The sequence below is a fragment of the Enterobacter sp. BIDMC 29 genome, assembly GCF_019378755.1.
Taxonomy (GTDB): Bacteria; Pseudomonadota; Gammaproteobacteria; order Enterobacterales; family Enterobacteriaceae; genus Enterobacter; species Enterobacter ludwigii.
This window is the reverse complement of record NZ_CP080000.1, coordinates 503814-561022: the sequence shown is the minus strand read 5'-3', so window position 1 is coordinate 561022 and position 57209 is coordinate 503814. Positions and strand designations below refer to the sequence as shown.

The following is a 57209-nucleotide window of genomic DNA, read 5'->3' as shown; positions in this document are numbered from 1 at the left end:
TATTAGCTCTGTTCTGAGAGTTAATATCTCTTCTTTTATTGAGATACCTTTATGCGCCACGGTTATTTACTGAGTGCTCTTTTACTGGTAGCCGCCACTTCCCATGCCAGTGTCGTTATTAATGGCACACGCCTGGTCTATCAGGGCGACAAAAAGGAGTCGTCTCTGGGTCTTTCAAACCCAGATGCCACGGATTATCTGGTACAGTCCTGGGTTGATTCTGGCGGTAAAAACCCGGCTAAAGCCCCCTTCCTGATCACCCCACCGCTGTTTCGTCTCGATGCAAAAGAGGATAACGTCCTGCGTGTCGTGCGCACCGGCGGAAATTTGCCCGAGGATCGTGAGTCTCTCTACTGGCTTAATATCAAAGCTATTCCCTCGTCAAAGCACGTCGAAGGGGTAAATACCCTGCAGATTGCCATTAATACACGCATTAAATTGTTGTATCGCCCGTCAGCAATAACTGGCAAACCCGACGCTGTGGCGGACAAGCTTCAGTGGCATCGTGAAGGTCACGACCTGGTTGTGAATAACCCGACGCCTTTCTATATGAATTTCCAGACGGTGATGCTTAACGGCCATAAAGTGGATAAAGCCACCTGGGCAGTCCCCAAAACGGAAACGCATTTTGCCTTACCCGATAATGCCAGCGGGTCGACCGTCACCTACTCCATTATTACTGATTACGGCAGCATCAGTCAGACCTGGTCGGCATCCGTTCATTAACACCCACTCAGGCTATTAATATCATCATGTACAGCCATAAAAAGCCGTTCATCCATCGCCTTTCTTCAATGCTGGTCATTTTATGTGGCCTGGCACTGGCGATCTTTGCGCAGCAGGTTATGGCTGATGATTATTTCAACCCGGCATTACTGGATATTGATAATCCTCAACAGGGGAAAACCGACCTGTCTGTTTATGAAAAAGGACCGGGACAAGCCCCCGGGAAATATCAGGTCAACATTTTCATCAACAATAATAAAATTGATACCCGTGATGTCACGTTCAAATTAATAAAAGACGCTCAGGGCAATCATTCTCTTCAACCCTGCTTTAGTCTGAATGAGCTAAAAAACCTTGGGATCAAAACCCGGCAGTATCCCGCGCTGATGGCTAAAGGCCAGTGCGCCGATATAAGCGCCATTCCCGCGGCATCCGCAACGTTTCAGGTTCGTCATCAGCAACTGTTACTCAGTATTCCACAAACGGCGCTGGGCCAGGTCCCGCGCGGGTATATCGACCCGAAAACGTTCGACGAAGGGATCACCGCAGGTCTGCTGAACTACAGCGCCACCGCCAGCCAGAGCCATGCCCGTGTGCAGGGAGAGCAGGATAACAGCAGCCAGTACGTTAATCTGCGCCCGGGCCTCAATGTGGGCGCCTGGCGCATACGCAATTATTCCACGTGGAATCGCAGCACAACGGGCAGCGAGGAAGAGCACAGGTTCTCCTCCGTCTACACCTATGCTCAACGCGATATCGTGGCGATGAAAAGCGATATGACCGCCGGGCAAAGCACCTCCCCGTCGGACGTTTTCGACAGCGTGCCCTATACCGGGGTTGAGCTGAAATCCGATACCGACATGCTCCCGGACAGTGAAAAAGGCTATGCGCCGATTATTCGCGGCACTGCCCACAGCAATGCGCTGGTGATGGTTCGTCAGAACGGTTACGTCATTTATCAGAACACGGTTGCACCCGGTGCGTTTGAAATTAACGATCTCTATCCCACCGGCAGCAGCGGCGATCTGCAGGTCACCGTGAAAGAGACCGACGGCAGCGAAAGTCACTTTGTCGTGCCCTACGCCTCGGTCCCGGTACTGCAGCGTGAAAAGAATCTCCGCTACAGCGTGACCGCCGGGCGTTACCGGTCTTACGACAAGGACGTCGAACAAACCCCGTTTGCCGAGGGCAGCGCCATCTACGGCATGCCATTGGGTTTCACCGCCTACGGTGGTGCGCAGCAGAGTCGCCATTATCAGTCCCGGGCGCTGGGCGTCGGGAAAAACCTGGGCGATTTGGGTGCTTTCTCCCTTGATGTCACCCGCGCCAAAGCGCTGCTGAAAAAACAGCAGACCAGCAAAGGCCGCTCCTGGCGCGTTCGCTACAGCAAAGATTTTGTCGCCTCGGGCACTCACTTCTCCCTGGCGGGCTATCGCTACAACAGCAAAGGGTTTTACACCCTGGAAGACACGATGGAGTCTTACACCCGTTCAGATGACGGGTCTGCGCCGCAGCAGCGACGTGCCCGAACGGAAGCCACCGTCGACCAGACGCTGCCCGCGGGCTGGGGCTCTGTCACCCTGAGCCTGGTCAAAGAGACCTACTGGAGCCAGAGCCAGGATATGACCTCCATGAGCGTCAGCTACAACAATAGCTGGCACGGCGTCAGCTACAGCCTGAGCTACAGCATGAACAAAAACACCCAGGACAGCGATGCGAACGGTGAGGATGTGATGAACGACAACCAGTTCTCGTTAAACGTCTCCGTTCCACTGGATCGCTGGATGCATAACACCTGGGCCACCTACAACCTCAACAACACCAAAGACGGTACGACGCAGAACATCGGCCTTAATGGTACCGCGCTGAAGGGAGACAACCTGAACTGGAATATTCAGGAGGGGCTGAGCAGCACCGGTAGCGGAAACTCCACCAGCATGAACGCCGATTATAAAGCGACCTATGGCGAAGTGAGCGGCGGGGTAAGCCAGGATAAATATCAGCAAACCGTAAACGTCGGGCTGCAGGGTGGCGCGATCGTGCACGCCAACGGCATAACCCTGAGCCAGCCGCTCGGAGAGACCATCGCGCTGGTGAAAGCACCGGGAACACACGGTACGCATATCGCCAATCAGACGGGCGTTGAGACCGACTTCCGCGGCTATACCGTCGTGCCGTTTGTTACCCCTTATCGCCACAATACCATTGCGCTGGATACCGAAACCCTGCCCGACGAGGCCGACGTGACGCACGCAGCGTTCGTTGTTACCCCGACACGCGGGGCCGTGGTGCGCGCCAGCTTTAATACCCGCGTGGGCAGCCGCGTCCTGATGACGCTGACGCACAACGGTAAACCACTGCCCTTCGGTGCGACGGTAACAACGGAGGATAAGGACAGCGAATTTATTGTCGGCAATGACGGCCAGACCTATCTCTCCGGCCTGCCAAAGCAAGGGCATCTCGCCGTCACCTGGGGACAGGATGCGAGCGAGCACTGCGAGGCCGACTACGTCCTTACGGATGAGACAGAGAAAACCAACATCCTTAACGCTGCTGCGCAGTGCCACTGATTCACCGTTCAGGCAAACCATTATGCAAATGATTAAACAGTGCTTTTTCTTCCTGGTTCTGGGAACCGCCGCGTTATTTATGCCACATGCTAACGCGCTCTGTACCTCATCCGATCTGCCAAAACAGATTAATGTGGCCTCCGTATCCGTCTCGAGCACGTTGCCGGTAGGTGCCACCATTCCGGGTACCGAGCAGACCGTTCACGTGGCGGGCAACTGCTATAACCCTTCTGACTTCGGGCTTCCGATTGTTGCGTGCTATTACGGCGCAGGTCTGGAGATCCCCGGTCTTTCTGGGGTGTATGAATCAGGGCTGGAAGGAATTGGCGTAGCGCTGATGAATGACAAAGGCCAGCGAATTACCGGCGCCGGGGGAATTTACTGTAACTCAAGCGGCACGCCGCTGGGCTATGTCTCCAACGACATTTCTGAGTCCTTTAACTTTAATGTCACGCTGGAACTGGTGAAAACGAGCAATTCGGTCAAATCAGGTTCGCTTTCTCAGGCGGAGTCTAAATTTGGTGTCGGGGTTTATCAGCATGAAGGCATCAGCGATCCTAATACGATTTCCTATGCGGGCAATGTGAATCTCGAAACGGTTACCTGCTCTGTCCTGCCTAAAAATCTCACCGTGAACCTGGGCGATTTTCCCGTCAGTGATTTTATCAGTATTGGGTTGCTATCCAGCCCTGCACAAAACTTTGACGTCACGATTAATTGCGACAGCACCGTCCAGCCTGAGCTAAAGGTGACCAGCGCAAACGGCTACGAAACGGCATTCGAAGGGGTGATCAAATTGACTCAGCAGAACGGCATGGCAACCGGCGTGGGCGTGAGAATGCTCTTTGATGACCATCTCGCCACCTTTGACACCTATGTCAGCACCCGAAGCCAGGCCATCGCCAACGAAACCCTGCGAATACCGTTCGAGGTTCGTTACGAACAGGTCAGCAACGTGGTGACACCGGGGCCGGCCAATACCGTGGCGACGATCACTCTGGCTTATAAGTGACCAACATGAAAAAGACACTTGCGATCCTGATTCTCGGCTTGATTGCCCGGGCACAGGCGGACGATATTCAGATCCAGATGACAGGCAATATTTACGCCAACACCTGCATTATTGACAGCGCCAGCCGCAACCTGACGGTGGATTTAGGCCAGGCGGTATCAGGGGATTTTAAAAATGTGGGCGATACCGGCGCGTGGAAAGACTTTACGCTCTCGGTCTCGCATTGCCCTCCCACACTTGCGCTGGCGACCGCCTTTTTCTATGGTCAGGCCGACAGTACGCACCCGACAAAATTCGCCAATATCGGCAGTGCGAAAGGGTTAGCACTGGAACTGGCAGACCGCCAGGACAATATACTCATTGCCCCGCAGGCAGCCTTTAACGTTCCGGTTAACTCAGCGGACCACACGGCAACGTTTCCTCTGGCTGCCCGCTATTATGCCAGCGCATTGCCCGTCACCGCCGGAACGTTTAACAGCGTGGTCCAGGTGACCTTTACTTACCAGTAGGCCCGCGCCCCTTCGTACGGATGCTTTTACGCCGTCCGGCGGCAGGTTTTGCCGGACGTTTTTTAACATCGGGCACGTCCGGCTGTTCAATCGGAAAAACAGGCAGAGCGTTGAGTAACCGCTGGCCGTAATTTTTGGTGAGCAGACGTTTGTCATAAATCACCACCTCTCCCCAGCAGCTGTGGCTACGGATGAGACGCCCCACCTGCTGAATCAGATTAAACGATGCCGCGGGTAAGCTTTGGACCTCGAACGGATAGCGATTGAGGCTTTTGAGCCATTCACCTTCGGTGATGACGACCGGGCTGTCGATGGGCGGGAAGGCAATTTTATGGATATGCACCTGCGTCAGGTAATCCCCCTTCAGATCCAGCCCCTCCGCGAATGACTGCAGCCCGATCAGCACGCTACGTTCCCCGTTATCAATGCGTTTGCGGTGCAGCTCTACCAGCCGGTAGCGAGGCTGATCGCCCTGCACCAGCAACAGTAATCGCAGGTCGGTAACGTGCTCCAGAAAACGCTGCATCGCCCTTCCACTGGCAAACAGGACCAGCATGCCGGGATATTTTTCACTCTCCAGCTGCTCGCGGAAATACGCTGCCATTTCGGCAATGTGCTGTTCTTCGTTGTCGATAAGCGGCTCATACTTCATGCGCGGAATGACCAGCTTGCCCTGTTCACAGTGGTTAAACGGCGAATCCAGCGCCACAAAACGATCGCCAGCTTTCTCTTTCAGCCCGCTCATCTCCTGTAAACGGGAGAAACTGTTCAGGGAACGCAACGTCGCGGAAGTCACTACCACGTGCGGCACGCTGCGCCAGATAAGCTTTTCCAGCTGATCGGCAACACGAATCCCCACGCAGTGGAAAAACAGGTGCGCCTGTCCGTCTTTCACGTCACGGGTTGCCCATTTGGTGACCGGCGCACCGGACGCCTGCGCCATCGAGGCCAGACGCCAGAGCTTGCTCTGGGCTTCGAACATGCCCAACGCACGGTTCATCTGCAGCAGAATGCGGTGCAAACGCACCACGTCGTGGCTACCGGTTTTCTCACTGAGATCGTTTAAGAACATCTCCGCCAGCCCGCGCAGCTTTTCAAGGTGCTTCGCCAGCTGCTGGCAGATCTCCATCACCTCGTCGGGCAGCTCTCCCATCGCAAAGCGGTGCTCTGCTTCCTGGGTCGCCGGGAGATAAAGATTGAGGATGTTATTCAGGGAAGCAATAAGGCTGTAGACCGCTTCACAATGTTCGCTCAGCCGCTCGGGCACCGCCAGCGGCGGCGTGGTTTTCGGGCGGAACTGCTCCATGCAGGTCGCCACCAGCTTGCAGAACAGATCCAGCTGCAGGCGGAACCACGGCGCGGTGATTTCGGCGCTCATCTCCAGCGCATCCCGCGCCACATCCGGCAAATGGTGGCCTTCATCGAGCACCAGCAGCAGGTTTTTAGGCTCCGGCAGGACGGCCTCACTCTCCAGCGCGGCCATGACCAGCGCGTGGTTAGCGACAACCACCTCCGCTTCCTGAATCTCCCGCCGTGCGACAAAGAACGGGCACTCGCGGTAGTAGTGGCAGTTGCGGTTAAGGCAACTGGCTTTATCGGTGCTGAGCCTGCGCCACAAATCATCGCTGATGGCATGGCTGGTGTGATCGCGAAGGCCGTCCCACTTGTAGCTGTCGAGCTCGGTTTTTAGCTTCGCGCACTGCTCCTGTTCCGCTTTGTTGTTCGGCGTCAGTTCATCATCCAGGAAGGCCAGCAGATCCTGCTGAGAGGGCTCACTGCTGGCGAGAGCCGCGAGATTGCGCGGACACACATAACGCCCGCGGCCAAAGGCGGCTGTAAATCGCAGTTCAGGGATGATTTTGCGCAGCAGCGGCAGGTCTTTGCTGAAGATTTGATCCTGCAGGGCCACGTTAGCGGTGCTGACCACCAGCGTTTTTTGCTCTTCCCGCGCAATGGCAATGCCCGGGATTAAATACGACAGGGTTTTCCCGACACCCGTCGGGGCTTCAATCGCCAGATGTCGTCCGTCGTCCCCGGAGAGCGTTTTTGCCACATCAGCAATCATCTGCCGCTGAGGCGCTCGGGGGATAAAGTCGGGGATCTGCTGTTGTAGCGCCTTATACCAGGCGCCAATTTGCGCTTTGAGCGCCGCGGTTAAAGCCATCGGAGGACCTGAAATACTGTATAAACAGCCACTATTGTGGCACTTTCTTTCCGCTGCCGCAAAAGAAAAGCCCGGCTTTACGACCGGGCTTCCAGATTACTGCGGGTTAGCAGGTTTACGCGGGCGGCGTCGGCGCTGCCCTTCCCCTGCCGGTTTCCCCTCGCCGCTACGCCATGGGCTTTCACCGCCTGGCTTAGCCTCTGTATTACGACGCGGAGGTTTGCCCGCGGCTTTCGGTGCACCGCCTTCAGAACGACGCGGCTGCTGACTGCGCCCCCCGCCACCCTGACCACGACCACCGCCGCCGCCCTGACGGCCATTCTGAATAGGCTCCGCCTTGATGGACGGGTCCACGTCATAGCCCGGGGTTTCGATACGCGGGATCTCTTTTCTCAGCAGACGTTCGATATCACGCAGCAGTTTGTGTTCATCCACACACACCAGCGAGAGCGCTTCACCGGTTGCCGCCGCACGACCGGTACGACCGATACGGTGAACATAGTCTTCCGGTACGTTTGGCAGCTCGTAGTTTACGACGTGCGGCAGCTCTTCAATATCCAGACCACGGGCAGCAATGTCGGTCGCAACCAGGACGCGAATGTCACCGGATTTAAATTCAGCCAGCGCGCGGGTACGTGCCCCCTGGCTTTTGTTGCCGTGGATCGCCGCGCTGCGGATACCGTCTTTATTCAGTTGTTCCGCCAGATGGTTAGCGCCGTGCTTGGTACGGGTAAAGACCAGCACCTGCTGCCAGTTGCCCTGACCAATCATATGGGAGAGCAGTTCCCGCTTACGCTTTTTATCAACGAAGTGCACGTGCTGGGTAATTTGCTCAGAGGCGGTGTTGCGACGCGCCACTTCCACTTCCAGCGGGTTATGCAGCAGTTTTTCCGCCAGCGCCTTGATCTCATCAGAGAAGGTGGCAGAGAACAGCAGGTTCTGACGACGCGGCGGCAGCTTAGCCAGCACGCGACGAATGTCGTGGATAAAGCCCATATCCAGCATGCGGTCAGCTTCGTCCAGCACCAGGATTTCGATGCTATCAAGCTTCAGGGCATTCTGGTGCTCAAGATCCAACAGACGACCCGGCGTTGCCACCAGCACGTCCACGCCACCGCGCAGCTTCATCATCTGCGGGTTAATGCTTACTCCACCGAAAACCACCAGCGAGCGAATGTTGAGATAGCGGCTGTACTCACGCACGTTCTCACCAATTTGGGCCGCCAGCTCACGCGTTGGGGTGAGGATCAGGGCACGCACCGGACGACGTCCTTTGGCGTGCGGCTGATTTTTTACCAGCAGCTCTAACAGCGGCAGGGTAAAACCCGCGGTCTTACCGGTACCGGTCTGGGCGCTGGCCATCAGGTCGCGGCCCTGCAGAACGGCTGGAATAGCCTGCTGCTGGATTGGGGTTGGCTCGACGTAGCCCTGCTCTGCGATAGCGCGCAAAATTTCAGGGTTCAGGCCAAGGGAATCAAAAGACATAAAAACTCCGAACCGCCCCGACCATCACAGGTGTAGTTTTCAGGGAGATATAACGAATAGGGAAGGACAAAAACCACAATGTCGTGAAGCAGCGGAGTGTAGCAGGTTTTGTGACGTGGCGCATAAAATATCCCGCGGCGCTGCGTTGACGAAAGATTTCCCGCCGTGTGGTCACTGGACAAAAAGGGCAACCGGGCATAATGTTAATCAATCGATTGATTAATTTTTAAAACCGCCATGAATACGACCCCAACGACATCGAAAGGTGAACAGGCCAAAAACCAGCTTATTGCCGCCGCGCTGGCGCAGTTTGGCGAATATGGTCTGCATGCCACCACGCGGGACATCGCGGCGCAGGCCGGGCAAAACATTGCGGCTATCACCTACTATTTTGGCTCAAAAGAAGATTTGTACCTCGCCTGTGCCCAGTGGATCGCCGACTTTATCGGTAACCATTTTCGGCCACACGTTGAAGAGGCCAGCGGGCTATTGAGCCAGCCGTCGCCGGATCGCGCCGCCATCAGGCAGCTGATTATCAGCGCCTGCGACAATATGATTCGCCTGCTGACCCACGACGAGACGCTGAGCCTGAGTAAGTTCATCTCCCGTGAGCAGCTCTCCCCTACGGCGGCTTACCAGCGAGTGCACGATCAGGTGATTGCCCCGATGCATACGCACCTGACCCGGCTGATCGCGGCCTATACCGGACGAGACGCCGACGATACCGAGACTATTTTGCATACCCACGCCCTGCTGGGTGAAATTCTCGCCTTCCGTCTTGGGCGCGAAACGATCCTGTTACGCACCGGCTGGACACAATTTGATGAGGATAAAGCCGCGCAGATTAGCCAGGTCATCACCTGTCATCTCGATCTGATCCTGCAAGGCTTAACGCAAAGGAGCCTGAAGTCATGAAAAAACCTGTCGCCATCATTCTGGTGGTCGTTGTTCTGCTTGCCGCAGGTATCGGCGGCTGGCTGTGGTATCAAAGTCACCAGGACAGAGGCCTGACGCTGTACGGCAACGTCGATATTCGCACCGTGAATATGAGTTTCCGCGTCGGGGGGCGCCTGGCCTCCCTCACCGTTGATGAAGGCGATACCATCAAAACCGGTCAGATGCTGGGGATGCTCGACAAGGCCCCGTACGAGAACGCGCTGATGCAGGCGAAAGCAGGCGTTTCCGTGGCGCAGGCGCAATATGACCTGATGCTGGCCGGCTACCGTGACGAAGAGATTGCTCAGGCCGCCGCCGCGGTCAAACAGGCGCAGGCCGCCTATGACTACGCGCAAAACTTCTATGCTCGTCAGCAGGGCCTGTGGAAAAGCCGCACCATTTCTGCCAACGACCTAGAAAACGCCCGCTCCTCCCGCGACCAGGCCCAGGCGACGCTGAAATCCGCTCAGGATAAATTAAGCCAGTACCACACCGGTAATCGCCCGCAGGACATCGCGCAGGCAAAAGCCAGCCTGGAACAGGCGCAGGCGCAGCTGGCGCAGGCGGAACTGGATCTGCACGACACCACGCTCATTGCCCCGTCTGACGGCACGCTGATGACCCGCGCCGTGGAGCCGGGCAGCATGTTAAGCGCGGGAAGCACCGTCCTGACGCTTTCTCTGACGCGTCCGGTATGGGTGCGCGCCTACATTGATGAGCCTAATCTCGGCCAGATGCAGCCGGGCCGCGAGCTGCTGCTCTACACCGACGGTCGGCCGGATAAACCGTATCATGGCAAAGTTGGCTTTGTGTCACCGACGGCTGAATTCACACCCAAAACGGTTGAAACGCCGGATCTGCGTACCGACCTGGTTTATCGCCTGCGCATCATCGTGACCGATGCCGACGACGCGCTGCGTCAGGGCATGCCTGTCACCGTAAAAGTCAGCGACGGGGAACGACATGAATGACGCGGTTATTCAGCTCAACAATCTGGTCAAACGCTTCGCGGGAATGGAAAAACCTGCCGTCGCCCCGCTGAACTGTACCATTCAGAAAGGCTATGTGACCGGGCTGGTTGGCCCGGACGGCGCAGGCAAAACGACGCTGATGCGGATGCTGGCGGGTTTGTTAAAGCCCGATGAAGGAACCGCCAGCGTGCTCGGACTCGACCCGATTAAAGACGATGGCGCGCTCCATGCCATGCTGGGCTATATGCCGCAGAAGTTTGGTCTGTATGAAGACCTGACGGTGATGGAAAACCTCAATCTGTATGCTGACCTGCGCAGCGTCACTGGCGAAGCCCGTCAGAAGACCTTTGCCCGTTTGCTGGAATTTACCTCGCTTGGCCCCTTCACCGACCGGCTGGCGGGCAAGCTCTCCGGCGGGATGAAACAGAAGCTGGGGCTGGCCTGTACGCTGGTGGGCGAGCCGAAGGTTCTCTTACTCGATGAACCTGGCGTGGGCGTCGACCCGATTTCGCGCCGCGAGCTGTGGCAGATGGTGCATGAGTTAGCCGGCGATGGGATGCTGATCCTCTGGAGCACCTCGTACCTTGATGAAGCGGAACAGTGCCGTGACGTTCTGCTGATGAACGAAGGTGAACTGCTTTATCAGGGAGAGCCGACCACGCTGACGCAGAGCATGGCTGGACGCAGCTTCCTGCTGCACAGCGCCCAGGCCTCCAACCGTCAGCTGCTGCAGCGGGTGCTAAAGCTACCTCAGGCCAGCGACGGAATGATTCAGGGCCGTTCGGTGCGCGTGATCCTCACGAAAGAGGCGACCGCGGACGATATACGCCGTGCACCGGGAATGCCTGAAATTGAGATGGAGGAGACCGCGCCACGCTTTGAAGATGCGTTTATCGATCTGCTCGGCGGCGCAGGGACATCAGAATCCCCCCTCGCCGCGATCCTGCACACGGTTGAAGGCACGCCGGGTGAAACGGTGATTGAAGCCAAATCCCTCACCAAAAAGTTTGGGGATTTCGCCGCCACCGATAACGTCAATTTCGCGGTGAAACGCGGTGAGATTTTTGGCCTGCTCGGGCCAAACGGCGCCGGGAAATCGACCACTTTTAAGATGATGTGCGGCCTGCTGGTACCGACCTCGGGGAAAGCGCTGGTGCTCGACATGGACCTGAAGGTCAGCTCCGGCAAGGCGCGTCAGCATCTGGGCTATATGGCGCAGAAATTCTCGCTGTATGGCAACCTGACGGTCGAGCAGAACCTGCGCTTTTTCTCCGGCGTGTACGGCCTGCGGGGCCGCGCGCAGAACGAGAAAATCCACCGCATGAGCGAGGCCTTTGGCCTGACGGGCATTGCTTCCCATGCCACCGACGAACTGCCGCTCGGTTTCAAGCAGCGGCTGGCGCTGGCCTGCTCATTAATGCATGAGCCCGATATCCTGTTTCTCGATGAGCCGACCTCCGGCGTTGACCCCCTCACCCGCCGCGAGTTCTGGCTGCATATTAACAGCATGGTGGAGAAAGGGGTCACGGTCATGGTAACCACCCACTTTATGGATGAGGCGGAATACTGCGACCGCATCGGGCTGGTGTATCGCGGCAAGCTGATTGCCCACGGTACGCCGGACGACCTGAAAGAACAGGCCGCCGATGACGAGGTGCCGGACCCGACCATGGAACAGGCGTTTATTACCCTCATCCACGACTGGGATAAGGAGAATGCCCATGCGCAATAACGCCATTTCATGGCGCAGGGTGCGTGCGTTGTGTATCAAAGAGACGCGCCAGATCGTGCGTGACCCCAGCAGCTGGCTGATCGCTGTGGTGATCCCCCTGCTGCTGCTCTTTATCTTTGGCTACGGGATCAACCTTGACTCCAGCAAACTGCGGGTCGGGATTTTGCTGGAGCAGCAGAGCGAAGAGGCGCTTGATTTCACCCACACCATGACCGGCTCCCCTTACATTGACGCCACCATCAGCGACAACCGGCAGGCGTTAATCCAGATGATGCAGGCCGGGAAGATACGTGGGCTGGTGGTGATCCCGGTGGATTTTGCCGCCAACATGGCGCGCACCGATGCCAATGCGCCGGTGCAGGTGATCACCGACGGCAGCGAGCCAAACACCGCGAACTTTGTACAAGGCTATGTGGAGGGCATCTGGCAGCTGTGGCAAATGCAGCGCGCCGAAGATCGCGGGGAAACCTTCGAACCGCTGATCGACGTGCAGACGCGCTACTGGTTTAACCCTGCGGCCATTAGCCAGCATTTTATTATCCCGGGTGCGGTGACCATCATCATGACGGTTATTGGCGCCATTTTGACCTCGCTGGTGATTGCCCGCGAGTGGGAACGCGGCACCATGGAGGCGCTGCTGTCTACCGAGGTCACACGGGTTGAACTGCTGCTCTGTAAGCTTATCCCCTACTACTTCCTCGGCATGCTGGCGATGCTGCTCTGCATGCTGGTCTCGGTGTTTATCCTCGGCGTGCCGTACCGCGGATCGCTGGTGGTGCTCTTCTTTATCACCAGTCTGTTTTTACTGAGCACCCTCGGGATGGGGCTGCTTATCTCCACCATCACCCGTAACCAGTTCAACGCCGCGCAGGTGGCCCTGAACGCCGCCTTTTTACCGTCGATTATGCTGTCCGGGTTTATTTTCCAGATAGACAGTATGCCCGCCGTGATCCGTGCCGTGACCTACATTATTCCGGCGCGCTACTTCGTGAGTACGCTGCAAAGCCTGTTCCTGGCGGGGAATATTCCGGTGGTGTTGATCATCAACACGCTGTTTTTGCTGGCATCGGCAACGATGTTTATTGGGCTGACGTGGATAAAGACCAAACGGCGTCTGGATTAAGGAGCGAACATGTTTCACCGTTTATGGACATTGATACGCAAAGAGCTGCAGTCGCTGCTGCGCGAGCCGCAGACGCGCGCCATTCTGGTATTACCGGTGTTGCTTCAGGTGTTGCTCTTCCCGTTTGCCGCCACGCTGGAGGTGACTAACGCCACCATTGCTATCTACAACGAAGATAATGGCAAACATTCCGTCGAATTGACGCAGCGTTTCGCCCGGGCGAAGGCTTTTACCCACATCCTGCTGCTGAAAAGCCCGCAGGAGATCCAGCCCACCATCGATACGCAAAAAGCGTTATTGCTGGTGCGTTTTCCGGCCGATTTTTCCCGCAATCTGGATACCTTCCAGACGGCACCAATGCAGTTAATCCTCGACGGGCGCAACTCCAACAGCGCCCAGATTGCAGCCAACTATCTTCAGCAGGTGGTGAAAGATTACCAACAGGAGTTGATGGACGGGAAACCGAAACCTAACAACAGCGAGCTGGTGGTGCGCAACTGGTATAACCCGAATCTGGATTACAAATGGTTCGTGGTGCCATCGCTGATTGCCATGATCACCACTATCGGAGTGATGATCGTAACGTCGCTCTCCGTCGCCCGTGAGCGCGAACAGGGGACGCTCGATCAGCTGCTGGTTTCCCCGCTCGCAACATGGCAAATTTTCGTCGGCAAAGCGGTTCCGGCGCTGATTGTCGCGACCTTCCAGGCCACCATCGTGCTGGGCGTGGGAATATGGGCCTACCAGATCCCGTTCGCCGGTTCGCTGGCGCTGTTCTACTTCACCATGGTGATTTACGGGCTGTCGCTGGTCGGGTTTGGACTGCTGATTTCCGCGCTCTGCTCTACCCAGCAGCAGGCATTTATTGGCGTGTTCGTCTTTATGATGCCGGCGATTTTGCTTTCGGGCTACGTCTCGCCCGTGGAGAACATGCCGGTATGGTTACAGGATTTGACGTGGATAAACCCGATTCGGCACTTCACGGATATCACCAAGCAGATCTATCTGAAGGATGCGAGTCTGGACATTGTCTGGGGAAGTTTGTGGCCGCTACTGATTATAGCGGCCACGACGGGCTCAGTGGCGTACGTGATGTTTAGACGAAACATCGCGTAGCTTTTTCTCTTTGGTCAGTAACGAGACCACGGCAGGCCCTGCGAGGATTGCCAGACCGGCCAGGGCCAGCAGCAGGTTGTTTTGCAGCACACGCGACAGCAACCAAAGCACAATCATCGCCGCACCAAAGTACCAGGTGGTGGTGAGCTCTTCGAGCACATCACCCACCTCACGCCAGCGTGCTTCGTGGTGGCGCTGTAAAAACAGCATCGACAGTACGGTGACGCCATAGAGGACGCATAGCCCTAAGCCGACCCGCACCAGCGTGCCGCTCATCCAGCCCATCACCAGTACGGCCACGACCAGTAAATGCAACATTATCTGCCAGCAACTCAGGCCAGTTGCGACACGAACGCGTTGTTGCCACTTCATGGCTTCTCTCCTGAAGGATTTTTCTCTGCTTAATCAGACTACCGCACTTTACGGAAAATTCCGTAACACCGCATCTTTTTGTGACGCCTACTACACTTTATTTTCATCGGGATAGTCACCCTGGAAGGAACGTATGACCAAAAAAATGCAGCATTTCTCGCTTAAAGTGCTGACGATAAACATTCATAAAGGCTTCACAGCATTTAACCGCCGCTTCATTTTACCGGAGCTGCGCGACGCGGTTCGCACCGTCAGCGCGGACATTGTCTGTCTTCAGGAAGTCATGGGCGCGCACGAAGTGCATCCGCTTCACTTTGAAAACTGGCCGGACACCCCGCACTACGAATTCCTGGCCGACACCATGTGGAGTGATTACGCCTACGGGCGCAACGCGGTGTACCCGGAAGGGCATCACGGTAATGCGGTGCTGTCACGTTTTCCCATCGAACATTACGAGAACCGCGACGTCTCTGTGGGTGAAAGTGAAAAACGCGGGCTGCTTTACTGCCGTATCGCCCCGCCGGACCTGGCGTTCCCGGTGCACGTGGGCTGTGTTCATCTGGGCCTGCGCGAAGCCCATCGCCAGGCACAGCTAAAAATGCTGGCCGAATGGACCAATGCCCTGCCCGAAGGTGAACCCGTGGTCGTGGCCGGTGATTTCAACGACTGGCGGCAGCGGGCTAACCATCCGTTGAAGGTTGATGCGGGACTTGAGGAGATTTTCACCCGTGCAAACGGCAGGCCTGCACGCACCTTTCCGGTACGGTTCCCGTTTTTGCGACTCGACAGAATCTACGTAAAAAACGCCCATGCCAGCAGCCCGACCGCACTGGCGTTACTTAACTGGCGACATCTTTCCGACCATGCGCCGCTCAGCGCGGAGATCCACTTATGAAATGTTCATGGCAGGAAGGCAACCGGATCACGCTGCTGGTCAACGGGGATGAATATTACCCCGCGGTGTTTGACGCGATTGACCACGCAAAGCAGAAAGTGATCCTTGAAACGTTTATCTGGTTCGAAGACGACGTCGGTAAGCAGTTGCACAGCGTGCTGCTGCGTGCTGCCCTGCGTGGCGTCAAAATCGAAGTGCTGCTGGATGGCTATGGCTCACCGGACCTCAGTGATGCGTTCGTCAATGAGCTCACCTCAGCAGGCGTCGTGTTCCGCTACTACGATCCTGGCCCTCGCCTTTTCGGCATGCGTACCAATCTTTTCCGCCGGATGCACCGCAAAATTGTGGTGGTGGATGAGACGGTAGCGTTTGTTGGCGGCATTAACTACTCCGCTGAACATATGTCCGATTACGGCCCGGAAGCCAAGCAGGATTACGCGATTCGCATTGAAGGACCGGTGGTGCAGGATATCCTGCTCTTTGAGCTGGAAAACCTGCCCGGTAAAGAGGCTGCCCGGCGCTGGTGGCAGCGCCGCCATCATCGTCCGGAAGAGAACCGTCACCCCGGTGAAGCGCAGGCGTTATTTGTCTGGCGGGATAACGGTGAGCACCGGGACGACATTGAGCGGCATTACCTGAAGATGCTGGCGAATGCGAAGCGCGAAGTGATCATCGCCAACGCCTACTTTTTCCCGGGCTATCGCCTGCTGCATGCCATGCGCAATGCGGCCCGACGCGGCGTGCGCGTGAAGCTCATTGTTCAGGGCGAGCCGGACATGCAGATTGTCAAAATCGGTGCCCGGTTGCTGTACAACTATCTGGTGAAAGGTGGCGTACAAATTTACGAATATCGCCGCCGGCCGCTGCACGGCAAAGTTGCCCTGATGGACGATCACTGGGCCACCGTGGGCTCCAGCAATCTCGATCCGCTGAGTTTGTCACTGAATCTTGAAGCTAACCTGATCATCCACGATCGCCAGTTCAACCAGACTCTCAGGGATAACCTGCAGGCGTTGATCGTGAACGACTGCGTGCGCGTGGACGAATCCATGGTGCCCAAACGCACCTGGTGGAATCTGGGCATTAGCGTGGTGGTGTTCCACTTCCTGCGTCATTTCCCGGCGATGGTGGGCTGGCTGCCGGCGCACACGCCAAAACTTGCGCTGGTGGATCCGCCTGTCCAGCCCGAAATGGAAACCCAGGACCGCGTTGAAGCGGAAGATGGAGGGAAAACCTGATGTCGAAATCACATCCACGCTGGCGGCTGGCTAAAAAGATCCTCACCTGGCTGTTTTTCATCGCCGTCGCGGTTCTGCTGGTGGTTTACGCCCAGAAAGTTGACTGGGAAGAGGTGTGGAAAGTTATCCGCAACTACAACCGGTTGGTGCTGCTGGGCGCGGTGGGGCTGGTGATTGTAAGCTACCTCATGTACGGCTGCTATGACCTGCTGGGCCGCGCCTACTGCGGCCATAAGCTCGCGAAGCGCCAGGTCATGCTGGTGTCGTTTATCTGCTACGCCTTTAACCTGACATTGAGTACCTGGGTGGGCGGGATCGGCATGCGCTATCGCCTTTACTCGCGCCTCGGCCTGCCGGGCGGGACCATTACGCGCATTTTTTCCCTCAGCATCACCACCAACTGGCTGGGTTACATTCTGCTCGGCGGGGTGATTTTCACCATCGGCGTGGTGCAATTGCCTGCGCACTGGTACATCGATGAAACCACGCTGCGGATTTTAGGCTTTGCATTACTGCTCATCATTGCGCTCTATCTTTGGGCCTGCGCCTTTGCCAAACGCCGACACATGACCATCAAGGGACAAAAACTGGTGCTGCCTTCGTGGAAATTCGCGGTCCTGCAGATGGCCGTGTCCAGCGCCAACTGGATGGCGATGGGGGCGATTATCTGGATGCTCATTGGTGAAGATGTGAATTACTTCTTTGTGCTGGGCGTGCTGCTGGTCAGCAGCATTGCCGGCGTGATCGTACATATCCCGGCGGGGATTGGGGTGCTGGAGGCGGTATTTATCGCCCTGCTCGCCGGAGAGCATGTTTCACAGGGTACGATTATTGCCGCCCTGCTGGCCTACCGTATGCTCTATTACTTCCTGCCGCTGGCGCTGGCAACGGTGTGTTATCTGGTGCTGGAGAGTCGGGCGAAGAAACTGCGGGCTAAGAATGAGAAAGCGTTAGCGAAGTGAGGTCTGGCGAGGGAACTTACCCGGCCTGCGCAACGCAGGTCGGGTAAGGGAAATACCCTTAACGACGGTTGCCTAAAATACGCAGCAACATCAGGAACAGGTTGATGAAGTCCAGATACAGCGTCAGGGCGCCCAGAATCGCGTATTTGCGCAGGTTTGAGCTGTCGCGTACGTCAATCTGTTCGCCAATATTTTTCAGCTTCTGAGTGTCGTAGGCCGTCAAACCGACGAAGATCACCACCCCGATATAGGTCACCGCCCACATCAGCGCTTCACTCTTCAGCCACAGGTTCACCAGCGACGCCAGCACAATCCCAATCAGCCCCATAAACAGCATGCTGCCGAAACCGCTCAGGTCACGCTTCGTAGTGTAGCCGTAGAGGCTCATCGCACCAAACATCCCGCCAGCGACCACAAACGTGCTGGCGATGGAGGAATAGGTATACACGATGAAGATGCTGGAGAGCGTTAGCCCCGTCAGTGCCGAATAGAGCATAAACAGCGTGGTCGCCATTCCGGCGCTCAGCTTCTGCACCAGGCCGGAGAGAACAAAGACCAGCGCCAGTTGCGCGATGATCAGCCCAAAGAAGGTGATTTTGCTCGAGAAGATAAACATCATCAGCTCAGGCGTGTTGGCTGCATACCATGCGATAAAGGCGGTCAGCAGTAAACCGACCGTCATCCAGCCATAAACCTGAGCCATATACGTCTGCAGCCCGGTACGGGTCTGCTGTACTATTGAATCGGAACGCGGAAATCGGTCCATGATTCACTCCTGATTAAGTAGACACACACGTTAAGACTAACACATCCACGCAAACCGACTACCAACGACTGGCGGCTTCTTTGTCACTGTCACGCGACTCAACCCACCTGTCGCCTTCCGGCGTCGCTTCACGTTTCCAGAATGGCGCTTTGGTTTTGAGGTAATCCATAATGAACTCCCCTGCTGCAAACGCACTACTACGGTGGGCACTGGTCACGCCGACAAAAACGATTTCCTCGCCAGGCCACATTTCACCAATACGGTGGATAACCGTCACTCGCCCGAGCGGCCAGCGGCCACGCGCCTGTTCAACGATCTCCGCGAGGGATTTCTCCGTCATGCCCGGATAGTGTTCCAGCGTCAGCGCCTTTACGCTGTCGCCGAGATTATGGTTACGCACTTTGCCGGTGAAGGTGACAACCGCACCGTCTTCGTCACGCTCTGCCAGCCAGTCATATTCTGTACCAACGCTGAAACGATCATGACCTACCAGAATTCGGGTTTCAGCCATCTTAGCCCCCTGTCACCGGCGGGAAGAAGGCCACTTCATCCCCGGCCGTCAGCGGATGGGTCAGCTCCACCAGCGTCTGGTTAACCGCGGCCAGCAGCTTGCCTTCATCCAGCGCCAGCGCCCAGCGGTCGCTTTGCGCGGCAAGATGCGCACGCAGGTCGGCAACGGTGTCAAAGGGGGCATCAAGCGTCAGGCTGTCGGTGCCCACCAGCTCGCGGACCTGAGCAAAAAAGAGCACCTTAATCATGGCTGTCCACCTTAAAATCACCGGATTTACCACCGCTTTTCGCCAGCAAACGAACCGGGCCAATCACCATATCTTTCTGCACCGCTTTGCACATGTCATAGATAGTCAACGCGGCGACAGAGGCCGCCGTCAGGGCTTCCATCTCAACCCCGGTTTTCCCGGTTAAACGGCAGAGCGACTCGATGCGCACGCGGTTGTGCTCCGGCTGCGCCTGCAGGTTGACTTCCACCTTGCTCAACATCAGCGGGTGGCAGAGCGGAATTAAGTCCCAGGTGCGTTTTGCAGCCTGGATCCCGGCGATGCGGGCGGTGGCAAAGACGTCGCCTTTGTGATGGCTGCCGTCAATAATCATCGCCAGGGTCTCTGGCAACATGGTCACGAAGGCTTCAGCACGCGCTTCACGCACCGTTTCGGCTTTGGCGGAGACATCCACCATATGTGCTTCGCCAGCGGCGTTAATGTGGGTCAGTTGCGACATAACTTATTTCTTTAAATGGGGATGGAAATTACACGGACGGGTACGGGCATCCAGCTGCGGCGCAATGATATTTTCCCACGCGGTGCGACACGCTTTTGTCGAGCCGGGCATGGCAAAAATCAACGTGCCGTTCGCCACACCGGCAACCGCACGCGACTGCAGCGTGGAGGTGCCAATCTCTTCAAACGAGAGCATGCGGAACACTTCACCAAAGCCTTCCACTTCCCGGTCAAACAGCGGGACGAGCGCCTCGGGAGCCTGGTCGCCTGTGGTAAAGCCGGTGCCACCGGTGATCAGCACCACCTGCACCTCATCGCTGGCAATCCACTGAGAGACCCGTGCACGAATGGCATAACGGTTCTCTTTCACGATCGCCTTATCAACAATACTGTGCCCGGCATCATGTGCCGCATCGCGCAGCCAGTGGCCGGAGGTGTCATCCTCTTCACCGCGGCGGTCGGAAACGGTAAGAATAGCAATGCGTGTCGGGATAAATTCCGCGCTAACCTGACTCATCTTCTGGTTCCTTCTTAAGCCTGATTACCCGCCAATGTAGGACAGGTTCTGAGTAATGCCGGTGTTGCCCTGATGCAGGAAGTGGGTCTGTTTTTTGTGCGTCAGAGCTTCAGAAATCCGCGCTTCAAGCGCGGCCTGTTGGGCGTCGTCCGCCAGCAGATCGCGAAGGTCGACACCGCCATCCCCGAACAGGCACAGATGCAGCTTACCAACGGAGGAGACGCGAAGACGGTTACAGCTGGCACAGAAGTCTTTCTCATACGGCATGATAAGCCCGATTTCCCCTTCGTAATCCGGGTGACAAAAAACCTGCGCCGGGCCGTCGCTGCGCTGACGGATCTGGTGGATCCAGCCGCGTTTCAGCAGCTCATCTCGCAACACCATCCCGGAGATGTGATGCCGACGGAACAGCTCACTGCCCTCGCCAGTTTCCATCAGCTCGATAAAACGCAACTGGATGGGGCGGGATTTGATCCACGCCAGGAAGGTATCAAGCTGGTGATGGTTGACGTCACGCATCAGCACCGTATTGACTTTGACCTTCTGGAACCCGGCACTGAACGCCGCGTCAATTCCATCCATCACCTGGCGGAATTTATCCTGGCCGGTAATGGCATGAAACTGGCGGGCATCGAGGCTGTCCACGCTGACGTTGATGGCGGTTAAGCCCGCGTCGCGCCAGGCCGCAACGTCGCGAGCCATGCGGTACCCGTTGGTGGTGACCGCAATCTGACGGATACGATCGTTCTCACGCACCGCAGCAATGATATCGGGGAAATCACGACGCAGAGAGGGTTCCCCTCCGGTCAGGCGGACCTTTTCCGTGCCGAGTTCAGAGAATGCGCGCGTGACGCGGCGCACTTCGTCCACGGAGAGAAAGCCGTTATTGGTGACGCTGCCCGGTTTGTAGCCATCGGGCAGGCAGTAGGTGCAACGGAAGTTGCACACATCGGTAATCGACAGACGTAAGTAAAAAAACTTACGCGCGAATGCATCAGTAAGTTGTGAAGCCATGTACACCTTTCCAGAGACGGGAGGCACAGTCATTTCTTTCTGTACCCTGGTGGCATATTCGCCACGGCCAGGACGCCATATCTTTCGACACAGGCGCCAGGGCTCGAGTGTATGTTTTCAAATTTGAAAACGTGGTTATGGCGATAGTAGCGCGGAAATCTTCCCTTCGCCATTATCACTTAACGCTATATAACCATATACATAACGACATAATCGTGTATTTTCGCTACAGAATACCTAAAAACAGCATATTCACATTGATATACGTCATTTTGCGCCGGGTGAGGCATCGTCTTTTAGGGGTAGTTAGGGTAGTGTTACGCAGATCGAACGTGATAAGGAATGTGTATGCGCAATCGCACTTTTGCGGATCTTGACCGTGTTGTCGCTCTTGGCGGAGGCCATGGTCTGGGGCGAGTGATGTCTTCTCTGTCTTCACTTGGCTCAAGGCTGACAGGGATAGTGACAACCACGGATAATGGCGGCTCCACCGGGCGTATTCGACGCGCGGAAGGGGGTATCGCCTGGGGCGATATGCGTAATTGTCTGAACCAGTTAATTACCGAGCCGAGCGTCGCTTCGGCGATGTTTGAGTACCGTTTTGGCGGTAACGGCGAACTTTCCGGGCATAACCTTGGAAATTTGATGCTTAAAGCGCTGGATCACCTGTCAGTGCGCCCGCTGGAAGCCATCAATTTGATCCGAAACCTGCTCAAGGTTGACGCGTTCCTGATCCCAATGTCCGAACAACCGGTCGATTTAATGGCGATCGATGCGGAAGGGCACGAGGTTTATGGCGAAGTGAACATCGACCAGCTTACCGTGCCACCAAAAGAGCTGATGACCTACCCAAGCGTGCCCGCCACGCGTGAAGCCATTGAGGCCATCGGCGAAGCGGATTTGATTTTGATTGGGCCGGGCAGTTTTTACACCAGCCTGATGCCCATTTTACTGGTCAAAGAGCTGGCACAGGCCCTGCGCAGAACGCCCGCCCCCATGGTTTACATCGGCAATTTAGGCCGTGAGCTGAGCCCGGCGGCGGCCAGCCTGTCGCTGGCGGATAAACTGAATCTGATGGAGCAGTACGTCGGGAAGAAAATCATCGATGGCGTAGTGGTCGGCCCGAAAGTTGATGTATCAGGGATTGGCGATCGCGTGGTGGTTCAGGAGCCGCTGGAAGCAAGCGATATCAAATATCGCCACGACCGTCACCTGCTGCGTGAAGCGCTGGAGAAAGCGATTCAGGACCTGGGATAGAGATTAGCCCTCACCCAACTTCTCTCCCACGGGAGAGAGCAAACACTAAAAAAATGACAGCCTGCGGCTGTCATTTTGCTTTTACCTAGGAGGCGGCGATAAACAGATCGCGCAGCTGATGCAGCTGGTCGCGGATTTGCGCGGCCTCTTCGAATTCGAGGTTCTGCGCATGCTGCATCATCTGCCCTTCCAGTTCGTGGATTTTCTGCTGCAGCGCTTTTGGCGTCAGCTCGACGGTATCCGGCTCAACCACTGAACGCGCTTTCCCGCGCCCTTTCGCTTTGGTCTTCGCAATGTTCTGACCCAGCGCCAGAATATCCACCACTTTCTTGTTCAGGCCCTGCGGCGTAATGCCGTGCTCTTCGTTGTAACGCTGCTGTTTCTCACGACGACGCTCCGTTTCGCCAATTGCTTTCGCCATTGACGGGGTAATTTTGTCACCGTAAAGGATCGCTTTACCGTTAACGTTACGCGCGGCACGGCCAATGGTCTGGATCAGGGAGCGTTCAGAACGCAGGAAGCCTTCTTTGTCGGCATCCAGAATCGCCACCAGCGAGACTTCTGGCATATCCAGGCCTTCTCGCAGCAGGTTGATACCCACCAGCACGTCAAACTCGCCCAGACGCAGGTCGCGGATGATCTCCATACGCTCGACGGTATCGATATCCGAGTGCAGATAACGCACCCGCTCACCGTGCTCCTCAAGATACTCGGTGAGATCTTCCGCCATGCGCTTGGTCAACGTCGTTACCAGCACGCGCTCGTTGATGGCCGCGCGGATACGGATTTCTGACAGCAGATCGTCAACCTGAGTGGCGACCGGACGCACCTCGATAATCGGATCCAGCAGCCCGGTCGGACGCACCACCTGGTCAACCACCTCATCGCCCGATTTTTCAAGCTCGTAGTTGCCCGGCGTAGCCGAGACGTAGATGGTTTGCGGTGCCAGCGCCTCAAATTCTTCAAACTTCATGGGACGGTTATCCAGCGCCGATGGCAGACGGAAACCATACTCCACCAGCGTCTCTTTACGCGCCCGGTCACCGCGATACATCCCGCCAATTTGCGGGATAGTCACGTGAGATTCGTCGATCACCAGCAGACCGTCTGCCGGCAGATAGTCAAACAGCGTCGGCGGTGGCTCGCCCGGACCACGCCCGGAGAGGAAACGTGAGTAGTTTTCGATACCGGAGCAGTAGCCCAGCTCGTTCATCATCTCCAGGTCAAACTGGGTGCGCTGGCTCAGGCGTTGCTCTTCCAGCAGCTTATTATTCGCCAGAAGCACCTTACGGCGGTCTGCCAGTTCAACTTTGATCTCTTCCATCGCCTGCACGATACGCTCGCGTGGCGTCACGTAGTGCGTTTTCGGGTAGATGGTATAGCGCTGAACAACCGACTCGACGTGGCCGGTCAGCGGGTCAAACAGCGACAGGCGTTCAACTTCTTCGTCAAACAGCTCAACGCGCAGGGCGATATCGTCCGACTCTGCCGGGAAGATATCAATCACCTCGCCGCGCACGCGGAAGGTACCGCGCTGGAACGCCTGATCGTTACGGGTGTACTGCAGCTCTGTCAGACGGCGTAAAATAGCGCGCTGATCGATGATCATCCCCTGGGTCAGGTGCAGCATCATCTTCAGATAGAGATCCGGATCGCCCAGACCGTAGATAGCCGACACTGACGCCACCACCACCACATCGCGACGCTCAAGGAGCGCCTTCGTCGCCGACAGACGCATCTGCTCAATGTGTTCGTTCACCGAGGCATCTTTCTCAATGAAGGTGTCAGAGCTCGGGACATACGCTTCAGGCTGGTAGTAATCGTAGTAGGAGACAAAATATTCCACGGCGTTATCCGGGAAGAACTCTTTCATCTCACCGTAAAGCTGAGCGGCCAGGGTTTTGTTTGGGGCCAGCACCATCGTGGGGCGCTGCAGATCGGCGATAACGTTGGCAATGGTAAACGTTTTGCCCGAACCGGTTACCCCCAGCAGCGTCTGGTGCGCCAGCCCATCTTCCAGCCCCTCTTCGAGACGTCGGATCGCCTCAGGCTGATCGCCGGAAGGACGGAATGCAGAATTCAATTTGAACGGTTTACTCATGGGCGACAACCTGATGACGTTATAAGCGGCAGGTGAGTAATTTTACTCGTTGCTGCCAGGAATGCCAGTAAAAAACACTGGATGAAAAACCAGTAGCATGTCAGGATATTTAGAGTACCGGCAGGGTGATTAGCGCGATAGCGGTCAAAATTTGGACCGTGACAACATAAAACACCAGTCAGGACGGGTTATCCCCAGAACTTTTTCTTTTTTAACATTTGTCAAGCCAGGTAATGATAGTTTTATGGCAACAGGTGACACTTTCATTACGGCAATTGCTTTTATCTAACCAATTAAATATTAAGCGATATTTTCTAAAGCCGCGTTTCGCGCCAATTTGGTCGTAACCCGCGTCTTCTCTCGCTTATCGCGTGTTTTCTAACTCTAATGCACATGGTTATCCACAGGAATAGTGGATAACTGCTTCCAGCCCGTGCAGACCGCCGCTCAGCAAATTCCCGACTTTTCCCACGAAACGGCAGCAAAAATTTTTTATAGCTATTTTTTGCTGATAAACAGTTGTGTCATTCATAACCAACCGATGCGATCTTGCTCACATTTCCACCATTTTAACCCTGCACCACAACTCATCACGTCCGGCACCGCAGATGTGCAAAGGGAGTAATCACACACCGCTTATCCAGGACGAATTCCTAAAAAAGTCTCTTTTTTAATCAATTTAGGGTTTCTGGCAGGAGTTTTGCACATCCCACAATGAGCCTCACCCACACAGATTTTTAAGGAGAGAAAGATGTTGAGTCTGCGTGCAGTTAACCAGTTTTACGGAAGCCAACATACGCTATGGAACGTGGATTTAGATTTTCCCAAAGGCATGTGTACAGGCGTTGTTGGCCTGCCGGGGATGGGCAAAACGACCCTGATGAATTGCATCGCCGGGAAAGTGCCTGTCGACAGCGGCACCATCATCTGGCACGAAGCCGGTGCACCGCCGCGAGATTTGCTTAGCCAGACGCCAGAACCCTTCGCTGGCCCGGGAATAGGCTATGTCCCGCAGGACAGGCGGATTTTCTCCCAGTTAACCATTGATGAAAATCTGCATATCGCCATGCGCGCGACAGGGAAACCTGACCCTGAAGCGAAAAGTGACGTTTACGACCTCTTTCCGGAACTCTATGCGCTGCGACAAACCCGGGCCAACACGCTTTCGCCAGACGACCAGTATCAGCTGGCGCTGGCCAATGCGCTGGTCATCCGTCCGCGGATGCTGATTCTGGATGAGCCTATGCATGGCGCGGGCCACAGCTTCGCCCAGAAGCTGAGCCAGCTGCTGGTGCGGTTAAACCGGGAACTGGGAATGACGGTGTTGTTAGCTGAGCAGCAACTGTCGTTTATCCGCCGGGTTGCGGAGCGCTTTTGCATGCTGTATCGCGGGCGTAACGTGGCCCAGGGCCACGTTAACGAGCTGGACGACGAGCTTATCGCCCACTGGATGTCGCTGGAGGCAAGACGCTGAGATCGAGGTAATGCCCGGTTTCAGCGCACCCGGCAGTGTCAGCCAGCCACGGGATCTCCCCAAGAAACGGCGCAGGAAGCACCCGCTTCAGCGTTGCCAGATACTCCTGATGTCGCCTGCCCGGCGCAACCACGTCGTTGGCTATCCAGCCGGCCAGGCGCAGCCCGGCCTGCTGAACGGCCTGGGCGGTCAGCATCGCATGGTTGATACAGCCGAGTTTGACCCCTACCACCAGGATTACCGGCAGCTGCTCGATTTGCACCCAGTCAGCAAAGGTCTGGTCCGCCGAAAGTGGCGTAAACCAGCCACCGGCGCCCTCCACCAGCACCCAGTCAGCCTGGCATTCAAGGGCGCGTAACCCGGCAGAAAGCACGGCAAAATCAATCGGGCGACCTTCATCGGCGCTGATAATATGCGGCGAGGTGGGCTCGGCAAAGGTGTACGGATTCACCGCTGAATAGGCAAGTTCAAGCGTGCTGTTGCGCTGGAGCGCCAGCGCGTCGGTATTGCGCAACCCGTGCGCCGTCATCTCGCTGCCGGAGGCGACAGGTTTATATCCGGCGGTGGTTTTTCCCTGCATGCGCGCCGCCTGCAGCAGCGCTGAGCTGGCAACCGTCTTGCCCACTTCGGTATCTGTTCCGGTGACAAAATAACGTTCAGTCACGTTCAATAATCCCATGAAAAAGTTGATATGAGAGCGGGAACTGCCCCCGCTGCTGCGGCCACGCCAGCTCCAGACGCTGCAACTGGCCGCGGGTAAGAGGCTTCTTTTCACGCCCCGCATGCAGATGGGTCGCGCCAATGCCCTTCAGGGAGCGCATGGCGCTGAAGGCATCGTCGAAATTCAGCGTAATGGTCTGCTCAGCACAGCGATAGCGCCATCCCGCCAGCGCGTGGATGACCTGCTCGTGCGACAAAAAACGGTTAGCGTGAGGTTGTTCATCCACCGCTTTCCACGCCTGATTAAGCTCCGGTAAAGAGCTTTCCAGCAGCGTGGTGAAGGCCACGCATCCACCCGGGCGCGCCACGCGATAAAGCTCGTTTAATGCCTGCGGGAGACTACTGCACCACTGTACCGCCAGATGGCTCCAGACCAGATCAAACCGCGCATCCGGCAGCGGAATGGACTCAATATCGGCAACCAGATAGTGGTGCGCGGCCTGCTGCTGACGGGCCTCCTCAAGCATATCGGGCGACAGGTCGATGGCCGTCACCTCGCTGCCGGCCGCACGCCAGTGTCGGCTATTGGCACCTGGCCCACACCCGGCGTCCAGCACCTGAGAGAACCGGGTCTCGTTAAGTAAAGCAAGCAGCCCCTGCGCGCTCTGACGCTGGAGTTCATCGTGCTGCGAATAGCTGCGCGCGGCCCGGCCAAATGCCGCCGCGATCGCCTGTTTATTCACGGGTGTCATGCAGCGCCTCCAGAAGTGCCTCGATATCCTCTGCTTCGTGCGCCGCCGTGAGCGTCAGACGCAGTCGGGCAGTGCCTGGCGGTACGGTTGGTGGACGGATAGCCGTCACCCATATCCCCCGCTCGCGAAGCGTCTGCGCCAGCGTGAGAGCCAGACCGTTTTCCCCCACCATCACCGGCTGGATTGCGCTCTGCGAATCGGTGCTCTGGAACGGGAGATGGCGTAACCCCTGGCGAAAACGCCGGATATGTTCCGCCAGACGCGCCCGTCGTTCCGCACCTTCAGCGCTGCGGATCACCGCCAGTGATGCAGACAGCGCCACGGCCTGTGCGGGTGGCATACTGGTGCTGTAAATGAGATGACGGGCGAACTGCAGCAGATAGTCGGCGACAGACTCGCTGCACAACACGGCCGCCCCGCTCACGCCAAAACCTTTCCCGAAGGTCACCACCAGCAGTTCCGGCTTCACGTTTTGCTGATGAACGCTACCGCGCCCTTCCTCACCCATCACGCCAATACCATGCGCATCATCAACCAGCAGCCAGGCGTTTTGTCGCTGCGCCGTCTCATGCAGCGGACGCAGCGGTGCACTGTCGCCGTCCATGCTGAACACCCCTTCTGTGACCACCAGCTGCTGTCCGGTGCAGGGCTTATCGAGCAGACCAGCAAGCTGAGCCGCATCGTTATGGGCAAAGCGGCGGAGCTGCGCAGGGCTTAAACTTGCCGCTTCCAGCAGCGAGGCGTGACTTAAGCGGTCGGCAACAATGCGGTCGTCCTTGCCCATTAGCGCGGTGATGACCGCCTGGTTGGCGGCAAAACCTGAAATGAACAGCAACGCACGCGGATACCCCAGCCAGTCGGCAAGGGCCTCCTCCAGCGCCTGATGCGCCGTGGTGTAGCCGCTGACATGCCCCGAACCGCCGCTGCCGACGCCAAACCGCTCCGCCCCCTGCTGCCAGGCGCGGACGATTGCCGGGTGCTGGCTCAGCCCGAGATAATCATTGCTGGAGAAATTGCAAAACTGCCGGCCCTCGCGGGTGAGAAAACGGCCTGCGCCGTTTTCTACCACGTTGCGAACGCGAAAGGCATCTGCCGCCCGCCGTTCTTCGAGCGCGGAATGGATACGTGCCTGCCAGGTCATACGGTTGCCGCGTTGTAGAACTGGTCAGTATCGGCGTTGAAAATCTGCTGCTCCAGCTGCTGCTGTTGCTCGTTATCCCCCGTCAGGACGTCGGTCTGATGCGGGTTCAGCCCCAGCTTGCGGAACAACTGGACGTCTTTGTCCTCTTCCGGGTTCGGGGTGGTCAGCAGTTTGCAGCCGTAGAAGATGGAGTTGGCCCCGGCCATAAAGCACATCGCCTGCGTCTGCTCGCTCATCTGCTCACGACCCGCCGAGAGGCGCACGTAGGAGGTCGGCATCATGATACGCGCCACCGCAATGGTGCGGATAAAATCAAATGCATCCACGTCTTCGTTATCCGCCAGTGGCGTACCTTTAACTTTCACCAGCATGTTGATCGGCACGCTTTCCGGCGGCGTGGGCAGGTTCGCCAGCTGCAGCAGAAGACCTGCACGGTCTTTCACCGTTTCGCCCAGTCCCACAATCCCGCCTGAACAGACTTTGATGCCGGCGTCACGCACTTTATCCAGCGTGTCGAGACGCTCCTGATAGGTCCGCGTGGTGATGATATTGCCGTAAAATTCAGGGGAGGTGTCGAGGTTGTGGTTGTAGTAATCCAGCCCTGCCGCGGAAAGGCGTTGCGCCTGCTCTTCGTTCAGCGTGCCAAGGGTCATGCAGGCTTCCAGCCCCATCTCTTTCACCCCTTTCACCATCTGCTCCAGATACGGCATGTCGCGATCGTGCGGGTTTTTCCATGCCGCGCCCATACAGAATCGGGTTGAGCCTGCATTTTTCGCCTTACGGGCAGAGTCGAGCACCTGCTCCACTTCCATCAGACGTTCAGATTCAAGCCCGGTTTTATAGCGCGCACTCTGCGGGCAGTATTTGCAATCTTCTGGGCATGCGCCGGTCTTGATCGACAGCAGCGTACTGACCTGCACATGGCGTGGATCGAAGTGCTGACGATGCACCTGTTGGGCTTCAAACATCAGCTCAAGGAAAGGTTTATTGAATAATTCAGTAACTTGCGACATCGTCCAGCGTGCGTGGTGAGCCATGGGGCTTCTCCAAAGGGTTTTGTTAATTTTCAGATCGGTTTATACTCGTAAACCTAAAACTTTTCAAAATGGTTTACAAGTCGATTATGACCCAGGACGATCTCGCCTTCGACAAGCAGCATATCTGGCACCCATACACTTCCACTACCCGCCCCCTCCCCGTTTACCCGGTCGCCTCGGCTCACGGGTGCGAACTGACCCTGAGCAGCGGTGAGTCGCTTGTGGACGGCATGTCATCCTGGTGGGCGGCTATTCACGGGTATAACCACCCGCGTCTGAATGCGGCGATGAAAGCGCAGATTGACCAGATGTCGCACGTGATGTTTGGCGGTATCACCCATCAGCCTGCGGTTGACCTTTGCCGGCGTCTGGTCGCGATGACCCCGGCCCCGCTGGAGTGCGTTTTCCTTGCAGATTCCGGCTCTGTTGCCGTGGAAGTGGCGATGAAAATGGCGCTGCAGTACTGGCACGCCAGAGGTGAGACCCGCCAGCGGTTCCTCACCTTCCGCAACGGCTATCACGGCGACACGTTCGGCGCGATGTCGGTGTGCGATCCGGATAACTCCATGCACAGCCTGTGGAAGGGCTATCTGCCAGAGAACCTCTTTGCCCCGGCACCGCAAAGCCGTTTTGACGGAGAGTGGGATGAAATGGACATGGTCGGTTTTGCGCGGCTGATGGCTGCCCACCGCCATGAGATTGCCGCCGTTATTCTTGAGCCGGTTGTACAGGGTGCAGGCGGGATGCGGATGTACCACCCGGCGTGGCTGACGCGCATTCGTAAGATGTGCGATCGCGAGGGCATTCTGCTGATTGCCGATGAGATCGCCACCGGCTTTAGCCGCACCGGCAAGCTGTTCGCCTGCGAGCATGCGGGGATCGCACCGGATATTCTGTGTCTGGGTAAAGCGCTGACCGGCGGCACCATGACGTTGTCCGCCACGCTGACAACGCGCCACGTTGCCGACACCATCAGCGACGGCGACGCGGGCTGCTTTATGCACGGCCCGACGTTTATGGGCAACCCGCTGGCCTGCGCGGTGGCGAGCGAAAGCCTGGCCATTCTCGAGAGTGGCGAGTGGCAAACGCAGGTCGCGACGATTGAAGCGCAGCTTCGCCAGGAGCTGAGCGCAGCGTCAGCGACTGAATTCGTGGCGGATGTGCGCGTGCTGGGTGCCATCGGCGTGATTGAGACCACCCATCCGGTTAACATGGCGGCGCTGCAGCGTTTCTTCGTGGAACGGGGAGTGTGGGTGCGTCCTTTCGGCAAGCTTATCTATCTGATGCCGCCTTATGTTATCTCGCCGGCTCAGCTACGTAAGTTAACGGCTGCGGTAGTTGACGCCGTTAACATTCCCGCACATTTTGCGATTTAACCCTGAGCGTTAACGTCGGTACTCTGTTTATGCATTACACTTTTTGCATAATCGGGTACCGAGGTAAATCGTATGAAAATCATCAGTAAAGATCTGCGCGACGGGGAAAAACTGCCTGAACGCCACGTTTTTAACGGCATGGGTTATCAGGGGGATAATATCTCTCCGCATCTGGCGTGGGACGATGTTCCGGCGGGAACCAAAAGCTTTGTTGTCACCTGCTATGACCCGGATGCTCCTACAGGCTCAGGGTGGTGGCACTGGATAGTGGCGAACCTGCCTGCGGATACGCGCGTTCTGCCGCAAGGTTCCGGCTCTGACCTGGTGGCGCTGCCTGAAGGCGCTATCCAGACCCGAACCGATTTTGGCAAAGCGGGTTACGGTGGTGCCGCGCCGCCAAAAGGGGAAACGCACCGCTATATCTTCACGGTTCACGCGCTGGATGTGGACAAGATTGAGGTGGATGAGGGTGCGAGTGGCGCAATGGTCGGCTTTAACGTCCATTTTCATTCGCTGGGCAGCGCATCGATCACGGCGATGTATTCGTAAAAAAACCGGTGGCCTGAACGTGTCCGGGCCACCGGGCAAATCTTAGAGCACCGAAGGCAGTAAGCCCACCAGGCTTCCCTTCTCCAGCAGCGCGATCGCTTTATCAATATCCGGCGCAAAGAAACGGTCATCATCGTAATGCGCGACCTGTTCACGCAGCAGATGACGCGCCTGTTCCAGCAGCGGGCTGGACTTCAGACCTTCACGCAGATCAACGCCCTGACATGCGGCCAGCCATTCCACCGCCAGCACGCCACGGGTGTTGGCGGCCATCTCCCACAGACGACGTCCAGCGGCCGGGGCCATCGAGACATGATCCTCCTGGTTCGCTGACGTTGGCAGACTGTCCACGCTGTGCGGATGCGACAGGGCCTTGTTCTCGCTCGCCAGCGCCGCGGCCGTCACCTGGGCAATCATAAATCCGGAGTTGACCCCGCCGTTGCGGACCAGGAACGGCGGCAGCTGGGACATATGTTTATCCATCATCAGCGCGATGCGACGTTCGGATAAGGCCCCCACTTCCGCAATCGCCAGCGCGATATTATCCGCCACCATCGCCACAGGCTCGGCGTGGAAATTTCCCCCGGAGACCACTTCGTTTTCCTGAGCGAACACCAGCGGGTTATCAGACACCGCATTCGCCTCCACCAGCAGCACTTCTGCCGCGTGGCGCAGCTGCGTCAGACAGGCTCCCATCACCTGGGGCTGACAGCGAAGCGAATACGGATCCTGTACCTTGTCACAGTTATGGTGAGAGTCTGCAATTTCGCTGGTCTCGGTCAGCAGGTGACGGTACATCGCCGCGGCGTCAATCTGCCCGCGCTGGCCGCGCACCTCGTGGATACGGGCGTCAAACGGACGACGTGAGCCAAGCACCGCCTCGGTGGTCAGCGCACCGCACACGACCGCGGAGGCGAAAAGATCTTCGGCTTCAAACAGACCACGCAACGCAAACGCCGTCGAGGCCTGGGTCCCGTTAAGCAGCGCCAGCCCCTCTTTCGCCGCCAGCGTTATCGGGGTCAATCCGGCTTTTTTCAGCGCCTCTTTCGCGGGGAGCCACTCGCCCTTCCAGCGAGCCTGACCTTCACCGAGCAGCAGCAGCGACATATGGGCCAGTGGCGCAAGATCGCCGGATGCACCGACGGAACCTTTTGCCGGGATCCACGGATAGACCTCCGCATTCACCAGCGCCATCAGCGCCTCGATCACGCTGAGGCGAATTCCGGAGAACCCACGTGCCAGGCTGTTGATTTTGAGCACCATCATCAGGCGGACAATGTCATCATCCAGCGGTTGACCGACACCCGCCGCATGCGAAAGCACCAGCGAGCGCTGTAAATTTTCCAGATCGTGCGTGGCGATACGCGTCTGCGCCAGCAGACCAAATCCGGTATTGATGCCGTAGGCGGTACGTCCTTCGGCAATAATGGCTTCAACGCAGGCAACGCTGTCGTTAATCGCGGCGTGGGCGCTTTCATCAAGTGAGAGCGTAACCGGTTGACGCCAGACGTTACGCAGCTGTTTGAGCGTCAGTGAGCCGGGAGTGAGGGTTAAGGCGTTCATTAATGCTTTCCTTGTGTGGCAGGGATCATCGGCAGGTTCAGGCCCTGCTCTTTGGCACATTCAATCGCAATCTCGTAACCGGCATCCGCGTGGCGCATTACGCCGGTTGCCGGGTCGTTATGCAGCACGCGAGCGATACGCGCTGCCGCTTCATCCGTACCATCACACACGATGACCATTCCCGAGTGCTGGGAGAAGCCCATACCTACGCCACCACCGTGATGCAGCGACACCCAGGTCGCCCCGCTGGCGGTATTCAGTAAGGCATTCAGCAGTGGCCAGTCGGAGACGGCATCGGAGCCGTCGCGCATGGCTTCGGTTTCACGGTTCGGGCTGGCAACAGAGCCCGAGTCGAGATGGTCCCGTCCGATAACAATCGGCGCGGAGACTTCACCGCTGCGCACCATTTCGTTAAAGGCCAGACCCAGTTTTTGTCGCCACTCCAGCCCGACCCAGCAGATCCGCGCCGGCAAGCCCTGGAAGTTAATGCGCTCGCGAGCCATATCCAGCCAGTGGTGCAGATGTTCGTCGTCGGCGACGATCTCCTTCACTTTGGCGTCGGTTTTGTAGATATCTTCCGGGTCGCCGGACAGGGCCACCCAGCGGAACGGACCAATACCGCGACAGAACAGCGGACGAATATAGGCAGGCACAAACCCCGGGAAGTCGAAGGCGTTACTCACGCCCATCTCTTTCGCCATCTGGCGAATATTGTTGCCGTAATCAAATGTCGGAATGCCCATCTGGCTAAAGGCCAGCATGGCGTTCACGTGCTCCGCCATGGAACGTTTAGCGGCGAGCACCGTGCCTTCCGGGTCACTTTCGGCTTTTTGCTGATACGCTTCCCACGTCCAGCCCGATGGCAGATAGCCGTGAAGGGGGTCGTGCGCGCTGGTCTGGTCGGTGACGAGATCCGGGCGTACGCCACGGGCCACCAGTTCAGGGAGAATGTCAGCCGCGTTGCCGCAGAGCGCAATCGACATCGCTTTGCCTTCTGACGTGTATTTTTTGATGCGTGCCAGCGCGTCATCCAGGTTTTCAGCCTGTTCATCGACGTAACGGGTACGCAGTCGGAAATCAATGCGGCTCTGCTGACATTCGATGTTCAGGGAGCAGGCACCGGCAAGGGTCGCGGCCAGCGGCTGTGCGCCCCCCATTCCCCCCAGACCGGCGGTCAGTACCCAGCGACCTTTCAGCGAACCGTTATAATGCTGACGACCGGCTTCCACGAAGGTTTCGTAGGTGCCCTGCACAATCCCCTGACTGCCGATGTAGATCCAGCTTCCCGCCGTCATCTGGCCATACATCGCCAGCCCTTTGGCGTCCAGCTCGTTAAAGTGTTCCCAGGTCGCCCAGTGCGGGACAAGGTTAGAGTTGGCGATCAGCACGCGCGGTGCATTCTTGTGGGTTTTGAACACGCCGACCGGTTTGCCGGATTGCACCAGCAGGGTTTCGTCATGTTCCAGATGAGTCAGGGATTCAACAATCGCGTCATAGCACTCCCAGTTGCGCGCGGCGCGGCCTATGCCGCCATACACCACCAGCTCGTGGGGGTTCTCCGCGACCTCAGGATCGAGGTTATTCATCAACATGCGCAGCGGGGCTTCGGTGAGCCAGCTTTTGGCGGTAAGTGTGGTGCCGCGCGCGGCGCGGACATCCTGCTGGCGGTATTTACCTGACGACATTGTGTGCTCCTCATACGGGACAGATGATGTATTCAGATATACTTGTATAGACAAGCACACACAAGGTCGGATTTAACAAAAAAGATACAATTTTGTTATATTGCGTTAGCTATCACGCTTTTAAAACGTATGACCCTTACGACATGAAATGGCCCTGCAGCCGGTATCGATTTCCCGGGAACAGCAGTCTGGCATGCGACACAATATGCGACGAAGACCAGGTACGGCGACGAATGAGCAGGCAAGGATCGTGCTCTTTGATCCGCAACAGTTCGCACTCCTGCGGCGTAGCGCGAACCGCTTCCACAATATGTTCCCCTTCCGTCAGCGGCGCGATGAGCGAAAGATAGGCATGCGGTGTGGTCTGGGTGTAATCCTGATCCAGGTACTCGGGCACCCGATCGGCGTTCACGCAGCGATCTTCAATCTGCACCGGGATGTCGTTTTCATAATGCACCATCACGGAATGAAAGATGCGGCTTCCCTCTTTGACATTCAGCTCCACGGCCTGCTCGGCGCTGGCCTGTGTCTCTTCGAGCACCAGCACTTCACAGTGGTGCTGATGGTTACGCGAGGCTATCTCATCGGCAATACTTCTGATCTCAAACAGCGCTGATTGCCCTTTCGGCTCCGCAACGAAGGTTCCGACCCCCTGCAGACGCACCAGAAGGCCCTCATCGGTCAGCTCGCGCAGCGCCCGGTTGATGGTCATTCGGCTAAAACCAAACTGTGCGACCAGTTCGGCCTCGGACGGAATGCGATCGTGCGGCCGCCAGACGCCGGTTGCGATTTTTTCGCTGATGGCCTGCTTCACCTTTTCATAGAAAGGCGCGGGAGGGCTGGACTGCGACAGCGGTGAGCGTGAAAACATCCTGACTCCTTAAACGTTGTTATGCCCACCAGTGAGCAATTTGCCAGGCCAGACGAGCGGCAAGCTTTGCCCCCTGTCCGTCCCGATCGTACTGCGGGTTAAATTCTACCAGATCGGCAGCCTGCAGTTTTCCACTGCGGCAGATATGTTCAATCACCGGCAGAAGATCCAGCGCGGGTACCCCTAACGCCGCGGGCGCTGAGACGGCTGGCATTTCGCCAGCAGGCAAAACATCGAGGTCAATGGTGAGGTAAACGCGGTCGGCCTGGGCCAGAACCTTGTCCAGAGCCGATAACGCATCTCGCCTGAAATGAAGGTCTTCCACCAGCGTGACGTTTAGTCGCTCAGCTTCATCCCACAGCGCCTGCGTGTTCGCCGCCCGGCTGACGCCCAGGCAGGCATACTGAAAATCGCGCGCCTGTTCCACACAGTAGTGTGCCAGCTGACGAAAAGGCGTGCCGGAGGTCGCGTGGTCCGCCTTGCGCAGGTCAAGGTGTGCATCCAGGTTTATCACCACCACGCGCGCGTTCGGGAAAGCATCCAGAACCCCGCGGCCATGCGCCCAGGCGGTCTCGTGTCCCCCGCCAAAAACCAGCGTACGCATGCCGGACTGCTGGCAGGCCTGCACGGCATCGCTTAACGCCCGCTGAGCCGCTTCCAGGTTATCGCCCTCGACATATACCGACCCCATATCCACCAGCCGGTCATGTCCATGATGACTTGCCATGTTCGCCAGCGCTTTGCGAAGCACCTCCGGGGCCTGTACGGCGCCGGGCCTGCCCTGATTGCGTTTTACCCCTTCATCACATTCAAACCCTATCAAAGCGATGCCGGATGACTGAGGGGTAAATACCGGCATCTGTCGTAGGGTCTGAAAAATACGTTTTGCATTGCTGGCCTCGGCGCTGTCGTCGCGCCCCTGCCAGACGGTCTCGGCAACCGGCCGCCAGAGTCTCATACGCTCTCCCCACGGAAAATACGTTGATACAACGGATTGCGTCCCGGCTCGTAGACCATTTCGACCGGGTGATGTGCATCCCAGACGACAAAGTCAGCCACGAATCCAGCCTGCAGCTGCCCGTGCGTGGCCCCGCGTCCCAGCGCCTGGGCAGCATGTCGCGTCACGCCAGCCCAGGCCTCTTCAGGCGTCAGGCCAAACTGCACGCAGGCCATATTCATCGCGAGATGAATACTCGCGAACGGGCTGGTGCCGGGGTTATAGTCGGTGGCGACAGCCATGGGAACGCCCTCTTTTCTGAGTTTTTCAACCGGCGGACGCTGGCGCTCCTGAAGAAAATAGAACGCCCCCGGCAGTAATACCGCAACCGTGCCGTTGTGCGCCATCGCCTGAACACCGTCATCGTCGAGATATTCAATATGATCGGCGGAAAGCCCCTTAAAGCGGCTGACCAGCGCCGCGCCGCCAAGATTTGAAAGCTGTTCCACGTGTCCTTTGACCGGAATCCCCAGGGCAGTGGCAGCGCGGAAAAGCCGCTCGGTTTGCGCTGGCGTGAAGCCGACATTTTCGCAAAACACATCCACGGCTTCGAATAAGCCTTTTTGCCACAGCGTGGGCATCATCTGCTCGCACACCCTGGTGAGATACGCGTCCGCGTCGTGGCGGTATTCCGCCGGAACCGCATGCGCAGCCAGAAGCGTTGGGCTGATCTCTACCGGATTGTTCTGGCCCAGCTGGCGGGCGACCTGCAGCATCTTCTCTTCCGCTTCGGCGTTGAGACCATATCCCGACTTGATTTCAACCGTGGTCACCCCTTCATCGATCAGCCGCTGCAGACGCTGTTGCGCCAGCCTGAGCAGGGTCTCGGGCGAACTGCTCCGCGTCGCCGTCACGGTCGCGTTAATCCCGCCGCCCTGCGCGCTGATGGTTTGATAAGAGACGCCGTTCAGACGCTGCTCCCACTCTGCCGCACGATCGCCACCGAACACCAGGTGGGTATGGCAGTCAATCAGCCCGGGGGTGACCAGACGACCGTGCAGATCGACACAGTGACGGTGGCCGGAAGGGATGTCAGATTCGGGAATGACGGCCAGAATCGTCTGGCCGCGCACCACCAGGGCGTGCTGCGCTTTCAGGCCATAAGGCGTGCTGTCGTCCGGGATCATTGTCGCCAGTCGCGCATTGCGCCATATTACATCGTCGGGATGAAGCTGCTGCATGGGCATTCCACTTGTCATGGGTTGTATAGACATTTATTTTCATCTGCCCCCTGCTGTCAACCGCTCTGGCGGAAAATGTTATTTATTTGTGATGACTTTCCCGCCTCCCGCGGGTAAAAAATGCATCTTTTACCCTTTTTATCTTCCCGTTTCGCTCAACTTAGTATAAAAAAGCAGGCTATTTCGTCTATCCCGTTAAGACTTGCATACCCAGGAGCTTTACCTTGAACATTTCCAGGATTTCCCGTCTGGCGTTAGCGCTCGCCTTTGGCGTGACATTATCCGCATGCAGTTCTACCCCACCGGACCAGCAGCCTTCTGAGCAGGTTGCACCGGGTACCGCCTCTCGCCCGATTTTGTCCGCTGATGAAGCGAAGAACTTTGACCGTGCACACTACTTCTCGGCGATGGACCCTAACGCTGCGCCGTGGACACCGTCTTCTATTAACCTGCCGAAACAACCTGACTTCGTTGTCGGTCCGGCAGGTACGCAGGGCGTGACGCACACGACGATTCAGGCTGCGGTTGACGCGGCTATCACCAAACACAGCGCCTCTCGCCAGTACATCGCGATCCTGCCTGGGGAATATGAAGGCACCGTTTACGTTCCGGCAGCACCGGGCAGCATCACCCTTTACGGGACGGGCGAGAAAGCGGTCGACGTGAAAATTGGTCTGGCGATTGATTCTGAAATCGACAGCAACACCTGGCGTCGCCTGGTCAACCCGGCGGGTAAATACATGCCAGGCAAACCGGCGTGGTACATGTTTGACAACTGCCAGAGCAAGCGTGCAGCTACCATCGGCGTGATGTGTTCGGCGGTCGTCTGGTCTCAGAATAATGGCCTGCAGCTGCAGAATCTGACCATTCAGAATACCCTGGGCGATAGCGTGGATGCCGGTAACCACCAGGCCGTTGCACTGCGTAGCGATGGCGATAAAGTGCAGATCAACAACGTGAATATTCTCGGCCGTCAGAACACCTTCTTCGTGACGAACAGCGGTGTTCAGAACACGCTGCAGAATAACCGTCTGACCCGTACGCTGGTCACTAACAGCTACGTTGAAGGTGACGTGGATCTGGTCTCCGGTCGCGGCGCGGTGGTGTTTGAGAACACCGATTTCCGCGTGGTGAATTCACGCACTCAGCAGGAAGGTTATGTGTTTGCCCCGGCCACGCAATCCAACCTGTTCTACGGCTTCCTGGCCGTTAACAGCCGCTTTAACGCGTCCGGTGACGGCGTCGCGCAGCTGGGCCGCTCGCTGGATGTGGACTCTGCCACCAACGGTCAGGTTGTTATTCGTGACAGCGTGATCAACGAAGGTTTCAACATGGCTAAGCCATGGGCCGATGCCGCTATCTCCAAACGTCCTTTCTCCGGCAATACCGGTAGCGTGGATGATAAAGGTAACGTGCAGCGCAACCTGAATGACGCTAACTTCAACCGCATGTGGGAATACAACAACCGCGGTCTGGGTAGCAAAGTAGTTGCTGAGCCTAAGCAATAAAAGAATGCGTTGATGTCTTTTGCTGTACTCGCCCGGCGCCCACCGGGCATAAAAAAACCTCGCATTTGCGAGGTTTTTTGTTTTAAGCCTTTTAGTGTGCGTTTACCACCACCCACATTGGCCCCTGGCCGACGGCGTAACGCCCTTTCTCTTCCAGCAGCCCCTGCGCACCTTTGATTTCGTACAGCGCGATGTGGTGGGATTTTTGCCCCGCCGCAATCAGGTATTTACCGCTGTGATCGATATTAAACCCGCGTGGCTGGGTTTCGGTAGGCTGGAAACCTTCAATCGCCAGCACGCTACCGTCTTCAGAAACGCTGAATACCGTAATCAGGCTGGAGGTACGGTCGCAGGCATACAGATGACGCCCATCCGGGGTGATGTGAATATCAGCCGCCCAGCGGGTGTCAGAGAAGTCAGACGGCATCATATCCAGCGTCTGCACGCACTCAATCTTGCCGTTAGGATCTTTCAGTTCCCATACGTCCACAGAACTGTTCAGCTCGTTCACCACATAGGCGTACTGCTGGTTCGGGTGGAACACCAGATGGCGCGGGCCCGCGCCCTCAACGGTGGTCACTTCTGCAGGATTCTGCGCCACCAGGTGACCGTCATCGCTCAGGGTAAACAGGCAGATACGATCCTGTTTCAGCGCAGGGACCCACAGCGTACGGTTATCCGGAGAAATATTCGCCGAGTGGCAACCTTCCAGCCCTTCAACCACCTCCACGGTTTCAACCGGTAGGCCCGCTTCCAGACGCGTTACGCTGACACAGCCCGCATTGTAAGAGCCGCTGAAGATGAAGTTGCCTTTGCGATCGGTGGAGATATGCGTTGGGCTGCCCGGCAAAGGTGCTTCCGCAGTGTAAGTCAGCGCGCCGTCGTCCGGCGAGATGCGGTAGGCCAGCACGCGAAACTCCGGGCGCACACCCACGTACAAGAAACGTTTATCCGGGCTGATAACCATCGGCTGCACCTGACCTGGCACATCAACAACCTGAACCAGCGTGAGGGTACCCTCGGTATTTAAACGCCAGACGTGGATCTGCTGGCTTTCAGGACTGGCGGTATAAACGGTTTGTTTCATGAATATTCACTCCTCACTGCGCATGAAAGTAGTTAACTTTTGACGGTGAATGCTGAATTGTCATCGGGAATTTTGAAGCCTTTGCCTCTCGGTGTACCATCCCTTCAGAACGTAAATTCAATATTAACCCGGAAAAACAAATGACCTCGCGTGTAATAGCTCTGGATTTAGACGGTACCTTACTTACTCCGCAGAAAACCCTTCTCCCCTCTTCCCTTGAAGCACTCAAACGCGCGCAGGAAGTGGGATATCAACTCCTTATCGTAACGGGTCGACATCACGTTGCCATTCATCCTTTTTATCAGGCACTGGCGTTAGATACACCTGCAATTTGTTGTAATGGCACTTATTTGTATGATTATCAAGCAAAAAAGGTTTTAGAATCCGATCCGCTGCCCGTGCCTCAGGCGCTGCAATTGATTGATCTGCTTGATGAGCATGCCATTCACGGCCTGATGTATGTGGATAACGCAATGGTGTATGAACGTCCGACAGGCCACGTGATCCGCACCAGCAACTGGGCATTGTCTCTGCCTGAAGCGCAGCGTCCGGTCTTTACCCAGGTTTCCTCCCTGCGCCAGGCGGCTCAGGATGTCGATGCTATCTGGAAATTTGCGCTGACGGATGAAGATACCACCAAACTGAATGCCTTCGCGACGCACGTTGAACAAACGCTGGGTCTGGAGTGCGAGTGGTCCTGGCACGACCAGGTCGATATCGCCCGCAAAGGCAACAGCAAAGGCAAACGTCTGGCACAGTTCGTGGAGTCTCAGGGCGGGTCAATGCAGGATGTGATTGCCTTTGGCGATAACTACAACGACATCAGCATGCTGGAGGCCGCCGGTACAGGCGTGGCAATGGGCAACGCCGACGATGCGGTAAAAGCGCGTGCTAACGTCGTGATTGGTGATAACACCACCGACAGCATCGCGCAGTATATTTATACCCACCTGCTGTAATCAGGTGGTGATGGAGACGCTCTTGATTTGTGCGTAAAGCCACAGGCCAGGCTTGATCCCTAACTCATCTCTGGCCCACGGACTGATGCGCGCCCAGAGCGTCTTGCTGCCCACTTCGAGCTTCACTTCAACCTGACCGTCATCATCAAAACACTCCGCCACTTTCGCGCGCAGGATATTGCGAATACTGGTCTGCAGCGGCGCTTGCAGCACCAGAGAGACATCTGAAGCCTGAATACGTATACGCAACGCAGACTGCAGCGGTTTGTCGATTTTGTTGACCCACAGATGCTGGTCGCCCAGCGCCAGCGCGGTCATCGCATAGTGCGGGTGATGTTCCAGCACGCTCACCTTAAGGATGCTGCTCTGCTGCTCCTTCGGTAACCACGGGTGCATCACGCTGCTGCCCCACACCTCTTCCAGATGACCGAATGCCTTAACGCTGCCCTCTTCCAGTACCAGCACTTTATCGGCCAGATGCAGGATCTCATCCAGCGAATGGCTGACGTAGAGCATCGGGATATTGATTTCACGCGCCAGTCGCTGAAGATAGGGCAGCAGTTCACGTTTTCGCGGAATATCCAGCGAGGCCAGCGGTTCGTCGAGCAACAGCAGTTCTGGCGCGGTGAGCAACGCGCGGCCTATCGCCACGCGCTGTTTTTCACCACCAGAAAGCGATGAAGGGAGACGGTCCAGCAGTGACTCAATGCCCAGCAGCGCCACCAGCTTATCAAATTGCGCGGCCATGCTTTTGGCCATGCCGTAGCGAAGATTACCGCGCACGCTGTAATGCGGAAATAATCGCGCATCCTGAAAAACATAACCAATTCGCCGCTTATCCGGTGCCAGGTAAATTTTGTTCTCAACGTCGTTTAAGACACGATCGTTGAGCACAATCCGTCCGGACTGCGGTCGCGTCAGTCCGCTGATGGCATTGATCAATGAGGTTTTCCCTGCACCTGATACGCCAAAGATGGCGGTAATGCCGCTCGCAGGCAGCGTCTCGTTAAGGGTCAGGGTATGATTTCCCAGCGTCTGGGTGAACTGAAGTTCGAGCATGACTATTTCCCCATCCGCTCGCGACTGAGTCGCGCCAGCCATTCCGAAACCAGCAGCGAGACCAGCGCCAGCACAATTGAGATAATGCACAGCCGCGCCGCGGCACCTTCTCCACCCGGCGTCTGGATCAGGGTGTACATTGCTGACGGGATCGTTCGCGTCTCACCGGGGATATTCGACACAAAGGTAATCGTGGCACCAAACTCACCCAGCGAGCGGGCGAACGCCAGTACCGTGCCGACAATAATGCCCGGCAGCGTAAGCGGGAGCGTGATGGTGAAAAAGACGCGCCAGCGCCCGGCACCCAGCGTGCGGGCAGCCTGTTCCAGTTTGATATCAACCCCTTCCAGCGCCAGGCGAATGGCCCTGACCATCAGCGGGAATGACATCACCGCCGCCGCCAGTACCGCCCCTCGCCAGCTAAACGCAAACGTCAGCCCAAACCAGTCATATAACCATTCGCCAATGAAACCGCGCCGCCCCATCGACACCAGTAGCAGGTAGCCAACCACCACCGGTGGCAACACGAGGGGAAGATGAAGAACGCTATCCAGCAGGGCTTTGCCGGGAAACTTACAGCGAACCAGTAACCAGGCAAAGAAGATCCCAAAGGGCAAACTCAGCGCAACCGCCAGGGAAGAGACTTTCAGGCTCAGCAGGACAGCCTGCCATTCAGGATCGGTCAATATCATTAGTGAGTCGTAAATCCGTAACGTTTAAAGATTGCGGACGCTTCGGGTCCCTTCAGGTATTCGCTGAAGGCCGTCACGGTCGCATTTTTATGTCCATCAACAATCGCAACAGGATATTCCACTTTCTTGTGGGAGTCTTCCGGGAACGTACCAACCACTTTCACCCCTTTACTGGCGACGGCGTCCGACCCGTAGACTATCCCCAGCGGCGCTTCATTACGTTCAACCAGCGCCAGAGCACCGCGCACATCTTCAGCCGGAGCCAGTGTGGGCGATAACGTCTCCCAGGCACCCAGTTTTTGCAATGCTTCTTTGGCGTAGATCCCCGCCGGTACATGCTCCGGATCGCCAACGGCCAGGCGTCCTCCGTTCAGCAACCGGGTCCAGGGGGTCTCGTTGTTGATAGTGATTTCGCCTTGCTGACTGGCTTTCGGCGCCACCACGACGAGGCTATTCCCCAGCAATGTTTCGCGGGTTGTCGCATCAATCGATTTCTTTTCAGCCGCGTAATCCATCCACTTCTGGTCTGCAGAAATGAACAGATCGGCCGGCGCTCCCGCTTCAATCTGACGTGCCAGCGTCGATGAAGAAGCAAAAGAGGAGACCACCTCGACGTTCTTCTCTTTTTTATACGCTGTCGCAATATCCTGCATCGCGTTGGTCAACGACGCTGCCGCAAAGACGGTAATTTTACCCTCGTCAGCCAGCGCGTGTCCGCTCAGCGAAAGTGTCAGCGTTGCCCCTGCGAAAAGGCGTACCCATGTACGTGCCATTTGTAGCTCCTGTGAGTATCGTTATATACACACTAATATAACGGTAACTCCGGGGAGATCCCAGCGTTAAATCGTACCGCTCAAGGGGTACAGCAAGCTGATGCTTTAAATAATATCGGCGAGAAAGGGAAATACTTGAGAGCAAAACGCCCGGGCAAGCCGGGCGTTTCGGGGGGAAATTAATGCTGCTTTTTAGCCTGGTCTCTGTGACCAATGTTCGAAAATACGTTGAACACTTCACCCAGGCCGTAGATGGCACCGAGGATAACGGCCATCACTACTGGTACCATGATCACGGCGAATACCAGACTTTTCAACAATTCCAACATGGTTTTCTCCAGATATTGTGAATGGCTTATTCTACCCTGAAAAGTGAGAAAAACATCCCCTTTTGTGCGGTGCCCTTTGCGACCTTCGCCATTTGGGTCACAATGCACTTTTTGCCAGGACAGTGTTATGCAGGCCGAAATTCTCCTCACTCTACGACTACAGCAGAAGCTTTTCGCCGATCCGCGACGTATCGCCCTGCTTAAACAAATAGAACAAACCGGTTCAATAAGCCAGGGGGCTAAGAACGCTGGCATCAGCTATAAAAGCGCCTGGGATGCCATCAACGACATGAACACCCTGAGCGAGCAAACGCTGGTTGACCGGGCCACGGGCGGCAAAGGCGGTGGAGGTGCGATCCTGACACGTTACGGCCAGCGCCTGGTTCAGCTGTATGATCTGCTGGCGCAGATCCAGCAAAAAGCGTTTGATGTGTTAAGTGACGACGATAATCTCCCGCTGGACAGCCTGCTGGCTGCCATTTCACGTTTTTCGCTGCAAACCAGTGCCCGTAACCAGTGGTTTGGCACGGTGATGGCGGGCGATAACGCCCAGGTGCAGCGTCATATTGAGATCCTGCTTGCCGATGGAACAACCCGTCTGAAAGCCGCGATTACCGCACAAAGCGCAGACCGGCTGGCGCTGAATGAAGGTAAAGAGGTGCTGGTGTTACTGAAAGCGCCGTGGGTGAATATCACTGCCGATGCCGAAAAAGCAAAAGCCGCTGATAACCAGCTACGCGGTACCATCCGCCACGTTGAACGCGGTGAAGAGCAGTGTGAAGTACTGATGACCCTGCCGGACGGGCAAGAACTCTGCGCAACCCTTCCCCTCAGCGACGCCGCAGAATTAGAAGAAGGTGCTGTGGTGACCGCATATTTCAACGCCGACCGGGTGATTATCGCCACATTGTGCTGAGCACATTGACAAGCGTGTCGACAGTGAGTATCCCTGACAACTGTTGCTGCAAAAAATGGGATAAGTCATGTCATCATTGCATATTTCGCAAGGCACGTTTCGTCTTAGCGACACCCGAACGCTGACGATTTCTGATTTAACAATACGCGCCGGGGAAAGCTGGGCGTTTGTCGGTACAAACGGAAGCGGGAAATCAGCGCTGGCCCGTGCGCTGAGCGGAGAGCTCGCGCACCTTAAAGGTGAATACCAGTGTAACTTTACGCGCCTGACGCGCCTGTCATTTGAACAGCTGCAAAAGCTGGTGAGCGATGAATGGCAGCGCAATAACACCGATTTACTCAGCCCGGGCGAAGAGGATACGGGCCGCACAACGGCAGACATTATTCAGGATGAGGTCAACAATCCTGCCCGTTGTGCGTATCTGGCAGAACAGTTTGGCATCACCTCCCTGCTGAACCGGCGCTTTAAATACCTCTCGACAGGTGAGACCCGGAAAACGCTGCTGTGTCAGGCGCTGATGAGCGAGCCGGAACTGTTGATTCTGGATGAACCGTTCGACGGTCTCGACGTGCAGTCCCGCGCACAGCTGGCCACCCTGCTCGGCTCGCTTAACCAGCAGGGCTATACGCTGGTACTGGTGCTTAACCGTTTTGATGAAATTCCTGAGTTTATTCAAAATGCTGGCGTGCTCGCTGACTGCAACCTGACTGAAACCGGCGAAAAATCGGCGTTACTTAAGCAGGCGTTAATTGCCCAGCTGGCGCACAGTGAAAACCTGGACGGCATCGCGCTGCCGGAACCAGACGCACCTTCTGCCCGCCACGCGTTAGATCCCCACCAGCCGCGCATCGTGCTGCGTGATGGCGTGGTAGCGTATGACGATCGACCGATCCTTAATCATCTCAGCTGGACGGTCAACCCGGGTGAACACTGGCAAATTGTTGGCCCCAACGGCGCGGGTAAATCAACGCTGCTGAGCCTGATCACCGGCGATCACCCTCAGGGCTACAGTAACGATCTCACCCTGTTTGGCCGCCGCCGCGGAAGCGGTGAAACGATCTGGGATATCAAAAAGCATATCGGCTATGTCAGCAGCAGCCTGCATCTGGATTACCGGGTCAGCACCACGGTGCGCAATGTGATCCTGTCCGGGTATTTTGATTCCATCGGCATTTATCAGGCGGTCTCGGACAAACAGCATAAGCTGGCCCAGCAGTGGCTGGATATTCTGGGGATGGATAACCGGGTCGCTGACGCGCCGTTTCATAGCCTTTCATGGGGACAGCAGCGTCTGGCGCTGATCGTTCGCGCGCTGGTGAAACACCCGACCCTTCTGATCCTCGACGAACCGCTACAGGGGCTGGACCCATTAAACCGCCAGCTGATCCGCCGTTTTGTGGATGTCCTGATTAGCGAAGGTGAAACGCAGCTGCTGTTCGTTTCCCATCATGCCGAAGATGCCCCGTCCTGCATTACGCACCGCCTCGAGTTTGTGCCCGACGGTGAACGCTATCAGTACCTGCTGAGCAAAATCGATTAACTCCGGAGGGCTCTGCCCTCCATTTTTTCGGATAACCTGCACAAAGACTTCCCTATCCCTTTGATCTACAATGTCGCATTGCCGCCAAAAAACGGATTTTAAAAGCAGTGTAAACGATTCCACTATTTTATCCCATGTCACACTTTTCGCGTCTCTGTTATGCTATGGTTATTACATACCATAAGCCCAATGGAGCGAAATATGCGAGTTCTGGTAACAGGTGGTAGCGGTTACATTGGTAGTCATACCTGCGTGCAGCTGCTGCAAAACGGTCATGATGTCATCATCCTCGACAACCTGTGCAATAGTAAGCGCAGCGTGCTGCCTGTGATTGAACGTCTTGGCGGTAAACAACCAACCTTCGTGGAAGGCGACATCCGCAATGAAGCGTTGATGACCGAGATCCTTCACGACCATGCCATTGAGACGGTGATCCATTTCGCCGGCCTGAAAGCGGTGGGTGAATCCGTCGCGAAACCGCTGGAGTATTACGACAACAACGTCAACGGTACCCTGCGTTTGATCTCCGCCATGCGCGCAGCGAACGTCAAAAACTTTATCTTCAGCTCTTCCGCAACCGTCTACGGCGATCAGCCAAAAATCCCTTACGTTGAAAGCTTCCCGACCGGTACGCCGCAAAGCCCGTATGGCAAAAGCAAACTGATGGTGGAGCAGATCCTCACCGATCTGCAAAAAGCACAGCCTGAATGGAGCATCGCCTTGCTGCGCTACTTCAACCCGGTTGGCGCCCATCCGTCAGGCGATATGGGTGAAGATCCACAGGGCATCCCGAATAACCTGATGCCGTACATCGCCCAGGTGGCCGTTGGCCGCCGTGAGTCTCTGGCTATTTTCGGTAATGATTATCCAACCGAAGACGGTACCGGTGTGCGTGATTATATCCACGTCATGGATCTGGCCGACGGCCACGTGGCGGCAATGCAGCAGCTGGCCGATAAGCCAGGCGTGCATATTTATAACCTCGGCGCCGGGATCGGCAGCAGCGTGCTGGACGTCGTGAATGCCTTCAGTAAGGCCTGCGGTAAGCCTGTGAACTATCACTTCGCACCGCGCCGTGAAGGCGACCTCCCGGCTTACTGGGCCGATGCCTCCAAAGCCGATAAAGAGCTTAACTGGCGTGTCACCCGCACGCTTGATGAAATGGCACAGGATACCTGGCACTGGCAGTCTCGCCATCCACAAGGTTATCCGGACTAAGGATCCGTCATGACTTCGTTCAATCCCGTCGATCATCCGCATCGTCGTTTTAACCCGCTAAGCGGGCAATGGATTTTGGTTTCTCCGCATCGCGCCAAGCGTCCCTGGCAGGGGGCGCAAGAGACGCCTGCAAAACAGACGCTTCCCCAGCACGACCCGGACTGCTTCCTGTGTCCGGGCAACACGCGTGTGACGGGCGATAAAAACCCGGACTACAAAGGCACCTTCGTTTTCACCAACGATTTTGCCGCCCTGATGACCGACACGCCCGACGCGCCGGATAGCCAGGACCCGCTGATGCGCTGTGAAAGCGCGCGCGGCACCAGCCGTGTTATCTGTTTCTCGCCCGACCACAGCAAAACGCTGCCGGAGCTGAGTGTTGACGCGCTGAAAGAGGTCGTCAGCACCTGGCAGACGCAAACTGCTGAGCTGGGTCAGACCTACCCGTGGGTACAAGTGTTCGAAAACAAGGGCGCGGCAATGGGCTGCTCTAACCCGCACCCGCACGGTCAGATCTGGGCCAACAGTTTCCTGCCAAACGAAGCCGAGCGTGAAGACCGTCTGCAAAAAGCCTATTTCGCGGAAAACGGATCGCCGATGCTGGTGGATTACACCCGTCGTGAACTGGCCGATGGCAGCCGAACGGTGGTGGAAACCGAGCATTGGCTGGCCGTCGTACCTTACTGGGCAGCATGGCCTTTTGAGACGCTGCTTCTGCCAAAAGCACAGGTTCTGCGCATCACCGATCTGAGCGACGCACAGCGCGATGACCTCGCCCTGGCACTGAAGAAACTGACCAGCCGTTATGACAACCTGTTCCAGTGCTCCTTCCCCTACTCAATGGGCTGGCATGGCGCTCCGTTTAACGGTGAAGAGAATCAACACTGGCAGTTGCATGCCCATTTCTATCCGCCGCTGCTGCGCTCTGCGACGGTACGTAAATTCATGGTGGGCTATGAAATGCTGGCAGAAACCCAGCGTGACCTGACGGCAGAACAGGCTGCAGAACGCCTGCGTGCTGTGAGTGACGTCCATTATCGCGAATCAGGAGTCTAAAAAATGAGTCTGAAAGATAAAACACAATCCCTGTTTGCTGAGAAATTTGGCTACCCTGCCACCCATGTCATTCAGGCGCCTGGCCGCGTGAACCTGATTGGTGAACATACCGACTATAACGATGGTTTCGTTCTGCCGTGCGCCATTGATTACCAGACGGTCATTAGCTGCGCTAAGCGCGATGACCGCACAGTCCGCGTTATTGCAGCGGATTACAATAATGAGACGGATGAGTTTTCCCTCGATGCCCCCATCGTTACCCACGACAGCCAGCAATGGTCTAACTACGTGCGCGGCGTGGTAAAACACCTGCAGAAACGTAATAAAAACGTGGGCGGCGCTGATCTGGTCATCAGCGGAAACGTGCCTCAGGGCGCCGGGTTAAGCTCGTCTGCGTCGCTGGAAGTCGCCGTGGGTACCGTCTTCCAGCAGCTTTATCATCTGCCGCTGGACGGGGCACAAATTGCCCTGAATGGTCAGGAAGCGGAAAACCAGTTTGTGGGCTGTAACTGCGGCATCATGGACCAGCTGATCTCTGCGCTGGGTAAAAAAGAGCATGCCTTGCTTATCGACTGCCGCTCTCTGGGCACCAAAGCCGTTCCCTTGCCAAAAGGCGCAGCTGTGGTAATTATTAACAGCAACTTTAAACGCACGCTGGTGGGCAGCGAGTACAACACCCGCCGCGAGCAGTGTGAAACCGGCGCACGTTTCTTCCAGCAACCTGCGCTGCGTGACGTTTCGCTCAACGAGTTCAATAAAGTGGCGCACGAACTGGATCCGGTAGTGGCGAAACGCGTTCGTCATGTGCTGACGGAAAATGCCCGTACCGTTGAAGCGGCGTCCGCGCTGGCGAAAGGTGACCTGAAACGTATGGGTGAACTGATGGCAGAATCTCACGCCTCCATGCGCGATGATTTTGAAATCACCGTTCCGCAAATTGATACCCTGGTGGACATCGTCAAAGCCACGATTGGCGATAAAGGCGGCGTGCGTATGACCGGCGGCGGCTTCGGTGGCTGCATTGTTGCCCTGGTGCCGGAAGAGCTCGTTCCTGCCGTCCAGCAGGCGGTGGAAAAACAGTACGAAGCGAAAACAGGTATTAAAGAAACTTTCTACGTGTGTAAAGCATCACAAGGAGCAGGACAGTGCTAAACGAAACGCCAACCCTTGCCCCGGATGGCCTGCCGTATCGCCTGTTAACCCTGCGCAACAGCGCAGGAATGGTGGTTACGTTAATGGACTGGGGTGCCACTTTGCTATCCGCTCGCGTACCAATGCCTGATGGCAGCGTACGTGAAACCCTGCTTGGCTGCGCGTCGCCTGAGCAGTATGTCAATCAGTCCGCCTATCTTGGCGCGTCTGTCGGCCGTTATGCTAACCGCATCGCGAAAAGCGCTTTCGAACTTGATGGCGAGCGTTACTCGTTGCTTTCCAGTCAGGGCGAAAATCAGTTACACGGTGGACCTGAAGGGTTCGATAAGCGCCGCTGGAAAATCGTTCAGCAAAACGACCGCGAAGTGCTGTTCTCACTGGACTCGCGTGACGGTGACCAGGGATTCCCCGGTAACCTCACCGCGTTCGCGCATTTCACGCTGGCTGACGATAACCGTATCGCCATTGAATATCGCGCGAAAGTTGATAAGCCGTGCCCGGTCAATCTGACCAACCACGCTTATTTCAACCTGGACGGCAACCAGTGCGACGTGCGTAATCACGCGCTCCAGATCCTGGCCGATGCCTATCTGCCGGTGGATGAAATGGGGATCCCGTATCAGGGACTCAAGGCCGTCAGCGGTACCAGCTTTGATTTCCGCAGCGGAAAAACCATCGCGCAGGATTTCCTGAGCGATGACGATCAGCGCAAGGTGAAAGGCTATGACCACGCGTTCCTGCTGCAGGCGAAAGGTGATGTGACTCAGCCTGCCGCGCAGGTCTGGTCTGCAGATGAGAAACTGCAGATGACGGTCTACACCACGGCCCCTGCCCTGCAATTCTATTCAGGCAACTACCTTGGCGGTACCACGGCACGCGAACATGAAGAGTACAGCGACTGGCAAGGTCTGGCGCTGGAAAGCGAGTTCCTGCCGGACAGCCCGAACCATCCAGAATGGCCACAGTCGGACTGTGTGCTGCGCCCGGGTGAAGAGTACGTTAGCGTGACAGAATATCATTTCATCCCGCATTCATAATTCCCAGCCCTCCTTGCGGAGGGCTTTTTCTCTCCGTCTTGCTGAAAATAGCGCCGATCGCAGACAAAATCATAACCCTGGATTCACAAGCATCTTACACTCAGAGACTATTTTCGCTATGGTTAGGGTTAAGCGTTGCTGCTGGCACTGTCACGGCAATATAATGAGAATTGTTATCATTCAATAAAGCTTATGAGGAGTACGATATGGCTGTAACTAAGCTGGTCCTGGTGCGTCATGGCGAAAGCCAGTGGAACAACGAAAACCGCTTTACCGGTTGGTACGACGTTGATCTGTCAGAAAAAGGCGTAAGCGAAGCAAAAGCAGCAGGTAAATTGCTGAAGGCTGAAGGCTTCAGCTTTGATTTTGCTTACACCTCTGTGCTGAAACGTGCCATCCATACACTGTGGAACGTTCTGGACGAACTGGATCAGGCCTGGCTGCCGGTTGAGAAATCCTGGAAACTGAACGAGCGTCACTACGGTGCGCTGCAGGGTCTGAACAAAGCGGAAACCGCTGAAAAATACGGTGACGAGCAGGTTAAACAGTGGCGTCGCGGCTTCGCGGTAACCCCACCAGAGCTGACCAAAGATGACGAGCGCTACCCGGGCCACGACCCGCGTTACGCGAAACTGACGGATGCTGAGCTGCCAACGACCGAGAGCCTGGCGCTGACCATCGACCGCGTTGTGCCTTACTGGAACGAAACCATTCTGCCACGCCTGAAAAGCGGCGAGCGCGTGATCATCGCAGCTCACGGTAACTCCCTGCGTGCGCTGGTGAAATACCTGGACAACATGGGTGAAGACGAGATCCTCGAACTGAACATCCCAACTGGCGTTCCGCTGGTGTATGAGTTCGACGAAAACTTCAAACCAATCAAACATTACTATCTGGGCAACGCTGATGAGATCGCTGCAAAAGCCGCGGCTGTAGCGAACCAGGGTAAAGCGAAATAATTTTCGCTGGACATAAAAAAAGCGTGGAGCAATCCACGCTTTTTTATTTGGCTCCTGAAACTCAGCCGCGACGCGCTTTTACCGCATTCGCCAGCTGACGCAGAAGGGCATCCGTATCGTCCCAGCCGATGCAGGCGTCCGTGACGCTCTTACCGTAGACCAGCGGCTCGCTGCCTTCCAGATTCTGGTTACCTTCCACCAGATGGCTTTCGATCATCACGCCAATAATCGCGTTCTCACCGCCGGCAATCTGCTGACAAACATCGGCGCCGACTTCCATCTGCTTTTTAAACTGCTTGCTGGAGTTGGCATGGCTGAAGTCGATCATCACCTGTTGTGGCAGACCCGCTTTTTCCAGCCCGACCTTCACGTCTGCGACATGTTTTGCGCTGTAGTTCGGCTCTTTACCGCCACGCAGAATAATATGACAGTCACCGTTACCACTGGTATTCACAATGGCGGAGTGACCCCATTTGGTGACGGACAGGAAGCAGTGCGGTGCCCCGGCGGCATTGATGGCGTCAATTGCCACCTTAATGGTGCCATCGGTACCGTTTTTAAAACCAACCGGACACGAGAGACCTGACGCCAGTTCGCGGTGAACCTGAGATTCTGTAGTACGCGCACCGATTGCGCCCCAGCTCATCAGATCCGCCAGATATTGCGGCGTAATCATGTCGAGGAACTCACCGGCAGCCGGCAAACCGCTGTCGTTGATCTCCAGCAGCAGTTTGCGCGCAATACGCAGACCGTCGTTGATCTGGAAACTGTTATCCATATGCGGGTCGTTAATGAGCCCTTTCCAGCCAACGGTCGTACGCGGCTTTTCAAAGTAAACACGCATGACAATTTCCAGCTCGCCTTGCAGTTCTTCGCGAAGCTGGAGCAACCTTGCTGCGTACTCTTTGGCCGCAGCAGGATCGTGAATTGAGCAAGGGCCAATCACCACCAGAAGACGATCGTCATTACCTTTCAGGATCTTATGGATCGCTTTACGAGCATGAGACACCGTGTTTGCGGCATTTTCAGTGGCGGGGAATTTCTCAAGGAGTGCTACAGGAGGTAATAACTCATTGATCTCTTTAATACGTAAATCGTCGTTCTGATAATTCATTTTCTTTCCAGCTCTGCCATATCTTTAGTAATGAAAGCAATCCTTTCAATCTAACTTGCCGACCAGAAAGTGTAAACACGGTTTTACACTTCACGCAGATAATTCCTGGAATTCACCTAAAAATCGCCACAAAATAGCGAAAAACGAGATCTAACCTAAGCTTTTTAACTGTAACAACCACTTTTGTTTGATTAAACGCGATTCCATACTGACGTAAGTCCGTATGACGGAATCTTTCGCCTCTGAAAAAGATGCACTGTTGGAAAATGTTATCCAGCGTAACGACAAGAACAGGAGCACCAAGATGAAAATGACGAAACTGGCAACCCTCTTCCTCACAGCCTCCCTCACCCTGGCAAGCGGCAGCGTCCTTGCTGCTGAGACGGGCTCAACAGATAACAACGGTGACGCGAATGCCGCGGCGGCGGCGGGACAGGTCGCCCCTGATGCAAAACAGAATATCGCCCCGAATAATGTCGATAACAGCCAGATCAATACCGGGAACACCAATACCGGAGGCACGATGTTGCATCCGGACAGTAGCGGCTCTGGCACCATGAATCATGACACGATGAGTACCGATGAGATGCATAAGAACACCATGTGCAAAGACGGTAAGTGTCCGAATTCGAATGACAAAGTGGGCGACGATGCCAATACCAAAACGGATGGCACAACCCAATAATCCGTGACGGATGTAAACGTAAAAGGAGAGCTCTGGCTCTCCTTTCTTTTTGGAGTAAGCCATTAAAAACGCTACACTAAAAACAATAACAAAAAGGAAAGCTGATATGGCGCACACGCATTCACACACCCCGTCTCCTGGCGATGACAACGCTAAACGCCTTATGCTGGCCTTCGGCGTCACGGCAACGTTTATGGTTATCGAGGTCATTGGTGGCCTGGTATCCGGCTCCCTGGCGCTTCTGGCGGATGCCGGACATATGCTTACCGATGCCGCCGCCCTGCTCTTTGCCCTGTTGGCCGTGCAGTTTGCCCGCCGTCCGCCTAACGCGCGTCATACCTTTGGCTGGCTGCGGCTGACCACTCTGGCGGCGTTTGTTAACGCTATTGCTCTGGTGGTTATCACCCTTCTTATCGTCTGGGAAGCCATACAGCGCTTTCGACACCCACAGCCGGTCGCCGGAGCGACAATGATGGTTATCGCCGTAGCAGGTCTGCTGGCGAATCTTCTGGCGTTCTGGATTTTGCATCGCGGCAGCGGGGAAAAGAACCTCAACGTGCGCGCTGCGGCTCTGCATGTTATGGGCGATTTACTGGGTTCCGTCGGTGCTATTGTGGCCGCGCTGGTGATCCTTTATACCGGCTGGACGCCCGTCGACCCGATTCTTTCCGTGCTGGTATCGTGTCTGGTATTGCGCAGTGCCTGGCGGCTGCTGAAGGAGAGCGTGAATGAACTGCTTGAAGGGGCGCCGGCATCCGTGGACATTGCCGAGCTTAAACGCAACCTGCGTCGTTCCGTGCCCGAAGTGCGCAATGTGCATCATGTTCACGTCTGGCTGGTGGGTGAGAAACCGGTCATGACATTGCACGTCCAGGTGATCCCTACCCATGACCATGATGGCCTGCTTGAGCGCATCCAGCACTTTCTCGAACATCACTATGAGATTGGCCACGCCACCATCCAGATGGAGTACCAGCCCTGTAACGGCCCGGACTGCCACCTGAACGAGGCGCAGTCCGGACATTCACATCATCACCATCATTAGTTCGAAAGCGCGCGAGAGCCTCGCTCACGCGCGCTATTAATCCACATCCGGCTCCCGTTCAGGGCAATGAAGGTCAGCAGCAGATACTCCAGCGACATCGCATAGACGCCCTGAAGTGCAAAAATAACCACGCTAATGACGTTAATGACGACCCAGAGCAGCCAGTTCTCAACGTATTTACGGGTCATCAGGATCATCGCCGCAATCGACAGCACCATCATGCAGGAGTCCCAGAACGGGAAAGCATCCGGCTGGAGTGATGGCATAGCGACATTCAGCCCGAGGCCAGACATGACCGACACCGCGACACGGGTCAGGAATGCAAACACCGGGTTGATATAGACGGTCATTAAACCAATGGCGACAACGCAGGCGACAAACCAGGCGATGGCTTTCGGTAAGGGCAGCCAGCGGATTTGCAGCTCCGCCTCCTGCTGGCTGTTCTGCCGCGACCACGCGTACCAACCGTAAATGTTCGCCGCAAAGAAGAACAACTGCAAAAGCAGGCTGGCGTACAGCTGGATCTGGAAGAAGATAATCGCAAAGAGCGTAACGTTAATTAACCCGAACGCGTAGTTGCTGATCTTCTCCAGGCTTGCCAGCCAGATACACAATAACCCAGCCAGCGTACCCACGGCCTCAATCCATGACAGGTCATAGCCACCTGCACCAATCGGTATATGAACCAGAATGTTCTGTGTGCTAAAAAAATCCATCTTTTCCCCAGGGCGTATTGAATTAAGTACGTAGTGTAGCCGCAAAATCCAGCATGCGGTTAAGCGGAATTAACGCACCTTCACGCAGAGCAGCATCCACATGGATTTCATGCGCTGCTCCGCCTTTCTCCAGCCCCTCAGCAATAGCTTTCAGGCCGTTCATCGCCATCCACGGGCAGTGCGCGCAGCTACGACACGTCGCCCCCTCGCCCGCCGTTGGTGCTTCAAGCAGCTCTTTCTCAGGCACGGCCTGCTGCATCTTATAGAAGATACCGCGGTCGGTTGCCACGATGAGCTGCTTGTGCGGCAGCGTCCTGGCAGCATTGATAAGCTGGCTTGTGGATCCCACGGCATCCGCCATGTCGACAATGGACTGCGGTGATTCCGGGTGAACAAGGATCGCTGCGTGCGGGTAAAGCGCCTTCATGCGCGAGAGCGCCTGCGTCTTAAATTCATCATGAACAATACAGGCACCCTGCCAGCAAAGCACGTCAGCGCCGGTCTGCTTCTGCACGTAATTGCCGAGATGGCGGTCAGGCGCCCAGATGATTTTCTCGCCCAGGCTGTCCAGATGCTCAATCAGTTCAACGGCGATGCTTGATGTCACGACCCAGTCTGCCCGCGCTTTCACTGCGGCAGAGGTATTGGCATAGACCACCACGGTACGGTCCGGATGGGCATCGCAGAAGGCCGAGAACGCATCAATCGGACAGCCGAGGTCGAGTGAACACTCCGCATGTAGCGTTGGCATCAGAATGTTTTTTTCAGGGCTGAGAATCTTTGCGGTTTCCCCCATAAAGCGAACGCCTGCGACCAGTAACGTGGAAGCAGGATGTCTGGCACCAAAGCGTGCCATCTCCAGAGAGTCAGAGATGCAGCCCCCGGTTTCTTCCGCCAGTTGCTGGATTTCCGGGTCGGTGTAGTAATGTGCAACCATCACTGCATCTCGCTCTTTGAGAAGACGTTTGATCTTCTCACGGTAAAACTGCTTCTCATCCTGACTCAACGGGACAGGCTTTGGCGGGAAGGGATAGATTGCGGCTTCTGGATCAAACATCACGCTCATTATGGCTTCTCGTTTTACTGGCTTAACATTATTGCCTTTCTTTTGCATGACATAGCAAAACGGACGGCAAATGTGTTTTGTATACTAAACAAGATAGCGAATTTGCGAGAAAAAGTCACCGGAAATAGGTGTGCGTAGCACGCATCGGATGGCGACTTCGCTGGAGCCGACCTGCAAGGTCAAAATATGCGGAATACAGATAGCAAAAAAGCGCCTTTAGGGCGCTTTTTTACATTGGTGGGTCGTGCAGGATTCGAACCTGCGACCAATTGATTAAAAGTCAACTGCTCTACCAACTGAGCTAACGACCC

The 57209-nt window shown here is 56.3% G+C and carries 54 protein-coding genes, 1 tRNA gene and 1 riboswitch; of the genes, 27 read left to right on the top strand and 28 right to left on the bottom strand.

What is annotated here, in order from left to right:
• Positions 1–51: 51 nt before the first annotated feature.
• From JTA15_RS02555 to JTA15_RS02540, 4 genes are read left to right on the top strand one after another with little or no spacing between them, the layout of a single operon-like run.
• Positions 52–726 (top strand): molecular chaperone, encoded by a 675-nt coding sequence (locus JTA15_RS02555; protein WP_219372822.1) that lies wholly within the window; start codon positions 52–54, stop codon positions 724–726.
• A 26-nt stretch (positions 727–752) separates the two neighbouring features.
• Positions 753–3296: a fimbria/pilus outer membrane usher protein gene (locus JTA15_RS02550; RefSeq protein WP_219372821.1), complete on the top strand. Its 2544-nt coding sequence runs from the start codon at positions 753–755 to the stop codon at positions 3294–3296.
• 22 nt (positions 3297–3318) lie between these two features.
• Positions 3319–4308 carry a fimbrial protein gene (locus tag JTA15_RS02545; RefSeq protein WP_138013652.1) on the top strand — a complete coding sequence of 330 codons (990 nt, stop codon included), beginning with the start codon at positions 3319–3321 and terminating at the stop codon, positions 4306–4308.
• A 5-nt stretch (positions 4309–4313) separates the two neighbouring features.
• Positions 4314–4817 carry a fimbrial protein gene (locus tag JTA15_RS02540; RefSeq protein WP_025204629.1) on the top strand — a complete coding sequence of 168 codons (504 nt, stop codon included), beginning with the start codon at positions 4314–4316 and terminating at the stop codon, positions 4815–4817.
• Here the strand turns inward: JTA15_RS02540 and dinG are convergent.
• On the bottom strand, positions 4804–6981 hold the full coding sequence (gene dinG / locus JTA15_RS02535) for an ATP-dependent DNA helicase DinG (RefSeq protein ID WP_106503852.1): 2178 nt from the start codon (positions 6979–6981) through the stop codon (positions 4804–4806). The two genes, JTA15_RS02540 and dinG, sit on opposite strands and share 14 nt — an antisense overlap.
• Positions 6982–7077: 96 nt before the next feature.
• The gene (gene rhlE / locus JTA15_RS02530; RefSeq protein ID WP_020884924.1) at positions 7078–8466 is read right to left on the bottom strand and encodes an ATP-dependent RNA helicase RhlE; all 1389 of its coding nucleotides are present in this window, start codon (positions 8464–8466) and stop codon (positions 7078–7080) included.
• Positions 8467–8703: 237 nt separating this feature from the next.
• Here rhlE and cecR point away from each other — a divergent pair, with 237 nt between their 5' ends.
• The 5 genes from cecR to JTA15_RS02505 are packed head-to-tail and all read left to right on the top strand — an operon-like array spanning position 8704 to position 14344.
• Positions 8704–9381, top strand: a complete 678-nt coding sequence (gene cecR / locus JTA15_RS02525; RefSeq protein ID WP_014169235.1) for a transcriptional regulator CecR — start codon at positions 8704–8706, stop codon at positions 9379–9381.
• A complete protein-coding gene (gene hlyD, locus JTA15_RS02520; RefSeq protein WP_014169234.1) occupies positions 9378–10373 on the top strand; it encodes a secretion protein HlyD in 996 nt (331 codons plus the stop codon). Before cecR ends, hlyD begins: the two co-directional genes overlap by 4 nt.
• Positions 10366–12105, top strand: a complete 1740-nt coding sequence (locus JTA15_RS02515) for an ATP-binding cassette domain-containing protein (RefSeq protein ID WP_150343513.1) — start codon at positions 10366–10368, stop codon at positions 12103–12105. The genes hlyD and JTA15_RS02515 overlap by 8 nt, the downstream gene beginning before the upstream one ends.
• Positions 12095–13228 carry an ABC transporter permease gene (locus tag JTA15_RS02510; RefSeq protein ID WP_047743857.1) on the top strand — a complete coding sequence of 378 codons (1134 nt, stop codon included), beginning with the start codon at positions 12095–12097 and terminating at the stop codon, positions 13226–13228. The genes JTA15_RS02515 and JTA15_RS02510 overlap by 11 nt, the downstream gene beginning before the upstream one ends.
• A gap of 9 nt (positions 13229–13237) precedes the next feature.
• Positions 13238–14344: an ABC transporter permease gene (locus JTA15_RS02505; protein WP_014169231.1), complete on the top strand. Its 1107-nt coding sequence runs from the start codon at positions 13238–13240 to the stop codon at positions 14342–14344.
• On the opposite strand, the gene JTA15_RS02500 is transcribed toward JTA15_RS02505, so the two are convergent.
• Complete coding sequence (locus tag JTA15_RS02500; protein ID WP_014169230.1) at positions 14306–14716, bottom strand: YbhQ family protein; 411 nt, start codon at positions 14714–14716, stop codon at positions 14306–14308. The genes JTA15_RS02505 and JTA15_RS02500 overlap by 39 nt on opposite strands.
• Before the next feature lie 133 nt (positions 14717–14849).
• Here JTA15_RS02500 and JTA15_RS02495 point away from each other — a divergent pair, with 133 nt between their 5' ends.
• The 3 genes from JTA15_RS02495 to JTA15_RS02485 are packed head-to-tail and all read left to right on the top strand — an operon-like array spanning position 14850 to position 17811.
• Positions 14850–15611 (top strand): endonuclease/exonuclease/phosphatase family protein, encoded by a 762-nt coding sequence (locus JTA15_RS02495; protein WP_014169229.1) that lies wholly within the window; start codon positions 14850–14852, stop codon positions 15609–15611.
• Positions 15608–16849, top strand: a complete 1242-nt coding sequence (gene clsB / locus JTA15_RS02490; RefSeq protein WP_014169228.1) for a cardiolipin synthase ClsB — start codon at positions 15608–15610, stop codon at positions 16847–16849. Before JTA15_RS02495 ends, clsB begins: the two co-directional genes overlap by 4 nt.
• Complete coding sequence (locus JTA15_RS02485) at positions 16849–17811, top strand: YbhN family protein (protein WP_014169227.1); 963 nt, start codon at positions 16849–16851, stop codon at positions 17809–17811. The genes clsB and JTA15_RS02485 overlap by 1 nt, the downstream gene beginning before the upstream one ends.
• Before the next feature lie 58 nt (positions 17812–17869).
• Here JTA15_RS02485 and JTA15_RS02480 read toward each other — a convergent pair whose 3' ends face one another.
• The 6 genes from JTA15_RS02480 to moaA form a co-directional block, all read right to left on the bottom strand.
• Complete coding sequence (locus tag JTA15_RS02480; protein WP_014169226.1) at positions 17870–18577, bottom strand: Bax inhibitor-1/YccA family protein; 708 nt, start codon at positions 18575–18577, stop codon at positions 17870–17872.
• 58 nt (positions 18578–18635) lie between these two features.
• Positions 18636–19088, bottom strand: coding sequence for a molybdopterin synthase catalytic subunit MoaE (gene moaE / locus JTA15_RS02475; protein ID WP_014169225.1), 453 nt, complete (start codon positions 19086–19088; stop codon positions 18636–18638).
• A 1-nt stretch (position 19089) separates the two neighbouring features.
• Positions 19090–19335 carry a molybdopterin synthase sulfur carrier subunit gene (moaD, locus tag JTA15_RS02470; RefSeq protein WP_020884929.1) on the bottom strand — a complete coding sequence of 82 codons (246 nt, stop codon included), beginning with the start codon at positions 19333–19335 and terminating at the stop codon, positions 19090–19092.
• Complete coding sequence (moaC, locus tag JTA15_RS02465) at positions 19328–19813, bottom strand: cyclic pyranopterin monophosphate synthase MoaC (RefSeq protein ID WP_008501142.1); 486 nt, start codon at positions 19811–19813, stop codon at positions 19328–19330. Before moaC ends, moaD begins: the two co-directional genes overlap by 8 nt.
• A gap of 3 nt (positions 19814–19816) precedes the next feature.
• Positions 19817–20329, bottom strand: a complete 513-nt coding sequence (gene moaB / locus JTA15_RS02460) for a molybdenum cofactor biosynthesis protein B (protein ID WP_020884931.1) — start codon at positions 20327–20329, stop codon at positions 19817–19819.
• Between the two features lie 24 nt (positions 20330–20353).
• A complete protein-coding gene (gene moaA / locus JTA15_RS02455) occupies positions 20354–21343 on the bottom strand; it encodes a GTP 3',8-cyclase MoaA (protein WP_063925241.1) in 990 nt (329 codons plus the stop codon).
• Positions 21331–21465, bottom strand: a riboswitch (molybdenum cofactor riboswitch). Its footprint overlaps the gene before it by 13 nt.
• Positions 21466–21691: 226 nt before the next feature.
• On the opposite strand from moaA, the gene yvcK reads away from it, so the two are divergent.
• A complete protein-coding gene (gene yvcK / locus JTA15_RS02450) occupies positions 21692–22600 on the top strand; it encodes a uridine diphosphate-N-acetylglucosamine-binding protein YvcK (RefSeq protein ID WP_020884933.1) in 909 nt (302 codons plus the stop codon).
• A gap of 85 nt (positions 22601–22685) precedes the next feature.
• On the opposite strand, the gene uvrB is transcribed toward yvcK, so the two are convergent.
• A complete protein-coding gene (gene uvrB, locus JTA15_RS02445) occupies positions 22686–24701 on the bottom strand; it encodes an excinuclease ABC subunit UvrB (RefSeq protein WP_020884934.1) in 2016 nt (671 codons plus the stop codon).
• A 751-nt stretch (positions 24702–25452) separates the two neighbouring features.
• Here uvrB and JTA15_RS02440 point away from each other — a divergent pair.
• Positions 25453–26175, top strand: coding sequence for an ABC transporter ATP-binding protein (locus JTA15_RS02440; protein WP_014169219.1), 723 nt, complete (start codon positions 25453–25455; stop codon positions 26173–26175).
• Here the strand turns inward: JTA15_RS02440 and bioD are convergent.
• From bioD to bioB, 4 genes are read right to left on the bottom strand one after another with little or no spacing between them, the layout of a single operon-like run.
• Positions 26138–26839, bottom strand: coding sequence for a dethiobiotin synthase (gene bioD / locus JTA15_RS02435; protein ID WP_063934396.1), 702 nt, complete (start codon positions 26837–26839; stop codon positions 26138–26140). The genes JTA15_RS02440 and bioD overlap by 38 nt on opposite strands.
• Positions 26832–27587 carry a malonyl-ACP O-methyltransferase BioC gene (gene bioC / locus JTA15_RS02430; RefSeq protein WP_014169217.1) on the bottom strand — a complete coding sequence of 252 codons (756 nt, stop codon included), beginning with the start codon at positions 27585–27587 and terminating at the stop codon, positions 26832–26834. Before bioC ends, bioD begins: the two co-directional genes overlap by 8 nt.
• A complete protein-coding gene (gene bioF / locus JTA15_RS02425; RefSeq protein WP_044866437.1) occupies positions 27571–28728 on the bottom strand; it encodes an 8-amino-7-oxononanoate synthase in 1158 nt (385 codons plus the stop codon). Before bioF ends, bioC begins: the two co-directional genes overlap by 17 nt.
• Positions 28725–29765, bottom strand: a complete 1041-nt coding sequence (bioB, locus tag JTA15_RS02420) for a biotin synthase BioB (RefSeq protein ID WP_014169215.1) — start codon at positions 29763–29765, stop codon at positions 28725–28727. The genes bioF and bioB overlap by 4 nt, the downstream gene beginning before the upstream one ends.
• 68 nt (positions 29766–29833) lie before the next feature.
• Here bioB and bioA point away from each other — a divergent pair, with 68 nt between their 5' ends.
• Together bioA and JTA15_RS02410 are read left to right on the top strand one after the other, a co-directional pair.
• Positions 29834–31141: an adenosylmethionine--8-amino-7-oxononanoate transaminase gene (bioA, locus tag JTA15_RS02415; RefSeq protein WP_219372820.1), complete on the top strand. Its 1308-nt coding sequence runs from the start codon at positions 29834–29836 to the stop codon at positions 31139–31141.
• A 72-nt stretch (positions 31142–31213) separates the two neighbouring features.
• Positions 31214–31690, top strand: coding sequence for a kinase inhibitor (locus JTA15_RS02410; protein WP_014169213.1), 477 nt, complete (start codon positions 31214–31216; stop codon positions 31688–31690).
• Between the two features lie 42 nt (positions 31691–31732).
• Here JTA15_RS02410 and hutH read toward each other — a convergent pair whose 3' ends face one another.
• The 5 genes from hutH to hutI form a co-directional block, all read right to left on the bottom strand.
• Positions 31733–33253: a histidine ammonia-lyase gene (hutH, locus tag JTA15_RS02405; RefSeq protein WP_047743870.1), complete on the bottom strand. Its 1521-nt coding sequence runs from the start codon at positions 33251–33253 to the stop codon at positions 31733–31735.
• Positions 33253–34938 (bottom strand): urocanate hydratase, encoded by a 1686-nt coding sequence (gene hutU / locus JTA15_RS02400; RefSeq protein WP_020884940.1) that lies wholly within the window; start codon positions 34936–34938, stop codon positions 33253–33255. Before hutU ends, hutH begins: the two co-directional genes overlap by 1 nt.
• Before the next feature lie 136 nt (positions 34939–35074).
• Positions 35075–35809, bottom strand: a complete 735-nt coding sequence (locus JTA15_RS02395; RefSeq protein ID WP_014169210.1) for a histidine utilization repressor — start codon at positions 35807–35809, stop codon at positions 35075–35077.
• Between the two features lie 19 nt (positions 35810–35828).
• On the bottom strand, positions 35829–36767 hold the full coding sequence (gene hutG, locus JTA15_RS02390) for a formimidoylglutamase (RefSeq protein ID WP_196087711.1): 939 nt from the start codon (positions 36765–36767) through the stop codon (positions 35829–35831).
• Complete coding sequence (hutI, locus tag JTA15_RS02385) at positions 36764–37987, bottom strand: imidazolonepropionase (RefSeq protein WP_063925249.1); 1224 nt, start codon at positions 37985–37987, stop codon at positions 36764–36766. The genes hutG and hutI overlap by 4 nt, the downstream gene beginning before the upstream one ends.
• A gap of 224 nt (positions 37988–38211) precedes the next feature.
• Between hutI and JTA15_RS02380 the strand changes: the two genes are divergently transcribed.
• Positions 38212–39495, top strand: coding sequence for a putative acyl-CoA thioester hydrolase (locus tag JTA15_RS02380; RefSeq protein ID WP_014169207.1), 1284 nt, complete (start codon positions 38212–38214; stop codon positions 39493–39495).
• Positions 39496–39586: 91 nt separating this feature from the next.
• Here the strand turns inward: JTA15_RS02380 and pgl are convergent, their stop codons facing one another.
• On the bottom strand, positions 39587–40582 hold the full coding sequence (pgl, locus tag JTA15_RS02375; RefSeq protein ID WP_050737375.1) for a 6-phosphogluconolactonase: 996 nt from the start codon (positions 40580–40582) through the stop codon (positions 39587–39589).
• Positions 40583–40722: 140 nt separating this feature from the next.
• Between pgl and JTA15_RS02370 the strand changes: the two genes are divergently transcribed.
• Positions 40723–41541 (top strand): pyridoxal phosphatase, encoded by an 819-nt coding sequence (locus JTA15_RS02370; RefSeq protein ID WP_219372819.1) that lies wholly within the window; start codon positions 40723–40725, stop codon positions 41539–41541.
• Here JTA15_RS02370 and modC read toward each other — a convergent pair whose 3' ends face one another.
• The 4 genes from modC to JTA15_RS02350 all read right to left on the bottom strand — a co-directional run bounded on the left by modC (position 41542) and on the right by JTA15_RS02350 (position 44394).
• The gene (modC, locus tag JTA15_RS02365) at positions 41542–42600 is read right to left on the bottom strand and encodes a molybdenum ABC transporter ATP-binding protein ModC (RefSeq protein ID WP_219372818.1); all 1059 of its coding nucleotides are present in this window, start codon (positions 42598–42600) and stop codon (positions 41542–41544) included. It abuts the gene before it with no gap.
• A gap of 2 nt (positions 42601–42602) precedes the next feature.
• A complete protein-coding gene (modB, locus tag JTA15_RS02360) occupies positions 42603–43292 on the bottom strand; it encodes a molybdate ABC transporter permease subunit (RefSeq protein ID WP_014169203.1) in 690 nt (229 codons plus the stop codon).
• Complete coding sequence (modA, locus tag JTA15_RS02355) at positions 43292–44065, bottom strand: molybdate ABC transporter substrate-binding protein (protein ID WP_063925289.1); 774 nt, start codon at positions 44063–44065, stop codon at positions 43292–43294. Before modA ends, modB begins: the two co-directional genes overlap by 1 nt.
• 179 nt (positions 44066–44244) lie before the next feature.
• On the bottom strand, positions 44245–44394 hold the full coding sequence (locus tag JTA15_RS02350) for an AcrZ family multidrug efflux pump-associated protein (RefSeq protein WP_020884948.1): 150 nt from the start codon (positions 44392–44394) through the stop codon (positions 44245–44247).
• Positions 44395–44521: 127 nt separating this feature from the next.
• On the opposite strand from JTA15_RS02350, the gene modE reads away from it, so the two are divergent.
• From modE to gpmA, 7 genes are all read left to right on the top strand, one after another.
• Positions 44522–45310 carry a molybdenum-dependent transcriptional regulator gene (modE, locus tag JTA15_RS02345; protein WP_047366362.1) on the top strand — a complete coding sequence of 263 codons (789 nt, stop codon included), beginning with the start codon at positions 44522–44524 and terminating at the stop codon, positions 45308–45310.
• A 67-nt stretch (positions 45311–45377) separates the two neighbouring features.
• Positions 45378–46850 carry a molybdate ABC transporter ATP-binding protein ModF gene (gene modF, locus JTA15_RS02340; protein ID WP_020884950.1) on the top strand — a complete coding sequence of 491 codons (1473 nt, stop codon included), beginning with the start codon at positions 45378–45380 and terminating at the stop codon, positions 46848–46850.
• 201 nt (positions 46851–47051) lie between these two features.
• A complete protein-coding gene (galE, locus tag JTA15_RS02335; RefSeq protein WP_020884951.1) occupies positions 47052–48068 on the top strand; it encodes a UDP-glucose 4-epimerase GalE in 1017 nt (338 codons plus the stop codon).
• A gap of 9 nt (positions 48069–48077) precedes the next feature.
• Positions 48078–49124 (top strand): galactose-1-phosphate uridylyltransferase, encoded by a 1047-nt coding sequence (gene galT, locus JTA15_RS02330; protein WP_014169198.1) that lies wholly within the window; start codon positions 48078–48080, stop codon positions 49122–49124.
• 3 nt (positions 49125–49127) lie between these two features.
• Complete coding sequence (gene galK, locus JTA15_RS02325) at positions 49128–50276, top strand: galactokinase (RefSeq protein ID WP_078774853.1); 1149 nt, start codon at positions 49128–49130, stop codon at positions 50274–50276.
• Positions 50270–51313 carry a galactose-1-epimerase gene (gene galM / locus JTA15_RS02320; protein ID WP_219372817.1) on the top strand — a complete coding sequence of 348 codons (1044 nt, stop codon included), beginning with the start codon at positions 50270–50272 and terminating at the stop codon, positions 51311–51313. The genes galK and galM overlap by 7 nt, the downstream gene beginning before the upstream one ends.
• Before the next feature lie 206 nt (positions 51314–51519).
• Positions 51520–52272 carry a 2,3-diphosphoglycerate-dependent phosphoglycerate mutase gene (gpmA, locus tag JTA15_RS02315; protein WP_020884954.1) on the top strand — a complete coding sequence of 251 codons (753 nt, stop codon included), beginning with the start codon at positions 51520–51522 and terminating at the stop codon, positions 52270–52272.
• Between the two features lie 61 nt (positions 52273–52333).
• Here the strand turns inward: gpmA and aroG are convergent, their stop codons facing one another.
• Positions 52334–53386, bottom strand: coding sequence for a 3-deoxy-7-phosphoheptulonate synthase AroG (gene aroG, locus JTA15_RS02310; RefSeq protein WP_014169194.1), 1053 nt, complete (start codon positions 53384–53386; stop codon positions 52334–52336).
• A gap of 304 nt (positions 53387–53690) precedes the next feature.
• Between aroG and JTA15_RS02305 the strand changes: the two genes are divergently transcribed.
• Positions 53691–54071, top strand: a complete 381-nt coding sequence (locus JTA15_RS02305) for a YbgS-like family protein (RefSeq protein WP_025204646.1) — start codon at positions 53691–53693, stop codon at positions 54069–54071.
• A gap of 106 nt (positions 54072–54177) precedes the next feature.
• On the top strand, positions 54178–55116 hold the full coding sequence (gene zitB, locus JTA15_RS02300) for a CDF family zinc transporter ZitB (RefSeq protein WP_020884956.1): 939 nt from the start codon (positions 54178–54180) through the stop codon (positions 55114–55116).
• On the opposite strand, the gene pnuC is transcribed toward zitB, so the two are convergent.
• From pnuC to JTA15_RS02285, 3 genes are all read right to left on the bottom strand, one after another.
• Positions 55113–55832 (bottom strand): nicotinamide riboside transporter PnuC, encoded by a 720-nt coding sequence (gene pnuC, locus JTA15_RS02295; protein WP_020884957.1) that lies wholly within the window; start codon positions 55830–55832, stop codon positions 55113–55115. The genes zitB and pnuC overlap by 4 nt on opposite strands.
• 22 nt (positions 55833–55854) lie before the next feature.
• Positions 55855–56898, bottom strand: coding sequence for a quinolinate synthase NadA (gene nadA / locus JTA15_RS02290; protein ID WP_073395772.1), 1044 nt, complete (start codon positions 56896–56898; stop codon positions 55855–55857).
• 235 nt (positions 56899–57133) lie between these two features.
• Positions 57134–57209: transfer RNA gene (locus JTA15_RS02285), tRNA-Lys, on the bottom strand.

Excerpts from the sequence above, each read along its gene's own strand:
- nadA (WP_073395772.1), bottom strand. The coding sequence starts at position 56,898 with ATGAGCGTGATGTTTGATCCAGAAGCCGCAATCTATCCCTTCCCGCCA.
- JTA15_RS02510 (WP_047743857.1), top strand. The coding sequence starts at position 12,095 with ATGCGCAATAACGCCATTTCATGGCGCAGGGTGCGTGCGTTGTGTATC.
- pgl (WP_050737375.1), bottom strand. The coding sequence starts at position 40,582 with ATGAAACAAACCGTTTATACCGCCAGTCCTGAAAGCCAGCAGATCCAC.
- modE (WP_047366362.1), top strand. The coding sequence starts at position 44,522 with ATGCAGGCCGAAATTCTCCTCACTCTACGACTACAGCAGAAGCTTTTC.
- modB (WP_014169203.1), bottom strand. The coding sequence starts at position 43,292 with ATGATATTGACCGATCCTGAATGGCAGGCTGTCCTGCTGAGCCTGAAA.
- hlyD (WP_014169234.1), top strand. The coding sequence starts at position 9,378 with ATGAAAAAACCTGTCGCCATCATTCTGGTGGTCGTTGTTCTGCTTGCC.
- cecR (WP_014169235.1), top strand. The coding sequence starts at position 8,704 with ATGAATACGACCCCAACGACATCGAAAGGTGAACAGGCCAAAAACCAG.
- dinG (WP_106503852.1), bottom strand. The coding sequence starts at position 6,981 with ATGGCTTTAACCGCGGCGCTCAAAGCGCAAATTGGCGCCTGGTATAAG.
- bioF (WP_044866437.1), bottom strand. The coding sequence starts at position 28,728 with ATGACCTGGCAGGCACGTATCCATTCCGCGCTCGAAGAACGGCGGGCG.
- bioB (WP_014169215.1), bottom strand. The coding sequence starts at position 29,765 with ATGGCTCACCACGCACGCTGGACGATGTCGCAAGTTACTGAATTATTC.
- JTA15_RS02545 (WP_138013652.1), top strand. The coding sequence starts at position 3,319 with ATGCAAATGATTAAACAGTGCTTTTTCTTCCTGGTTCTGGGAACCGCC.
- moaA (WP_063925241.1), bottom strand. The coding sequence starts at position 21,343 with ATGGCTTCACAACTTACTGATGCATTCGCGCGTAAGTTTTTTTACTTA.
- uvrB (WP_020884934.1), bottom strand. The coding sequence starts at position 24,701 with ATGAGTAAACCGTTCAAATTGAATTCTGCATTCCGTCCTTCCGGCGAT.
- zitB (WP_020884956.1), top strand. The coding sequence starts at position 54,178 with ATGGCGCACACGCATTCACACACCCCGTCTCCTGGCGATGACAACGCT.
- galT (WP_014169198.1), top strand. The coding sequence starts at position 48,078 with ATGACTTCGTTCAATCCCGTCGATCATCCGCATCGTCGTTTTAACCCG.
- JTA15_RS02305 (WP_025204646.1), top strand. The coding sequence starts at position 53,691 with ATGAAAATGACGAAACTGGCAACCCTCTTCCTCACAGCCTCCCTCACC.
- JTA15_RS02395 (WP_014169210.1), bottom strand. The coding sequence starts at position 35,809 with ATGTTTTCACGCTCACCGCTGTCGCAGTCCAGCCCTCCCGCGCCTTTC.
- bioA (WP_219372820.1), top strand. The coding sequence starts at position 29,834 with ATGGTTTACAAGTCGATTATGACCCAGGACGATCTCGCCTTCGACAAG.
- JTA15_RS02505 (WP_014169231.1), top strand. The coding sequence starts at position 13,238 with ATGTTTCACCGTTTATGGACATTGATACGCAAAGAGCTGCAGTCGCTG.
- yvcK (WP_020884933.1), top strand. The coding sequence starts at position 21,692 with ATGCGCAATCGCACTTTTGCGGATCTTGACCGTGTTGTCGCTCTTGGC.
- bioC (WP_014169217.1), bottom strand. The coding sequence starts at position 27,587 with ATGACACCCGTGAATAAACAGGCGATCGCGGCGGCATTTGGCCGGGCC.
- moaB (WP_020884931.1), bottom strand. The coding sequence starts at position 20,329 with ATGAGTCAGGTTAGCGCGGAATTTATCCCGACACGCATTGCTATTCTT.
- galE (WP_020884951.1), top strand. The coding sequence starts at position 47,052 with ATGCGAGTTCTGGTAACAGGTGGTAGCGGTTACATTGGTAGTCATACC.
- hutU (WP_020884940.1), bottom strand. The coding sequence starts at position 34,938 with ATGTCGTCAGGTAAATACCGCCAGCAGGATGTCCGCGCCGCGCGCGGC.
- gpmA (WP_020884954.1), top strand. The coding sequence starts at position 51,520 with ATGGCTGTAACTAAGCTGGTCCTGGTGCGTCATGGCGAAAGCCAGTGG.
- hutH (WP_047743870.1), bottom strand. The coding sequence starts at position 33,253 with ATGAACGCCTTAACCCTCACTCCCGGCTCACTGACGCTCAAACAGCTG.
- JTA15_RS02440 (WP_014169219.1), top strand. The coding sequence starts at position 25,453 with ATGTTGAGTCTGCGTGCAGTTAACCAGTTTTACGGAAGCCAACATACG.
- JTA15_RS02485 (WP_014169227.1), top strand. The coding sequence starts at position 16,849 with ATGTCGAAATCACATCCACGCTGGCGGCTGGCTAAAAAGATCCTCACC.
- JTA15_RS02350 (WP_020884948.1), bottom strand. The coding sequence starts at position 44,394 with ATGTTGGAATTGTTGAAAAGTCTGGTATTCGCCGTGATCATGGTACCA.
- moaD (WP_020884929.1), bottom strand. The coding sequence starts at position 19,335 with ATGATTAAGGTGCTCTTTTTTGCTCAGGTCCGCGAGCTGGTGGGCACC.
- moaC (WP_008501142.1), bottom strand. The coding sequence starts at position 19,813 with ATGTCGCAACTGACCCACATTAACGCCGCTGGCGAAGCACATATGGTG.
- JTA15_RS02500 (WP_014169230.1), bottom strand. The coding sequence starts at position 14,716 with ATGAAGTGGCAACAACGCGTTCGTGTCGCAACTGGCCTGAGTTGCTGG.
- JTA15_RS02555 (WP_219372822.1), top strand. The coding sequence starts at position 52 with ATGCGCCACGGTTATTTACTGAGTGCTCTTTTACTGGTAGCCGCCACT.
- pnuC (WP_020884957.1), bottom strand. The coding sequence starts at position 55,832 with ATGGATTTTTTTAGCACACAGAACATTCTGGTTCATATACCGATTGGT.
- JTA15_RS02495 (WP_014169229.1), top strand. The coding sequence starts at position 14,850 with ATGACCAAAAAAATGCAGCATTTCTCGCTTAAAGTGCTGACGATAAAC.
- hutI (WP_063925249.1), bottom strand. The coding sequence starts at position 37,987 with ATGCAGCAGCTTCATCCCGACGATGTAATATGGCGCAATGCGCGACTG.
- JTA15_RS02410 (WP_014169213.1), top strand. The coding sequence starts at position 31,214 with ATGAAAATCATCAGTAAAGATCTGCGCGACGGGGAAAAACTGCCTGAA.
- JTA15_RS02540 (WP_025204629.1), top strand. The coding sequence starts at position 4,314 with ATGAAAAAGACACTTGCGATCCTGATTCTCGGCTTGATTGCCCGGGCA.
- hutG (WP_196087711.1), bottom strand. The coding sequence starts at position 36,767 with ATGAGACTCTGGCGGCCGGTTGCCGAGACCGTCTGGCAGGGGCGCGAC.
- JTA15_RS02370 (WP_219372819.1), top strand. The coding sequence starts at position 40,723 with ATGACCTCGCGTGTAATAGCTCTGGATTTAGACGGTACCTTACTTACT.
- aroG (WP_014169194.1), bottom strand. The coding sequence starts at position 53,386 with ATGAATTATCAGAACGACGATTTACGTATTAAAGAGATCAATGAGTTA.
- modF (WP_020884950.1), top strand. The coding sequence starts at position 45,378 with ATGTCATCATTGCATATTTCGCAAGGCACGTTTCGTCTTAGCGACACC.
- moaE (WP_014169225.1), bottom strand. The coding sequence starts at position 19,088 with ATGGCTGAAACCCGAATTCTGGTAGGTCATGATCGTTTCAGCGTTGGT.
- JTA15_RS02480 (WP_014169226.1), bottom strand. The coding sequence starts at position 18,577 with ATGGACCGATTTCCGCGTTCCGATTCAATAGTACAGCAGACCCGTACC.
- modA (WP_063925289.1), bottom strand. The coding sequence starts at position 44,065 with ATGGCACGTACATGGGTACGCCTTTTCGCAGGGGCAACGCTGACACTT.
- modC (WP_219372818.1), bottom strand. The coding sequence starts at position 42,600 with ATGCTCGAACTTCAGTTCACCCAGACGCTGGGAAATCATACCCTGACC.
- clsB (WP_014169228.1), top strand. The coding sequence starts at position 15,608 with ATGAAATGTTCATGGCAGGAAGGCAACCGGATCACGCTGCTGGTCAAC.
- rhlE (WP_020884924.1), bottom strand. The coding sequence starts at position 8,466 with ATGTCTTTTGATTCCCTTGGCCTGAACCCTGAAATTTTGCGCGCTATC.
- JTA15_RS02515 (WP_150343513.1), top strand. The coding sequence starts at position 10,366 with ATGAATGACGCGGTTATTCAGCTCAACAATCTGGTCAAACGCTTCGCG.
- JTA15_RS02550 (WP_219372821.1), top strand. The coding sequence starts at position 753 with ATGTACAGCCATAAAAAGCCGTTCATCCATCGCCTTTCTTCAATGCTG.
- galK (WP_078774853.1), top strand. The coding sequence starts at position 49,128 with ATGAGTCTGAAAGATAAAACACAATCCCTGTTTGCTGAGAAATTTGGC.